This is a genomic window from Lysinibacillus sp. BPa_S21 (assembly GCF_023337795.1).
In the GTDB taxonomy this organism is placed as follows: Bacteria; Bacillota; Bacilli; order Bacillales_A; family Planococcaceae; genus Lysinibacillus.
The window spans coordinates 1-57,671 of sequence record NZ_JALIRS010000013.1; the positions used below are offsets into that span (position 1 = coordinate 1).

The 57,671-nt window shown below is 37.8% G+C and carries 62 protein-coding genes and 1 riboswitch (1 of these 63 running past the window's edge); of the genes, 42 read left to right on the plus strand and 20 right to left on the minus strand.

Annotated features, from left to right (window positions below; all coding sequences use genetic code 11):
- On the minus strand, positions 1 to 331 hold a 331-nt coding region (locus MOK21_RS19715), incomplete at its 3' end, for a hypothetical protein (RefSeq protein ID WP_249075658.1).
- Positions 332 to 496: 165 nt separating this feature from the next.
- On the opposite strand from MOK21_RS19715, the gene MOK21_RS19720 reads away from it, so the two are divergent.
- The 16 genes from MOK21_RS19720 to MOK21_RS19795 all read left to right on the plus strand — a co-directional run bounded on the left by MOK21_RS19720 (position 497) and on the right by MOK21_RS19795 (position 18,019).
- A complete protein-coding gene (locus MOK21_RS19720) occupies positions 497 to 1,204 on the plus strand; it encodes a lantibiotic protection ABC transporter ATP-binding protein (RefSeq protein WP_249075659.1) in 708 nt (235 codons plus the stop codon).
- A gap of 1 nt (position 1,205) precedes the next feature.
- Positions 1,206 to 1,934, plus strand: a complete 729-nt coding sequence (locus tag MOK21_RS19725; protein ID WP_249075660.1) for a lantibiotic immunity ABC transporter MutE/EpiE family permease subunit — start codon at positions 1,206 to 1,208, stop codon at positions 1,932 to 1,934.
- 3 nt (positions 1,935 to 1,937) lie between these two features.
- Positions 1,938 to 2,693 carry a lantibiotic immunity ABC transporter MutG family permease subunit gene (locus MOK21_RS19730; RefSeq protein WP_249075661.1) on the plus strand — a complete coding sequence of 252 codons (756 nt, stop codon included), beginning with the start codon at positions 1,938 to 1,940 and terminating at the stop codon, positions 2,691 to 2,693.
- Positions 2,694 to 2,721: 28 nt separating this feature from the next.
- Positions 2,722 to 3,384, plus strand: coding sequence for a response regulator transcription factor (locus MOK21_RS19735; protein WP_249075662.1), 663 nt, complete (start codon positions 2,722 to 2,724; stop codon positions 3,382 to 3,384).
- Positions 3,372 to 4,802, plus strand: coding sequence for a sensor histidine kinase (locus MOK21_RS19740; protein ID WP_249075663.1), 1,431 nt, complete (start codon positions 3,372 to 3,374; stop codon positions 4,800 to 4,802). The genes MOK21_RS19735 and MOK21_RS19740 overlap by 13 nt, the downstream gene beginning before the upstream one ends.
- 170 nt (positions 4,803 to 4,972) lie before the next feature.
- Positions 4,973 to 5,350, plus strand: a complete 378-nt coding sequence (locus MOK21_RS19745; protein ID WP_249075664.1) for an ELKS/Rab6-interacting/CAST family protein — start codon at positions 4,973 to 4,975, stop codon at positions 5,348 to 5,350.
- 457 nt (positions 5,351 to 5,807) lie between these two features.
- Positions 5,808 to 7,352: a tRNA (N6-isopentenyl adenosine(37)-C2)-methylthiotransferase MiaB gene (gene miaB / locus MOK21_RS19750; protein ID WP_249075665.1), complete on the plus strand. Its 1,545-nt coding sequence runs from the start codon at positions 5,808 to 5,810 to the stop codon at positions 7,350 to 7,352.
- Positions 7,353 to 7,790, plus strand: a complete 438-nt coding sequence (locus MOK21_RS19755; RefSeq protein ID WP_249075666.1) for a YlbF/YmcA family competence regulator — start codon at positions 7,353 to 7,355, stop codon at positions 7,788 to 7,790. It begins immediately after the preceding gene.
- Between the two features lie 127 nt (positions 7,791 to 7,917).
- Positions 7,918 to 8,535, plus strand: a complete 618-nt coding sequence (cotE, locus tag MOK21_RS19760) for an outer spore coat protein CotE (protein WP_249075667.1) — start codon at positions 7,918 to 7,920, stop codon at positions 8,533 to 8,535.
- Between the two features lie 118 nt (positions 8,536 to 8,653).
- Positions 8,654 to 11,230 carry a DNA mismatch repair protein MutS gene (mutS, locus tag MOK21_RS19765; protein ID WP_249075668.1) on the plus strand — a complete coding sequence of 859 codons (2,577 nt, stop codon included), beginning with the start codon at positions 8,654 to 8,656 and terminating at the stop codon, positions 11,228 to 11,230.
- Between the two features lie 14 nt (positions 11,231 to 11,244).
- Positions 11,245 to 13,131, plus strand: a complete 1,887-nt coding sequence (gene mutL / locus MOK21_RS19770) for a DNA mismatch repair endonuclease MutL (protein WP_249075669.1) — start codon at positions 11,245 to 11,247, stop codon at positions 13,129 to 13,131.
- A gap of 515 nt (positions 13,132 to 13,646) precedes the next feature.
- A complete protein-coding gene (locus tag MOK21_RS19775; protein ID WP_249075670.1) occupies positions 13,647 to 15,293 on the plus strand; it encodes a glycerol-3-phosphate dehydrogenase/oxidase in 1,647 nt (548 codons plus the stop codon).
- Positions 15,294 to 15,296: 3 nt separating this feature from the next.
- Complete coding sequence (locus MOK21_RS19780; RefSeq protein WP_249075671.1) at positions 15,297 to 16,211, plus strand: alpha/beta fold hydrolase; 915 nt, start codon at positions 15,297 to 15,299, stop codon at positions 16,209 to 16,211.
- Positions 16,198 to 17,100 carry a tRNA (adenosine(37)-N6)-dimethylallyltransferase MiaA gene (gene miaA / locus MOK21_RS19785; RefSeq protein ID WP_249075672.1) on the plus strand — a complete coding sequence of 301 codons (903 nt, stop codon included), beginning with the start codon at positions 16,198 to 16,200 and terminating at the stop codon, positions 17,098 to 17,100. Before MOK21_RS19780 ends, miaA begins: the two co-directional genes overlap by 14 nt.
- Before the next feature lie 91 nt (positions 17,101 to 17,191).
- Positions 17,192 to 17,422: an RNA chaperone Hfq gene (gene hfq / locus MOK21_RS19790; protein WP_249075673.1), complete on the plus strand. Its 231-nt coding sequence runs from the start codon at positions 17,192 to 17,194 to the stop codon at positions 17,420 to 17,422.
- A gap of 294 nt (positions 17,423 to 17,716) precedes the next feature.
- Positions 17,717 to 18,019 (plus strand): rhodanese-like domain-containing protein, encoded by a 303-nt coding sequence (locus MOK21_RS19795; protein ID WP_249075674.1) that lies wholly within the window; start codon positions 17,717 to 17,719, stop codon positions 18,017 to 18,019.
- Positions 18,020 to 18,076: 57 nt separating this feature from the next.
- Here MOK21_RS19795 and MOK21_RS19800 read toward each other — a convergent pair whose 3' ends face one another.
- A complete protein-coding gene (locus MOK21_RS19800) occupies positions 18,077 to 18,472 on the minus strand; it encodes a PaREP1 family protein (protein ID WP_249075675.1) in 396 nt (131 codons plus the stop codon).
- Between the two features lie 271 nt (positions 18,473 to 18,743).
- On the opposite strand from MOK21_RS19800, the gene MOK21_RS19805 reads away from it, so the two are divergent.
- Both MOK21_RS19805 and cobT read left to right on the plus strand, forming a co-directional pair.
- Positions 18,744 to 19,613: a DMT family transporter gene (locus tag MOK21_RS19805; protein WP_249075676.1), complete on the plus strand. Its 870-nt coding sequence runs from the start codon at positions 18,744 to 18,746 to the stop codon at positions 19,611 to 19,613.
- 114 nt (positions 19,614 to 19,727) lie between these two features.
- Positions 19,728 to 19,904, plus strand: a riboswitch (cobalamin riboswitch).
- Positions 19,905 to 20,018: 114 nt separating this feature from the next.
- Positions 20,019 to 21,074, plus strand: coding sequence for a nicotinate-nucleotide--dimethylbenzimidazole phosphoribosyltransferase (gene cobT / locus MOK21_RS19810; protein WP_249075677.1), 1,056 nt, complete (start codon positions 20,019 to 20,021; stop codon positions 21,072 to 21,074).
- Between the two features lie 103 nt (positions 21,075 to 21,177).
- Here the strand turns inward: cobT and MOK21_RS19815 are convergent, their stop codons facing one another.
- Positions 21,178 to 21,783 carry a trimeric intracellular cation channel family protein gene (locus MOK21_RS19815; RefSeq protein ID WP_249075678.1) on the minus strand — a complete coding sequence of 202 codons (606 nt, stop codon included), beginning with the start codon at positions 21,781 to 21,783 and terminating at the stop codon, positions 21,178 to 21,180.
- Between the two features lie 566 nt (positions 21,784 to 22,349).
- Between MOK21_RS19815 and MOK21_RS19820 the strand changes: the two genes are divergently transcribed.
- The 3 genes from MOK21_RS19820 to glnA all read left to right on the plus strand — a co-directional run bounded on the left by MOK21_RS19820 (position 22,350) and on the right by glnA (position 26,045).
- Positions 22,350 to 23,600, plus strand: a complete 1,251-nt coding sequence (locus MOK21_RS19820) for a methionine gamma-lyase family protein (RefSeq protein ID WP_249075679.1) — start codon at positions 22,350 to 22,352, stop codon at positions 23,598 to 23,600.
- A 355-nt stretch (positions 23,601 to 23,955) separates the two neighbouring features.
- On the plus strand, positions 23,956 to 24,330 hold the full coding sequence (locus tag MOK21_RS19825; RefSeq protein ID WP_249075680.1) for a MerR family transcriptional regulator: 375 nt from the start codon (positions 23,956 to 23,958) through the stop codon (positions 24,328 to 24,330).
- Positions 24,331 to 24,710: 380 nt separating this feature from the next.
- Positions 24,711 to 26,045: a type I glutamate--ammonia ligase gene (gene glnA, locus MOK21_RS19830; RefSeq protein WP_249075681.1), complete on the plus strand. Its 1,335-nt coding sequence runs from the start codon at positions 24,711 to 24,713 to the stop codon at positions 26,043 to 26,045.
- Between the two features lie 122 nt (positions 26,046 to 26,167).
- Here the strand turns inward: glnA and MOK21_RS19835 are convergent, their stop codons facing one another.
- Positions 26,168 to 26,566 (minus strand): CotD family spore coat protein, encoded by a 399-nt coding sequence (locus MOK21_RS19835; RefSeq protein ID WP_308221944.1) that lies wholly within the window; start codon positions 26,564 to 26,566, stop codon positions 26,168 to 26,170.
- 598 nt (positions 26,567 to 27,164) lie between these two features.
- Between MOK21_RS19835 and MOK21_RS19840 the strand changes: the two genes are divergently transcribed.
- Entirely contained in the window at positions 27,165 to 28,520 is a 1,356-nt protein-coding gene (locus MOK21_RS19840) for a YjiH family protein (protein WP_249075760.1), read from the plus strand.
- A 173-nt stretch (positions 28,521 to 28,693) separates the two neighbouring features.
- Entirely contained in the window at positions 28,694 to 29,251 is a 558-nt protein-coding gene (locus MOK21_RS19845; protein WP_249075682.1) for a hypothetical protein, read from the plus strand.
- 175 nt (positions 29,252 to 29,426) lie between these two features.
- On the opposite strand, the gene MOK21_RS19850 is transcribed toward MOK21_RS19845, so the two are convergent.
- Genes MOK21_RS19850 through MOK21_RS19860 form a run of 3 tightly spaced genes read right to left on the minus strand, consistent with a single transcriptional unit; the run spans position 29,427 to position 31,333 of the window.
- A complete protein-coding gene (locus tag MOK21_RS19850; RefSeq protein ID WP_249075683.1) occupies positions 29,427 to 30,107 on the minus strand; it encodes a hypothetical protein in 681 nt (226 codons plus the stop codon).
- The gene (locus tag MOK21_RS19855) at positions 30,104 to 30,970 is read right to left on the minus strand and encodes an ABC transporter ATP-binding protein (RefSeq protein WP_249075684.1); all 867 of its coding nucleotides are present in this window, start codon (positions 30,968 to 30,970) and stop codon (positions 30,104 to 30,106) included. Before MOK21_RS19855 ends, MOK21_RS19850 begins: the two co-directional genes overlap by 4 nt.
- Positions 30,971 to 30,973: 3 nt before the next feature.
- Positions 30,974 to 31,333, minus strand: a complete 360-nt coding sequence (locus MOK21_RS19860; RefSeq protein ID WP_249075685.1) for a GntR family transcriptional regulator — start codon at positions 31,331 to 31,333, stop codon at positions 30,974 to 30,976.
- Between the two features lie 278 nt (positions 31,334 to 31,611).
- Between MOK21_RS19860 and queF the strand changes: the two genes are divergently transcribed.
- From queF to MOK21_RS19895, 7 genes are all read left to right on the plus strand, one after another.
- A complete protein-coding gene (queF, locus tag MOK21_RS19865; RefSeq protein WP_249075686.1) occupies positions 31,612 to 32,112 on the plus strand; it encodes a preQ(1) synthase in 501 nt (166 codons plus the stop codon).
- The gene (locus tag MOK21_RS19870; protein ID WP_249075687.1) at positions 32,112 to 32,738 is read left to right on the plus strand and encodes a queuosine precursor transporter; all 627 of its coding nucleotides are present in this window, start codon (positions 32,112 to 32,114) and stop codon (positions 32,736 to 32,738) included. The genes queF and MOK21_RS19870 overlap by 1 nt, the downstream gene beginning before the upstream one ends.
- Positions 32,739 to 33,487: 749 nt before the next feature.
- Positions 33,488 to 33,739 carry a phage holin gene (locus MOK21_RS19875; RefSeq protein ID WP_249075688.1) on the plus strand — a complete coding sequence of 84 codons (252 nt, stop codon included), beginning with the start codon at positions 33,488 to 33,490 and terminating at the stop codon, positions 33,737 to 33,739.
- A gap of 92 nt (positions 33,740 to 33,831) precedes the next feature.
- Positions 33,832 to 35,937, plus strand: a complete 2,106-nt coding sequence (locus MOK21_RS19880; RefSeq protein ID WP_249075689.1) for a DUF2339 domain-containing protein — start codon at positions 33,832 to 33,834, stop codon at positions 35,935 to 35,937.
- 359 nt (positions 35,938 to 36,296) lie between these two features.
- Positions 36,297 to 37,049: a prepilin peptidase gene (locus MOK21_RS19885; protein ID WP_249075690.1), complete on the plus strand. Its 753-nt coding sequence runs from the start codon at positions 36,297 to 36,299 to the stop codon at positions 37,047 to 37,049.
- A gap of 86 nt (positions 37,050 to 37,135) precedes the next feature.
- Positions 37,136 to 37,858: a gamma-glutamyl-gamma-aminobutyrate hydrolase family protein gene (locus tag MOK21_RS19890; RefSeq protein WP_249075691.1), complete on the plus strand. Its 723-nt coding sequence runs from the start codon at positions 37,136 to 37,138 to the stop codon at positions 37,856 to 37,858.
- A gap of 24 nt (positions 37,859 to 37,882) precedes the next feature.
- A complete protein-coding gene (locus tag MOK21_RS19895) occupies positions 37,883 to 38,047 on the plus strand; it encodes a hypothetical protein (protein ID WP_249075692.1) in 165 nt (54 codons plus the stop codon).
- Positions 38,048 to 38,435: 388 nt separating this feature from the next.
- On the opposite strand, the gene lexA is transcribed toward MOK21_RS19895, so the two are convergent.
- Positions 38,436 to 39,053, minus strand: a complete 618-nt coding sequence (lexA, locus tag MOK21_RS19900) for a transcriptional repressor LexA (protein WP_249075693.1) — start codon at positions 39,051 to 39,053, stop codon at positions 38,436 to 38,438.
- A gap of 161 nt (positions 39,054 to 39,214) precedes the next feature.
- Here lexA and yneA point away from each other — a divergent pair, with 161 nt between their 5' ends.
- Positions 39,215 to 39,529: a cell division suppressor protein YneA gene (gene yneA, locus MOK21_RS19905; protein ID WP_249075694.1), complete on the plus strand. Its 315-nt coding sequence runs from the start codon at positions 39,215 to 39,217 to the stop codon at positions 39,527 to 39,529.
- Positions 39,526 to 40,194, plus strand: coding sequence for a YneB family resolvase-like protein (locus tag MOK21_RS19910; RefSeq protein ID WP_249075695.1), 669 nt, complete (start codon positions 39,526 to 39,528; stop codon positions 40,192 to 40,194). Before yneA ends, MOK21_RS19910 begins: the two co-directional genes overlap by 4 nt.
- A 221-nt stretch (positions 40,195 to 40,415) precedes the next feature.
- On the opposite strand, the gene MOK21_RS19915 is transcribed toward MOK21_RS19910, so the two are convergent.
- Positions 40,416 to 40,928 (minus strand): GNAT family N-acetyltransferase, encoded by a 513-nt coding sequence (locus tag MOK21_RS19915; RefSeq protein ID WP_249075696.1) that lies wholly within the window; start codon positions 40,926 to 40,928, stop codon positions 40,416 to 40,418.
- Between the two features lie 209 nt (positions 40,929 to 41,137).
- Here MOK21_RS19915 and MOK21_RS19920 point away from each other — a divergent pair, with 209 nt between their 5' ends.
- Positions 41,138 to 41,371 (plus strand): DUF896 domain-containing protein, encoded by a 234-nt coding sequence (locus tag MOK21_RS19920; RefSeq protein WP_249075697.1) that lies wholly within the window; start codon positions 41,138 to 41,140, stop codon positions 41,369 to 41,371.
- A 126-nt stretch (positions 41,372 to 41,497) separates the two neighbouring features.
- Positions 41,498 to 43,492, plus strand: coding sequence for a transketolase (gene tkt, locus MOK21_RS19925; RefSeq protein ID WP_249075698.1), 1,995 nt, complete (start codon positions 41,498 to 41,500; stop codon positions 43,490 to 43,492).
- A 28-nt stretch (positions 43,493 to 43,520) separates the two neighbouring features.
- On the opposite strand, the gene MOK21_RS19930 is transcribed toward tkt, so the two are convergent.
- A complete protein-coding gene (locus MOK21_RS19930; RefSeq protein ID WP_249075699.1) occupies positions 43,521 to 43,868 on the minus strand; it encodes a hypothetical protein in 348 nt (115 codons plus the stop codon).
- 135 nt (positions 43,869 to 44,003) lie between these two features.
- Here MOK21_RS19930 and MOK21_RS19935 point away from each other — a divergent pair, with 135 nt between their 5' ends.
- A complete protein-coding gene (locus MOK21_RS19935) occupies positions 44,004 to 44,990 on the plus strand; it encodes a serine hydrolase domain-containing protein (RefSeq protein WP_249075700.1) in 987 nt (328 codons plus the stop codon).
- A 20-nt stretch (positions 44,991 to 45,010) separates the two neighbouring features.
- Positions 45,011 to 45,670, plus strand: coding sequence for an HAD family hydrolase (locus tag MOK21_RS19940; protein ID WP_249075701.1), 660 nt, complete (start codon positions 45,011 to 45,013; stop codon positions 45,668 to 45,670).
- A 217-nt stretch (positions 45,671 to 45,887) separates the two neighbouring features.
- On the opposite strand, the gene MOK21_RS19945 is transcribed toward MOK21_RS19940, so the two are convergent.
- The 6 genes from MOK21_RS19945 to MOK21_RS19970 all read right to left on the minus strand — a co-directional run bounded on the left by MOK21_RS19945 (position 45,888) and on the right by MOK21_RS19970 (position 50,573).
- The gene (locus MOK21_RS19945; RefSeq protein ID WP_249075702.1) at positions 45,888 to 46,520 is read right to left on the minus strand and encodes a response regulator transcription factor; all 633 of its coding nucleotides are present in this window, start codon (positions 46,518 to 46,520) and stop codon (positions 45,888 to 45,890) included.
- Positions 46,495 to 47,532, minus strand: coding sequence for a sensor histidine kinase (locus MOK21_RS19950; protein WP_249075703.1), 1,038 nt, complete (start codon positions 47,530 to 47,532; stop codon positions 46,495 to 46,497). The genes MOK21_RS19945 and MOK21_RS19950 overlap by 26 nt, the downstream gene beginning before the upstream one ends.
- Positions 47,529 to 48,212: a cell wall-active antibiotics response protein LiaF gene (liaF, locus tag MOK21_RS19955; RefSeq protein WP_249075704.1), complete on the minus strand. Its 684-nt coding sequence runs from the start codon at positions 48,210 to 48,212 to the stop codon at positions 47,529 to 47,531. The genes MOK21_RS19950 and liaF overlap by 4 nt, the downstream gene beginning before the upstream one ends.
- A gap of 102 nt (positions 48,213 to 48,314) precedes the next feature.
- On the minus strand, positions 48,315 to 49,469 hold the full coding sequence (locus MOK21_RS19960; RefSeq protein ID WP_249075705.1) for an alpha/beta fold hydrolase: 1,155 nt from the start codon (positions 49,467 to 49,469) through the stop codon (positions 48,315 to 48,317).
- Between the two features lie 96 nt (positions 49,470 to 49,565).
- The gene (locus tag MOK21_RS19965) at positions 49,566 to 50,204 is read right to left on the minus strand and encodes a PspA/IM30 family protein (RefSeq protein WP_249075706.1); all 639 of its coding nucleotides are present in this window, start codon (positions 50,202 to 50,204) and stop codon (positions 49,566 to 49,568) included.
- Positions 50,205 to 50,219: 15 nt separating this feature from the next.
- Entirely contained in the window at positions 50,220 to 50,573 is a 354-nt protein-coding gene (locus MOK21_RS19970) for a lmo0954 family membrane protein (RefSeq protein WP_249075707.1), read from the minus strand.
- Between the two features lie 284 nt (positions 50,574 to 50,857).
- On the opposite strand from MOK21_RS19970, the gene sirA reads away from it, so the two are divergent.
- The 3 genes from sirA to MOK21_RS19985 all read left to right on the plus strand — a co-directional run bounded on the left by sirA (position 50,858) and on the right by MOK21_RS19985 (position 52,240).
- Positions 50,858 to 51,283 carry a sporulation inhibitor of replication protein SirA gene (gene sirA, locus MOK21_RS19975; protein WP_068983025.1) on the plus strand — a complete coding sequence of 142 codons (426 nt, stop codon included), beginning with the start codon at positions 50,858 to 50,860 and terminating at the stop codon, positions 51,281 to 51,283.
- 101 nt (positions 51,284 to 51,384) lie between these two features.
- A complete protein-coding gene (locus tag MOK21_RS19980) occupies positions 51,385 to 51,603 on the plus strand; it encodes a YneF family protein (RefSeq protein ID WP_249075708.1) in 219 nt (72 codons plus the stop codon).
- A gap of 166 nt (positions 51,604 to 51,769) precedes the next feature.
- The gene (locus MOK21_RS19985) at positions 51,770 to 52,240 is read left to right on the plus strand and encodes an S-ribosylhomocysteine lyase (RefSeq protein ID WP_249075709.1); all 471 of its coding nucleotides are present in this window, start codon (positions 51,770 to 51,772) and stop codon (positions 52,238 to 52,240) included.
- Between the two features lie 413 nt (positions 52,241 to 52,653).
- Here the strand turns inward: MOK21_RS19985 and MOK21_RS19990 are convergent, their stop codons facing one another.
- On the minus strand, positions 52,654 to 53,625 hold the full coding sequence (locus MOK21_RS19990; RefSeq protein ID WP_249075710.1) for an alpha/beta hydrolase: 972 nt from the start codon (positions 53,623 to 53,625) through the stop codon (positions 52,654 to 52,656).
- 247 nt (positions 53,626 to 53,872) lie between these two features.
- On the opposite strand from MOK21_RS19990, the gene MOK21_RS19995 reads away from it, so the two are divergent.
- Positions 53,873 to 55,057, plus strand: a complete 1,185-nt coding sequence (locus MOK21_RS19995) for an acetyl-CoA C-acetyltransferase (RefSeq protein ID WP_249075711.1) — start codon at positions 53,873 to 53,875, stop codon at positions 55,055 to 55,057.
- A 23-nt stretch (positions 55,058 to 55,080) separates the two neighbouring features.
- Complete coding sequence (locus tag MOK21_RS20000) at positions 55,081 to 55,347, plus strand: YqkE family protein (protein WP_249075712.1); 267 nt, start codon at positions 55,081 to 55,083, stop codon at positions 55,345 to 55,347.
- Positions 55,348 to 55,404: 57 nt separating this feature from the next.
- On the opposite strand, the gene MOK21_RS24025 is transcribed toward MOK21_RS20000, so the two are convergent.
- Positions 55,405 to 55,716, minus strand: coding sequence for a Fic family protein (locus MOK21_RS24025; protein WP_374110264.1), 312 nt, complete (start codon positions 55,714 to 55,716; stop codon positions 55,405 to 55,407).
- A 282-nt stretch (positions 55,717 to 55,998) separates the two neighbouring features.
- On the opposite strand from MOK21_RS24025, the gene MOK21_RS20005 reads away from it, so the two are divergent.
- A complete protein-coding gene (locus MOK21_RS20005) occupies positions 55,999 to 56,502 on the plus strand; it encodes a GNAT family N-acetyltransferase (protein ID WP_249075713.1) in 504 nt (167 codons plus the stop codon).
- Between the two features lie 21 nt (positions 56,503 to 56,523).
- Here the strand turns inward: MOK21_RS20005 and MOK21_RS20010 are convergent, their stop codons facing one another.
- Together MOK21_RS20010 and MOK21_RS20015 are read right to left on the minus strand one after the other, a co-directional pair.
- Entirely contained in the window at positions 56,524 to 56,994 is a 471-nt protein-coding gene (locus tag MOK21_RS20010) for a VanZ family protein (protein WP_249075714.1), read from the minus strand.
- Positions 56,991 to 57,671: the 3' portion of an aldo/keto reductase gene (locus MOK21_RS20015; RefSeq protein ID WP_249075715.1), read on the minus strand. The gene runs 219 nt beyond the window's last position; 681 of the gene's 900 nt are visible here — the last part of the coding sequence; its start codon lies off the right edge, out of view; the stop codon is at positions 56,991 to 56,993. The genes MOK21_RS20010 and MOK21_RS20015 overlap by 4 nt, the downstream gene beginning before the upstream one ends.

The window sequence follows — 57,671 nt, forward strand, 5'->3', positions numbered from 1 at the left end:
ACAGATAAAACATTTGTTGCTGTCGCTTCGCTTTCGCACAGATAAAACATTTGTTGCTGTCGCTTCGCTTTCGCACATAAAACATTTGTTGCTGAAGTTTAGTTTTATCATTATAAATGAGTAGATACATGCACTGTGAAGTAGTTGATTGGAGTGGAGACTGAGCGACTCCTTGGGGATTAGCAATAGAGGAACGAAGGCTAAAACCATCACATCCTGTGATAACGCCTTCGTGACCAACATCGTGTTGGCCCGAGACCCTGGAGCGCAGCGGATGTTTTCTGTGCGAAAGCGTAGTGCTAACGTAGCGGTAGCAACAAAAGCGGCTCATCGGACGCCCCCAGGAAAGCGCTCAGTCGGAACGAAATTCAACGCCCTCGTTTTGCCGACCAATTTGGTTTTTATAGTGTTGTTCTTCAAAAAATTTTCGATATCCTTATAAAATCCTTATAATCATTTTCTACACTATAATCATCGAAAGGAAGATGATTATCAGATGGAAGATATTATTTTACAAACAGAAAATCTTAGTAAAAGTTTTAAAGGACAAAAAGTTGTAGAGGATCTGTCATTAACGATACCTCGCAATACTGTTTATGGTTTACTTGGTCCGAATGGTGCTGGGAAATCAACAGCGTTAAAAATGATAACAGGGATGCTGCGTCCGAATGCAGGAAAGATACTTTTTAATGGGCGTGAGTGGAATCGTAATGATTTAAAAGACATTGGTGTATTAATTGAAACACCACCTTTATATGAAAATTTAACGGCAAGAGAAAACCTCAAAGTTCGTACAATTGCTCTCGGATTGCCACAGTCACGTATTGATGAAGTATTAAGAATCGTAGACTTGACGAATACAGGAAAAAAACGAGCAGGACAGTTTTCGTTAGGGATGAAACAACGTCTTGGAATAGCAATTGCGCTATTAAACTATCCAAAGCTTTTAATTCTTGATGAGCCAACAAATGGTCTCGATCCAATCGGCATTCAAGAGCTTCGTAAACTAATTCGTTCTTTTCCAGAGCAAGGCATTACAGTCATTTTATCTAGCCATATACTATCAGAGGTAGAGCAGGTTGTTGATGAAGTCGGCATCATTGCTGGAGGGAAATTAGGCTATCAGGGAGTTGCTCCACAAGGTCAGGAATTAGAATCATTGTTTATGCAAGTAGTGTCTGCTAATAGAAAGGTAGGCATGTAACATGATTTCAATTATGAAGGCTGAAAGATTAAAGTGGAAAAAGACTTTTATTCCTAAATTAGTTTGGCTAGCACCCATTGTGACGATCTTGCTAACTGCATTATTAATGGGAGGGAGTTTTTTTCAAAGTGGCGCTTATAATTGGTGGTATACAATGCTCTTACCAGGTGCTCTAACGATATGTTGTGCATTGGTGATCGAAAAAGATTCTAAATTGAAATATCATAGTATTCTCGCAATGCCACTCGATCTGAAGAAGATTTGGTTTGGTAAAATACTTGCATGTAGTACATGGTTGTTAGTAATTATACTTATTTTCTTTGCAGGAATAACTGCTGGTGGAATACTATTTGGCAATAGCTATTCTTTCATAAATAGTCTGACAGGTAGTTTATTAATTTTTGTCACGTTTTTATGGCAAATTCCGCTTTGTTTATTCCTTGCGGCAAAATTAGGAACTTATATGGCTATTTTAATAAATTTAGTCGGCAATATTGCTGGTATGATTGCATTTGCGAATGGGAATTATTGGTATAGTGTTCCTTACGCCATTACAGCAAGACTAATATGTCCAACATTAAAAATCTTACCAAATGGTCTGCCAGTACCTGAAGGCAGCCCGTTATTAAGTATGTCGGTGATAGTTCCGGGTATATTAATTGCTTTAGCGTGGTTTGCAATAATTAGCTACCTTACTGCCCGTTGGTTTCAGAAAAGGGAGGCGAAATAGTGCATGGTAATGTTAAGATTACTGAGAGCAGAGTTTCTTAAAACAAAAAGAACGCCATTTTTGCTTACGCATTTAATAGTACCTATTATTATTTCAGGGATGTTTTTAGCATACTATTCTTATTCACCATGGAATTTTGATTGGAAAATATCCGGTTATTTTCAGGCTCTTTCATGTGGGTTTCCGATTATTATTGGATTAGTTTGTGCAATGGCAGCGGAGCAAGAAGCAACTGCAGGACATTTTCAGGAAATGCTAACAGCTACAAAAACAAAAATAGTGGTCTATTTAAGTAAGTTGATACTGTTATTGTTATTTAGTTTTGGAGCAATATTACTGTCCTTCGGTATTTTTAGTGTTGGTTTTATTGAACTGTTGCATGAAGATACTTTTGGTTATCAATTTTATTTCATAGCGGGATGTATTTTATTTGTAGGCTATGCATTTTTATATATTTTACATTTTTTTGTTAGTCTTCATTTTGGTAAAGGTGCCTCAATCGGATTAGGTATTGTGGGATCGCTATTAGTAGCCTTACTACTCACTGGACTAGGTGATGGGATTTGGTCATTTATACCTTATGGTTGGGGTGGTCACTTTGTTTCGTTATGGACATTGAAGGCGTCAGGGCTTGACCTATCAACGGTGGAATTAGGACTACCAGAAGGTATTATTACTTCCGTTTGCGGAACATTGCTAGCGTTAGTATTATCTTGTTTGTGGTTTTGGAAATGGGAAGGTAGAAAGTCTGATAATTAGGGTATGAAGAAATGATGAGGGTAGAAATATGGCAAAAATATTAGCAGTAGATGATGAAAAAGGTATTTTAGTATTGATAAAAAATGCATTACTAAAAGATGAACATTTAGTAACGGCAGTCTCTGATGCAACAGAAGTAAGTAAAATGGATCTTGGTGCCTTCGATTTAATTTTACTGGATGTGATGATGCCTGAAATAGATGGGTTTACTCTATGTGGCCAAATACGCCATGCGGTAGATTGTCCTATTCTTTTTTTAACGGCTAAATCATTGGAGGAGGATCTAATGTATGGTCTTGGTCTCGGCGCTGATGATTATATTATCAAGCCGTTTGGCATTGGGGAGCTACGTGCAAGAGTGAATGCACATTTGAGGCGCGAAAAAAGAGAACGACGTAGTATCCTTTTTGTAGATAACATTCACTTCAATCTATCTGGCAAAGAGCTGTTTGTAAATGATGAAAAGGTTATGCTGACAAAAAGCGAATATGAAATATGCGAATTTTTAGCTCGAAACCGAGGACAGGTGTTTTCGAAAGAAAAGATTTATGAAACTATTTTTGGGTTTGATGGGAAGAGTGACAGTACCGCTATTACCGAGCATATTAAAAATATTCGTTCAAAGTTACATACCTTTCATGTTGACGCCATTGACACTGTTTGGGGGATCGGATATAAATGGAGACAATAAAGCCAACTAAAGGAACTCGACTACATACTTTTTTTCTACGATATCTCCTTTTACTGTGTTTAGGCACTATTCTATTAGTAGTACTACTGTTTAGTATATTTTTATTTACCTTTTCTGCCAACATCGTGTTGCCAGCAAATTATGCAGAAAATCAAATTTCATTATCTAAGGATCGCATTGCATCTAGTAGTTCGGTAACAGCTGATATTATTCCAGACCTTGTTGATTATGCCGTCTATTCTAAAAATGGACAATTTCTTGCAGGGAATCTTTCAGAAAAGGAAGCTTTTAAAGCCTGGGATGTAATGAAAAAAGGGGAAACTCAAAGTGGTTCCCAATTTTACTCGTTTATAGAGCGAGAAAATGAGATTTGTATATTACGATATTATTTAGTACCCCAATATCGTTCAGAAATTTTAAGGAAATACTTGCCTAATCCGCAAATGTTAGAATTTCTACTATTTATTATAGGAATAGTAGCTTATGCAACTGTGCTTGCTATTCACTTTGGCAGAAGTTTAAAGAAAAAAATGTTTGGCTTGCAGGAAGCGATTGAAAAAATACAAAATCAAAATTTGGATTTTACGATTCACCATTCAGGAATTCGTGAAATAGATGAAATATCGATTTCTCTTGAGCAAATGAAAGAAGCCTTAAACAACTCGTTAAAACAGCAATGGGAAACAGAGCAGACCCGTAGAGAACAAATTTCTGCTCTTGCTCATGATCTGAAAACACCGCTCACAATTATTCGGGGGAATGCAGAGCTTTTGCAGGATACCGATCAAGATGATAGTCAAAGAGAATATAATGACTATATTTTGAAAAATACAATGGAAATAGAAAAATTCACGAAAGAGCTAATTGATTTATCGAAAATGGAGAAAAATATCGTTCGTGAAAAAACGAATGTTAAAACGGATGCATTTATAACAGGTGTAGAAGATCAAATGAGAGCTCTTACGTTGGAAAAAAGGCTTCAAGTAGATGTTCAAAAGGAATCCCTTCCTGTATGTATTTTTATCGATGAAGAGCAGTTCTATCGTGCGATTATAAATGTTATTGCTAATGCTGTAGAGCACACACCTGAAAACGGAAAGGTGACATTAACTGTTCAAAGCGCTTCTGACTTTATTCAGTTTACCGTTACCGATAGCGGCCGTGGATTTTCTCCGAGAGATTTAAATGAGGCTACCAAACAATTTTATCGCGGAGATCCAAGCAGAAATGCGGGAAATCATCATGGGATGGGACTTTATATTGCCCAATCAATTGTTCAGAGTCATGGTGGAAAACTGCTAATTTCCAATGATTCATCAGCTGGTGGAGGTAAAGTGACCATTACAATCCCAACCCCAATCAAAGAAGCGCCCAGCCAGAACGGAAATCAACCCCACGCTATGATGACGAGCCTTTAATTAATAAAAATGGTTGGGTAGCACACCTGATAAAATACCTTGAGAAAAGAATGATTATGGCAAATTTGCTACGATCATTCTTTTTGTTTTGGTAAATGGAAAAAATGGGGAGTGTGTTCGGGCAATAGTATTGTAAAAAATGATACAATAAAAGAAAAAAAGAAGAGGCGATGCACGTGGATAACGTCATTGATTTTGTTGCGAAGAAAAAAGAACGTGAAGAAAGACAGCGCGCCCAGGATTTAGAAAGGTATGTTGCGACACAATGTAATTTCCAACAACCAGAAAATATTGATGCACTAGTTGAAGGAAAAGTGATTGAAATCAAGGATCATTCGTTGTTTTTAGGTTTTCTCTCAATATTAAAAGATGAAAAGATTGATCCACTGGATATTTTTCAGGATGTTTTTACATTAGAACCTGCTCGCTTTGAGATGTCCTACAATATGAGATGGTGGTCAGTTGTACAGCTTGCCTTTACATTTTTAACAATTTTAAAGGAGAACGAGCCGCATACATATGCAGATTTTCTTGGTTTACAAAATTAATCTAGAGTATGTGCACGTCTTGGAAAGCTACATAAACGTGCGCATACAGGGCTAGATTCCTTGGAGGACGACTAGAGTCGTTGATAGGAACTGATGAAGTGACGGATAGAATATGCGAAGCGACGGAAAGAATTCAAGGCGACGGATAGAACCGACGAATTGATGGAAAGAGAAGTCAAAGCGACGGATAAAACCGGCAAAGTCGTGGATAGAACCATCAAAATGACGGATAGAGTCCTTAAAATGGTGAAAATAACTGTTAAGCCGACAAAGAGCCCCTCCCGTAAAACTGACGCCCCCCGCAACCAAATGAAAATAGCCATCTAGCTAAGAGTAATTAAGTCTAAACCGCGACATTTAGTACACAAGCCTTGTAGGATGTTGCCATTATTCAGTATAATAGTGAAATGGGATTTCAAATGTATGGAATTCGTTTGAAAGGAGTTACCTGATTGCGATGAATGAGGAACAACGCTTAGCTAATCAACAAGTCAATCAACCAAAAAAAGAAGACAAGCCTGAAAAGGATTATAGTAAATATTTTGAAACGGTTTTTACAGCACCTTCATTAAAAGATGCTAAAAAACGTGGGAAAGAAGAAGTTAAGTACCATAAGGACTTTAACATTGCTGAAGAGTTTGCTGGTATGGGGACGGGGCGTACTTTTTATATTCGTACGTACGGCTGCCAAATGAACGAGCATGATACGGAAGTGATGGCTGGGATTTTTATGCAGCTAGGGTACACGCCTACAGATATTATTGATGAAGCTGACGTCGTGCTACTGAATACTTGTGCTATTCGTGAAAATGCAGAAAATAAAGTATTTGGGGAACTGGGCTTCCTTCTTAAATATAAACGTAAAAATCCAGAAATGCTGATCGGGGTTTGTGGCTGTATGTCACAGGAAGAATCCGTGGTCAATAAAATTTTAAGAAGTTATCCGCATGTTGACATGGTGTTTGGAACACATAATATTCACCGTTTACCGAACATTTTAAAGGAAGCCTATATGTCTAAGGAAATGGTCATTGAGGTTTGGTCTAAAGAAGGCGATGTTATTGAGAATCTGCCGAAAAAACGTCTTGGCTCCATCAAAGCTTGGGTAAATATTATGTACGGTTGTGATAAATTCTGTACGTATTGTATTGTCCCTTATACGCGTGGTAAGGAGCGTAGTCGCCGTCCAGAGGAAATCATTGCTGAAGTTCGTGAGCTAGCGGCTGCGGGCTATAAAGAAATTATGCTACTAGGACAAAATGTCAACGCTTACGGCAAAGATTTTGAGGATATTGAATATCGACTTGGTAATTTGATGGATGAATTACGTAAAATTGATATCCCACGTATTCGTTTTACAACGAGTCATCCACGCGACTTCGATGATCATTTAATCGAGGTTCTTGCAAAACGTGGTAACTTAGTAGAACATATTCATTTACCAGTTCAATCTGGTTCAAATGACGTGCTGAAAATTATGGCGCGTAAGTATACACGTGAGCATTTCCTTGGATTAGTAGCAAAAATTAAAGCGGCTATTCCGGAAGTAACGCTAACAACTGATATTATCGTAGGTTATCCTAACGAAACAGAGGAGCAATTTGAGGAGACATTATCCTTGTACCGAGAAGTCGGCTTTGAAATGGCCTTTACTTATATTTATTCTCCTCGTGAGGGTACACCTGCTGCCAAAATGGTGGATAATGTACCTGAAGAAGTGAAAAAAGAACGTCTTCACCGATTAAATCAGGTTGTAGGGGAATACTCTCGCAAAGCATTAGAAGGCATGAAGGGTGAAGTAGTAGAAGTCTTAGTTGAAGGTACAAGTAAAAAACGCGAAGATGTGTTAGCTGGATATACGCGTAAAAATCGTCTTGTAAACTTCAAAGCTCCAGCAGATCTAATTGGTCAATTAGTGAAGGTAAAAATAGTTGAAGCTACTTCGTATTCACTTAGTGGTGAGTTCGTAGAAGTAGTAAAAAATGAAAAGGTGGAAGCGTAAATGTCACAAGTATTATATACAAAAGATGATTTAATCAAGAAGTCACACGAAATTGCGCATATGATTGCCAATACGCCAGAAGTTGAATTTTTCAAAAAAGCAGAAGCACAAATTAATGAAAACCAACTAGTACGTGAACGTATTGCAAGTCTAAAAAGCCTACAAAAACAAGCTGTTAACTTCCAACACTTGGGAAAAGAAAAAGCGCTTAAATTAATTGAAGACAAAATCGAAAAAATCGAAGAAGAAATCAACGCAATCCCAGTGGTTCAACAATTTAAAGAATCTCAAGGTGATGTCAATGATTTATTGCAATTAGTGTCGAATACAATTGCTAACAATGTAACAAATGAGATTGTTCGCTCAACTGGTGGGGATTTACTTTATGGTGAAACTGGCTCACAAGTAGCAAATAGAAACCCAGGCAGCTGCTCTTAAAAATAATAGAAGGAATAGCTCGAATGAATGATTTCATTCGAGCTATTTTTATGATCATATGAAAATCCGCAATTCGATTCTATAAAAATATATGTTCACCCAATAGGCGCTACCTGCATATGATGGAGTGAAAAGAGTCGAAGGAGGAATTGCGCTGAAACGTTTACGACAAATCGTGACGAGAGCAGTAGTTGCCAAAGGGAAGAAGAGAACGGAAGAACGAGTAACATTAAGTCCATCAAATAAGCCGACGAGTATTCTCGGTTGCTGGGTGATCAATCATACTTGCTCCGCAAAAAAAGTCGGTAAATTTGTAGAAGTATCAGGGAAATTTGATGTCAATGTATGGTATGCCTATAGTAATCATTCGAAAACAGCAGTGTTTTCTGAAACGGTTCACTATAAAGACAAAGTGAAGCTTTCTTTTAGAGACGGTGAAGTGAGTGTTGGTGATGATGTTCGTGTACGCGTTATTCAAGAGCCTAACTGCATAGAGGCAATCATCTCTCCATGTGGAACGAAATTTGAAATCGTTGTAGAACGCGAAGTCATTGTAGAGGTAATGGGAGAAACGACGATTTGTATTAGTGTACATCCACTAGATTTCGAAGAAGAATGGAACTTTGATGATGAGAGCTCATCCTCGTCTTCATCTAGCTCTAGTTCCAGCTCATCGTCTAGTTCAAGTGGTGAAGGAAGGTATGCTTTAGAGTCCTCATCGTTTCCTGATGAAAGACCAAGATAATACGAAAGATTTTATACATGCGAAGCGCTAACATCTTTAAAAGGTGAATGAAGCGTTTCGCATGTATCTTTTGTTATAATAAAAATATCTATATTGTTAGAGCGAGGTAAATGTTTAAATGACAACGTATACACCAATGATGCAACAGTATTTGCAGGTAAAAGAAGATTACAAGGATGCCTTTTTATTTTTTAGATTAGGCGATTTTTACGAGATGTTTTTTGAGGACGCTATAAATGCCTCTCAACTTTTAGAAATTACATTAACGAGCCGGGATGCGGGAGCAAAAGAGCGTATTCCAATGTGTGGTGTTCCACATCATTCGGCAAAAAATTATATAGAAACACTTGTGCAAAAGGGCTATAAGGTTGCAATTTGTGAGCAAACAGAAGATCCGAAACAAGCAAAGGGTGTAGTGAAGCGTGAAGTCGTACAGCTTATTACACCGGGTACAATCATGGAAGGTAAGTCGCTTGAAGGTAAATCCAATCATTTTATTGGTGCTGCGGAACAATTCGACGATACGACATTTGGCTACGCTTATTTAGACTTATCTACAGGTGAAGCAGTAGCCTCCTCGATGGAGGGCGACGGTAAAGCGCTATTAATGCAAATGCAGGCTTACGGTATTCGTGAGTTAATTGTCACAGAAAGTTTACAGCTTCTATTAGCGGAGCATGCAGTAAACGCAGGTATCGTCCTTTCTATTGAAACAGATGAAATGATGTCGGATAAAGCTACACATTATTTAGAAGCGGTACCAAATGATTTAAAAATTGCTTGCTTGCGTTTGCTAGCTTATATCGATAAAACACAAATGCGTTCATTAACACATATTCAAGCATTTACTTATAATGAAATGAAAAATTATTTACGTATAGACTCTAGCTCGAAGCGTAATTTAGAGCTTATTCAATCTATTCGCGGTGGCGATCAAAAGGGTACACTTTTATGGTTATTAGATGACACCGTGACGGCAATGGGAGGGCGAAAGTTAAAGCAATGGTTACATCAACCTCTTGCTTCACGTTCTGCGATAGAAGAGAGACTAGCAACTGTCACTGATTTATTGGAGGAATATTTTGTAAGAACAGAACTCCAAGCTTCTTTAAAACAAGTATATGATTTAGAGCGTTTAGCTGGGCGTGTAGCTTTTGGTAATGTAGGTGGACGTGATTTAGCACAGCTACGCGATTCATTACGTCAAGTACCTACCATTCAGCAACAATTACTTAGCTCCAATAAAGCAACATTACAAAAGCTAGGCGCAGCGCTTGATACGTGTGCGGATGTTGAGGAACTATTGGCTCGTGCGATTACAGACAATCCTCCAATTGCGATTAAAGAGGGTGACGTCATTCGTGATGGCTATGATGGTCGCTTAGATGAACTACGCTATGCTTCTCGTAATGGGAAGGATTGGATCGCACAGCTAGAGCAAGAGGAACGGACAAAAACAGGCATTAAAAACTTAAAAATCGGCTACAATCGAGTTTTCGGCTACTATATTGAAATTACGAAATCTAACATCCATTTAGCCGATTTAACGCGCTATGAACGTAAGCAAACTTTGGCAAATGCTGAGCGTTATATTACTCAGGAGCTTAAGGAAAAAGAAGCGTTAATTTTAAATGCTGAGGAAGAAAGTTTAACGTTAGAGTATAACTTATTTGTGGCCATACGTGATGAATTAAAGGTGTTTATTCCACGTGTCCAAGCGTTAGCGGCAAGCATTAGTGAGTTAGATGTGTTATTAAGCTTTGCGAGTGTTTCAGAGAAATATCGTTTTACGAAGCCTGAGTTTCATGGCGGGCGTTCGCTAGAAATTATCGAAGGACGTCATCCAGTTGTTGAGAAAATGCTTAATAAGCAAATGTATGTACCAAACGATTGTGTACTTGAGGATAATAACAATATGATGCTTATAACAGGTCCGAATATGTCCGGTAAAAGTACGTATATGCGTCAGGTTGCACTCATTGTTGTGATGGCACAAATGGGCTGCTATGTGCCTGCTGAAAAAGCTAGATTACCAATTACAGATCAGATTTTTACACGTATCGGTGCTGCGGATGATTTAGCTGCAGGACAATCAACATTTATGGTGGAGATGTTAGAATCTCAGCACGCGATTACGCATGCTACAAAAAATAGTTTAATGCTCTTTGATGAAATTGGCCGTGGGACATCTACTTATGATGGCATGAGTCTTGCTCAATCCATGATGGAATACATCCATGACAAAATCGGAGCAAACACACTGTTTTCAACGCACTATCATGAATTAACGGCACTCGAAAACGAGCTACCACGACTGCAAAATGTACATGTATCTGCTACTGAAAAAAATGGCACAGTTGTCTTTTTGCATAAGGTGAAAAAGGGGGCTGCCGATAAATCTTACGGAATTCATGTAGCGCAGCTTGCACAATTACCAGAGGAAATTTTAACAAGAGCACAAGTGTTACTTGAAAACTTCGAATCTGGAAACGAAGTAGCTGTGGCACAAGAGGTTGTTGAAAAGCCAATGCAAATGTCACTATTTACAGAGGAAGAACCAACCTCTCAAACTTCTCCGGCAGAGGCAGAGGTACTTAAAAATCTTGAAAAAGTAAATATTCTAGGTACCTCACCAATGCAAGCGATGAATATTTTATATGAATTACAGCAGCAATTATTAAACATAAAAAAATAAAGGAGTGAAGCGCTATGGGAAAAATACAAATTATGGACGAGTGGCTGTCCAATAAAATCGCGGCAGGGGAAGTAGTTGAAAGACCAGCCTCTGTCGTTAAAGAGCTTGTTGAAAATGCCATTGATGCTGGGAGTACGTCCATTGATGTTTTTTTACTAGAAGCGGGCCTCACTTCAATTCAGGTCATTGATAATGGTAGTGGTATGGATGAAGAGGATGCACTTATATCATACTCTCGCCATGCAACAAGTAAAATTCATCAGGAACATGATTTATTTCGAATTCGTACGCTTGGCTTCCGTGGTGAGGCATTAGCATCCATTGCATCTGTGTCTAAAATGACACTCATTACATCAAACGGAGAATCAGGAACGTATTTAGAGCTTGAGGGTGGACATGTCGCTACGCATAAACCAGGCCCTTTGCGTAAGGGAACAGATATAACAATCGCACAGTTATTTTTCAATACACCCGCGCGGTTAAAATATATGAAAACAATACAAACCGAGCTTGGACATACAATTGATCTAATGAACCGTCTTGCACTCGGAAATCCACAAATTGCCTTTAGATTGCTGCATAACGGCCAGCAATTGTTACAAACAAATGGACGTGGTGACGTGCAGCAAGTATTAGCTGCAATTTACGGTGTGCATAATGCTAAGAAAATGGTGGCGTTCAATGGAGAGTCACATGATTATAAAATTTCTGGATACGTCACTCTACCAGAGGTGACTCGTGCTTCAAAAAACTATATGTCGTTATTTGTGAATGGTCGCTGGGTGAAGCATTATTTGGTGCAAAAAGCGATTGTAGATGCTTATCATACGTATTTGCCCATCGAACGTTTTCCAATTGTCGCGCTCTATATAGAGGGAGACCCTTATTTAACAGATGTCAATGTTCATCCTGCCAAGCATCAAGTACGTTTAAGTAAAGAGCCTGAACTTCTTAAGTTAATTGAGGAAACGATACGAGAGAAAATCCGCAATGTTATTCGAGTCCCTCAAATGGAGAAGAAGGAGAAGGTGGCAAAACCTGCAACAGAGCAGTTAAATATTTGGAAACCAGCACCAAAGCTGAGTGTGGAGAAAATGAATGCTATTGTAGAAAAACTTTATGATGTGCAAACAGTTCAGGAATCGAACACATTAGATCCTATAGTGCCACAACCTGAATCCTCCCCTACTATCATTGAAGATAGCTGGAAACCGACACCGGTGATGGAAGTAAATAGTCCCGAGGGAGTAAATCCTCCAGAAGAAGTGAAGCTAGAGGAACCAATAGAAGTTCTACAGGATGATCCAGAAAAGGAACCATTCCCTACGCTCGAAGTGGTAGGACAAATTCATGGTACGTATATTGTTGCGCAAATGGAGGATGGTTTTTATTTAATTGATCAGCATGCCGCTCAGGAGCGCATCAAATATGAATTTTTCCGTGAAAAGGTCGGTCAGGTGAACCCAAATGAACGCCAAACTTTATTGCTTCCATTGACCTTCCACTATGCTGCTGACGAGGCTCTTATATTAAGAGAAAATAGGCAGGAGTTAGAAGCTGTTGGGGTATTTTTAGAGGAATTTGGACAGGCTTCATTTGTCGTGAGAGAGCATCCTAGCTGGTTCCCTAAAGGAGAAGAACAGGAAATTATTGAAGACTTGATTGAACAGGTGCTGACAACTAAAAAGGCAGACGTCAAAAAATTACGGGAGGCAGCAGCGATTATGATGAGCTGTAAAAAGTCGATAAAGGCCAACCATTATTTAACGAAAGAACAAATGGACACGTTATTGCAAGATTTGCGCAATGCCGACAATCCGTTTACATGCCCTCACGGACGTCCAGTACTGATTCATTTTACAACGTATGAAGTAGAAAAAATGTTTAAACGGGTAATGTAGTTGGGACGCCTAACAAAGGTTCAAGAGCAAAATGAATAGATCATGCGCATAAAAGGAATTTTGTAGGTAAAGCATATACAAATGATTCATCATCAAAAGTTGTGAATGACATTTTAAAAAATGTATGCCGTTTATCTTCATTCAGTAGAGACTTCTACCTCATTAATAATGAGGTGAATGTGGATATGCTTTGCAGTGGGGCATCCAAGCATCTATTGAAATAGAGGAACTCAGTCTAAGAACGCCACGTCCTGTTGCAACGACTGAGTGACCAACATCACGTTGGCCCAAAGGCTCCGGCAGATATCACGGATTTTTAAAGCGATGAATTGTGCGGATACAATTCAAAATCCAAACGTAATTACGCCAAGGCGACATCAACCACACGTTATGGTGATGAGCTATAAAAATGACATTAGAATTTCTATGCTTAAGGTCATTGCTAGTTAATAGGCTAACATACGCAATAGAGGTTACACGTATTTTCAAATTATAGCTAATGGGGGGAGAAAGATATGTTTTCATTTGAGCATCGTCCTAAAATTATAAATTTTTTAGAGCAATATAGCTTTGATGTTTTAGTTATTGGTGGAGGCATTACGGGTGCTGGTATTGCGCTAGATGCCGCATCTAGAGGATTATCAGTCGCTTTGATTGAGAAGCAGGATTTTTCTGCTGGCACATCAAGCCGTTCAACAAAGCTTATTCATGGTGGACTTCGTTATTTAAAGCAGCTGGATGTTAGTGTAGTAGCTGAGGTTGGGCGTGAGCGTGAAATTGTCTATGACAATGCTGTTCACGTGACAACCCCTGAAAAAATGTTACTACCATTATATAAGAAGGGCTCACTTGGACCATTTACTACATCAATGGCATTGAAGGTATATGATCGATTAGCCGGTGTTAAAAAGCATGAACGTAGAACAATGTTAAACGCCCAGGAAACGGCAGAGCTAGAGCCTTTACTCAATCGAGATGAGCTTATTGGTGGAGGGTATTACGTTGAATATCGTACAGATGATGCCCGTTTGACAATTGAAGTGCTGAAAAAAGCTGTGGAATATGGGGCGCTTTGTTTAAATTATGCGGAGATGACAGAATTTTTATATGAGAAGAAAAAGCTTGTTGGGGTACAAGTGAAGGATCATGTTACAGGGAAAACAATCGAATTGCATGCTGCGCAAATCGTCAATGCTACTGGACCTTGGGTAGATGAGGTCCGCCACAAGGATAAAGTAGTAGATAAAAAACAATTACGTCTGACAAAAGGGGTCCATATTGTCCTTGATCAAAAGGATTTTCCATTAAGGCAGGCAGTGTATTTTGATATAGTGGATGGGCGTATGGCTTTTGCTATACCACGTGATGGTAAAGCCTATGTAGGGACAACAGATACAGTTTACGAGGGAGACCCTGTTCATCCTGTCGCTACCCAAGAGGATGTTGACTATTTAATTGCTGCTGCAAAAACAGTCTTTCCAACTGCAAATATATCAAGAGATACGATTGAATCGTCGTGGGCAGGTGTGCGTCCACTTATATTTGAAAAAGGCAAGGATCCATCTGAAATTTCACGCAAAGATGAGATATGGATGGCACCAAGTGGACTAATGACGATCGCTGGTGGTAAATTAACGGGATACCGTCAAATGGCAGAAACAATCGTTGATAAAATTGTGAAAAATCATAAATTTAAGCACGTAAGTCCATGTGTAACACGTGAGTTATCGCTTTCGGGTGCAAAGGGTATTAATGCCATCAATTTCTCTGATTATAGTACTTATAAAGCTAAAGAGGGCGTTCAGTATGGTCTTAATTATGATGAAGCAAAACAGCTTGTACAAAAATATGGTACAAATGTTGATGCCTTATATAACCAAGTGAAATACTTACATGAGCACGGAAGTACGATGCCATTAGCCTTACATGCCATGCTACTTTATGCCATAGAAGCGGAAATGGTATACACACCAAGTGATTTCTTTATTCGTCGAACAGGCTTATTATACTTTGATATTGATGCAGTAAAACGCTATAAACAGCAGGTCATTCAAGTGATGCAACAACATTTTCACTATACAGAGTCACAAAGAAATACTTATATAGCTCAATTAGAGCAAGCCATTTTAGATGCAACAAATTTTGCGGAAGAAGGAGTGTAAGTAATGCGTTATATTGAAATGTCAGATGGCCATTTTCTGTTTACTCGAACATTAAAGCCAACGAAGCCATGTATTGGCCATATTCATATTCTGCATGGTATGGCGGAGCATAGTGGACGTTATGTTAAATTTGCCAATAGCCTAAATGAAGCTGGCTATGCAGTGACAATGCATGATCATCGAGGGCATGGAGAAACGGCAGCCTATAATGGCACACTAGGTTTCTTTGCTGAAGAAAATGGGTTTGAACGTGTCGTAAAGGATGCGCATGAAGTAGTAACAATATTGCATGAACAATTTGCTGATGTACCTTTGATTTTATTTGGACATAGTATGGGGTCGTTCATTACTAGAAGGTATATTCAATTGTACGGTGATCAAGTAGACAATGTGATTTTATGCGGAACAGGTAATGTTACAGCATTGCATACGATGGGGAACTTAGTAGCAAAAGTATTGGCCAAACAGTCCGGTAAAGAGACGGAGAGCAAGTTATTAAATAAGCTGAGCTTTGGTAGCTTTAATAAACAGTTTCCAAATTCGAAGACTGCATATGATTGGTTATGTTCAGTAGAGGATGAAGTGGAAAAATATATCGATGATCCATATTGCGGTTTTATCCCAACAAATCAATTTTTTGTCGATTTAACAACAGGTTTTATGTCGTTAAATCGTAAAAGTGAGATAGCAAAAGTAAAGAAAGATTTACCGATATTATTGATAAGTGGTAGCAAGGATCCAGTCGGAGAACAAGGCCAAGGTGTGTATGCTGTTGCTGAACAATTTGCAGAAGCGGGTCTACAAGATGTGACGGTTTACCTATTTGAGGATAAGCGACATGAAATCCTAAACGAAGATAACCGAGAGGCAGTCTATCAACTTTTATTACGGTGGTTAGAAAAATATGATACAAGATAAATTACAGCAGGCAGAGGTCGTAGCAATCGTAGGGCCTACTGCTTCTGGGAAAACGGCATTAAGCATTGAATTAGCCAAAAAATATAATGGCGAAATCATCAACGGTGATTCCATGCAAATCTATCGAGGCTTAGATATTGGTACAGCGAAAATTACTGAGGAAGAGATGGAGGGTGTCCCCCATCATTTATTAAGCTTCAAAGAGCCAACGGAGTCCTTTTCAGTAGCAGACTATCAAAAATTAGTACGAGCTAAAATTGCGGAAATTCAAGAGCGGGGAAAGCTACCGATTATTGTAGGGGGCTCAGGCTTATATGTGCAGGCAGTTCTCTTTGATTTTCAATTTACGGAGGAGCAGGTAGATGAGGTAGCTCGGAAAGCCTATTATGAAGAGCTAGAGAAATTAGGTCCAGAGGCCATGCATGCTAAGCTTAAAAAACTTGATCCACAAACAGCTGAGGCAATTCATCCAAACAATACCCGCCGTGTTATACGTGCATTAGAGATGATTGAGCTTAGTGGCGTTTCAAAGGCTTCTGAAGCACAAAATCGTGGAGAAGTTCCACTTTACAATCATGTGATTATAGGGCTTGGGCAAAATATGTCACGTGAAAAGCTCTATGATCGTATTAATCTTCGCGTGGATATCATGATGGAAAAAGGGCTTTTAGAAGAAGTAAAGGGCTTATGGCAGCAAAATATTCGCGGCGTGCAGTCCATCCAAGCAATCGGCTACAAGGAATTATATGATTACCTTGATGGAAAATGTTCATTAGAAGAAGCCGTTGATAGTTTAAAGCAAAATTCTCGCCGTTATGCGAAAAGACAACTAACTTACTTCCGTAATAAAATGGATGTCTATTTTGTTAAAAATGACGAAAAACTTTAATTAATTTCTAAAAATTACTAATTGCCAAATTGGGAGAACATGCTACTATAGGAATGAAGAGGTAGAAAGAGAGTATAGGGAGGCATTTTTGATGAAATCAATTAACTTGCAAGATACATTCTTAAACCACCTACGTAAAAATAATGTTTTTGTAACTGTGTTTTTGTTGAATGGATTTCAATTAAAAGGAACGGTGAAATCCTATGACAATTTTACAGTATTATTACTAGATGCTGATAGCAAACAACATCTTATTTACAAACACGCTATTTCAACATTTGTTCCAGGAAAGCAAGTGGATTTTTTAGAGACAGATGAATAGATCATTCATCATCAAAAGTTTTGGAATCAGATTTTATAAAACGTTTACTATGTGTATAAGTTGATTGGAGTGAAGACTGGGCGACTCCTTAGGGATTAGCGACGCCCCTAGGAAGCTCTGTGCGAAAGCGAAGCGTCAGCTACAAAGCGCCCAGTCGGAACGGAAATCAACCCCACGTTATGATGAAGGGCCTTAAAAAACTAGATTAAAACAGTTAGTGTTCTTGACACTAGCTGTTTTTTTGCCTACAGGCTATAATGTAAGAGGAAATCGACATATTGGAGGACAACACAAATGAAATCAATGGATACAACTGAAATAGTAGCACTATTAGATGCAAACGAAGACCTATATATTATTGATGTTCGTGAAGATGAAGAGGTGGCACAGGGCATGATTCCTGGTGCTCAGCATATTGCACTTGGGACAATCCCAGAGCGATTAGATGAATTAGATGCTTCTAAGCCATACATTATCGTTTGTAAGGCAGGCGGTCGTTCAGCAAATGCTTGTGCATACCTTGAAGCTCAAGGCTTTGACGTAACAAACCTTGAAGGCGGCATGCTTGCTTATGATGGAGAGTTAGAATTTAAATAATGACGTACTGTAAAGAGAAAGAGCCTATCAATAGTTGCTCTTTCTTTTTTCTTGTTCTTATTTTTTTAGTGAGTTCATGATAAGGCTAAAGTTTTTTTCGAAATTCTTGTATGGATTAACATTTTTTTGCCCGCGAATCTTTGAAGTGTAACTAGCAAAGTTTAAACCAGCACCGTAAATTTGTAATGCGCCATTCGCAAGATCTCCTTTCTTAAGAAGTTCAATACCTTCCTTTAAGAAGTTTTCGCTCTCATCTAAGTGACATTCAGTAATGTTTTTATCGCCACTGTGAAATAACTTTAAGTTTTCAATGATTTTATTTGCCGTATCTTCTCCTATAGAAGCGTCTACATTGATTAATATTTGGTTTATCGGTTTTACTAGCTGAGCATATAGGCTATCATAATTTTCGCATGTTTCAGCAATTGCGTTTCTTAGCTCTTTTGTGTCCATCGTCTCTTCTCCTATCTTTTGATTTTGTCCTACCCTTACATTGTATGAACGCCCAAACTTATCTAGCATTAATATTCTTGTGCATGAATATTCAGAAATATGTTACAATTAAATCCGTTAAGGAGGGATAAGTATGTATCGAACGATTGCACCCCCAGCAATGTCTTTACAGTAGAATCTACTGTTTAGGCATTCGATAAATGCTTGCTAATTCTCAATAGATTCTACTGTATATCGAAGACTTTATACATGTAGAAAGTAGGAATTAGAAATGAGCGGAAAACTATCTTTTATTTTATCAATGGTTATTTTTGGCGCTGTCGGTGTTTTTGCAAAATATATTAAGTTACCTTCAAGTGAAATTGCCTTTTGGATGAGTCTCATTGGCGCTTGTTTTTTACTATTGATGTTCTTTTATAAAAAAGAAAGATTTACGAAAACTACAGTTTTGCAAAACAAATGGCCATTAGTACTTTCGAGCTTAGCCTTATGTGGTAATTGGATTTTTCTTTTCCAAGCGTACAAGGAAACAACCATCGCAAATGCAGCTCTTAGCTACTATTTTGCTCCAGTACTAGTGATTTGTTTATCACCGATCGTTTTGAAAGAGAAAATAGTAGTAAGAAAAATTTTTTATGTTTGTGTTGCACTAGTAGGGCTGTTTTTTATTGTCCAAAGTCAAACTACCGAAACGAGTGGACATTATATCGGTATTATCTATGGGCTTATTGCAGCTTGCTTCTATACAATAGTGACATTCACCAATAAGTATATTCGTGGATTAAAAGAGCCAAATAATACGATTATTCAACTTGCTTTAGCAGCGTTATTTCTTGCCATTTATCTTTTTGGGACTAATGGGTTCCAAATAGTTCAAATCGATATAAAATCAATTAGTTTACTTATAGCATTGGGCATTGTCCATGCTGGAATAGGCTTCTATTTGTTCTTTTTTGGAATGCGTCATCTAAAAGGGCAAAGTATAGCTATTTTAAGCTATATTGATCCACTAACATCATTAGTAATTTCGACGATGATTCTAGGAGAGAAAATGACGGCCCTACAAATATTAGGCGCTATCCTTTTACTTGGCGCAACATTTCTGAGTGAAATAGATAAAACAAAGCGAATTTCACAATAGTAAACTAACAAGAAGCCTTTTGTAGATATCCAAATTTAGAAATATTTTTGATGTTTAGGTTTTCGGAAAAATTAAAACATTGACACAAAAAACACTTTGCCGTAGATTTAAAGTAATTGCATAAAAGCATTAGGTGCCCATTGCGGGAGAATAGGGAATAAAGTGAAAAGCTTTAGCGGTCCCACCACTGTAAAAGAGAGTTTCATAGAGAATGCCACTAGCATCGTGCTGGGAAGGTTCTATGAAATGTTGAAATTGAGCCAGGAGACCTGCCTATCTGCTTCGTATTATATAGACGATGGAAAAGTCTGTAGTTTATTTGTTATGAATAAACTACAGGCTTTTTATTTTTTTCTCTAAATCATTCTTCGAGTAACAAGGGCAAAAAAGAAAGGGGAAATTTTCATGCAATTATTACAACAAACGATTCAAAACATTCAAAGTGCTGACCACAAAATGATGGAGGCAGCAAGGGAACGCATAGATGCACTTTGCAAGCCGCCTAGTAGTTTAGGGAAGCTGGAGACTCTAGCTGTGCAATTATCAGGAATTACAGGCGAACTATTTCCTGCAATTGATCATAAAGCGATGATTGTTTGTGCCGCAGATCATGGTGTTTGTGATGAAGGGGTGACCTCAAATCCACAAAATGTGACGGTCTTTCAAACATTAAACTTCCCTAGAGGAGGAACTGGTGTCTGTGCTATCGCAAAAATCACAGATGCTAAAATTGTCACAGTAGATGTTGGCGTAAAAGAGGATATTCCACATGATGCGGGTGTCATTATTAAAAAAATTAAATACGGAACGGACAATATGGCAAAAGGTCCTGCTATGTCAAGGGAAGAAGCCATTCAATCCATTGAAGTAGGAATTGAAGTAGCTTCGGAAGAAATCCAAAAAGGGGTCAATGTACTCGGGACAGGTGAAATGGGCATTGGTAATACAACACCGAGTGCTGCCATATTATCGGTTCTTCGCGAATGTCATCCGAATGAAGTAACAGGCTTTGGCGCAGGTGTTGGACCAGGGGGAATAGCGCATAAAGTAGAAGTCATTCACAATGCTATTGCATTAAACAAACCAAATCGTCAGGATGCAATAGATATTCTTGCGAAAGTCGGAGGGTTAGAAATAGGTGCTATGGCTGGGGTAATACTTGCTGCTGCTGCACATCGCAAACCTGTTGTTATTGATGGCTTTATTTCTACCATCGCTGCCCTTATCGCTTTCGAACTCGAACCAAACGTCAAAGACTATATTATTCCTTCGCACGCCTCAGAAGAACCAGGTGCTAAAATTGCCGCTGAAATGCTCGGAATTGAACCGATGCTACAAATGAATATGCGATTGGGAGAGGGCTCTGGTGCAGCGTTAGCCTTTCCTATTTTGGACGCAGCTTGCTCGATGATGAAAAATATGGCTACTTTAGAAGAAGCTACGTTGTTGTTGAAAAAGTAACTTTATTAATTTTCGGGTGCTTATTGTCGCTGCCGTGGATAGATAAATAAGAAATAACAAGCCCAAATTTGATATTTGGGCTTGTTATTATGCAACAGTATAACTATGCTCGATTCAACCTCCGCAACGGTAATCGCCATTTCTTCATATAGGAAAGTATTCTTAGTACTGTGATCACACCAAATAATACATATAAAAAGAGATCCCCTGAAAATAGTTGAAGTCCGATGATAAGCCCAGCTAGTGCTGCCCAAACACCATAGATTTCATCACGGAGGACTAATGGTTGTCGTCTAGCTAATAAATCGCGAATAATTCCACCACCTGACCCTGTTAAGACAGCAGCTACAATAACCGCGCTAATTGGCATGTCGAGCTTTACAGCATACAGAGCACCTTGAATCGCAAATGCAGATAATCCAATAGCATCAGTGATATTGCCCCAGCGATGCCAATGTTGAATAAGTCGATGCGGAAATAAGAAAAAAATTGTAATGGCTGCAATGGCAATTTGAAACATCATATCCTGCCCCCACAGTGTAGTTACAGGTAACCCTATCAATAGATTTCGTATAGCTCCACCACCGAATGCGGTTACGATACCGAGTATATAGACACCGAATAAATCGTATTCTTCCTCCATTGCAATTATTGCCCCGGAAATAGCAAAGGCGATTGTTCCAATGATACTAAAAACCTCCCAAGCCAACCCTGTCACCCCTTAGTTGAATAAATCATTTTGTTTTCATTCAGTAGGTGTTTGGACACCTACTGAATGAAGATAAAGCCTCCGTACGCAATTTCGTCCAGAAAAAATTGATGTTGTTGTAAATAAAAATCAGGAAATACTTCTTTTTGGTATATAAGAGTTATTACAAAGAAAGTAACGCCTTATAATTTGGAATTATCCGACATTAAATAACGGGCGTGTTGATTAGGAAAAAATAGGTTTATTATGTATTCCCATTTTAACTGATTGTAGCGAAGGGCTACTCGACGCTCGCCCGCAGGAAGCTTTGCTCTGCGCGAAAGCGAAGCGTCAGCGACAAAGCGAGTAGCCCGTAGCGGAAATCAGCCTCTTCAAATTAATTTGGATGTATAAAAAATGGTTTTTAACACACCTAATTAAATAACTTATTATAACAAAGAAAAATAGTTTAAGTTTGCAATTTGAACTTTGCAAGAAATGCAATCAGAAACGAAAGCAATTTTTGCAGGCAGGCTCACAAATTGTTAAGATAAGATTTGAACAAATGTGAAATGGAGAAGAACAGTATGACTTTTACAACCAATCTAACAGAAGAGACATTAGCATTAGCTGCTAAAATAGAAGCAAAGGTACGCCCTTTTCATGCAAAGGTAGAAGAAATGGCGTTCTTCAATCAACAAAAAGTGCTTGCTGCGTTCCGTAAGCATCAAGTAAGTGATTATCATCTGCACCCATCTAACGGTTATGGCTATGATGATGAGGGGCGTGACAATTTAGAACGTGTTTATGCAGAGGTCTTTGGAGCGGAGGCTGCCATTGTACGTCCGCAAATTATTTCTGGTACACATGCAATCACACTTAGCTTATTCGGAGTGTTACGTCCTGGTGATGAATTACTTTATATTTCGGGTCAGCCGTATGATACATTGCAATCAATCGTCGATGGTGGAGACAAGGATACTGGCTCGTTAAAAGATTATAAAATCGGTTATAGCCATGTGGATTTAATCGATAATCAAAAGATCGATTGGAAAGGCGTTGCGGCTGCCATTACAGCAAACACAAAAATGATTGCTATCCAGCGTTCGAAAGGCTATGCAACACGCCCATCCTTTACCATTTCGCAAATTACAGAAATGTGTGTAAAGATCCGTGAATTAGCACCAGATGCAATTATTTTTGTTGATAATTGCTACGGTGAATTTGTTGAGGCGCAGGAACCGACAGAAGTTGGGGCTGATTTAATGGCAGGCTCGCTCATTAAAAATCCTGGTGGAGGCTTAGCAAAAATTGGTGGTTATATTGCGGGTCGTGCGGATTTAGTAGAGAAATGTGCTTATCGTATGACATCACCAGGTATTGGTGCTGAAGCAGGAGCAACATTAAATACACTTGGTGATTTCTATCAAGGATTTTTCCTTGCCCCACATGTTGTATCGCAAGCTTTAAAAGGTGCTATTTTCACAGCTGCTATGCTAGGAGAAATTGGCATGAATACATCACCAAGATATGATGCTAATCGTACGGATTTAATTCAATCGGTTTCTTTCCAAACTGCGGAACAAATGATTGCTTTTTGTCGTGAAATTCAAGCAAATTCACCAATTAATGCGCATTATGCACCGGAGCCAGCGTATATGCCTGGCTATGAGGATGATGTCATCATGGCAGCTGGAACATTCATCCAAGGTTCAAGTATTGAGCTTACGGCAGACGGTCCTATTCGTCCGCCATTTACAGCATTTATTCAAGGCGGGTTAACATACGAGCACGTAAAGTTTGCTATTTGCAGTGCTGTTCAAAAAATCCAAAAATAAGTAACGAAAAACTATTCAAAATTTCCGTTTTGAATAGTTTTTTCTTATGGATGAAAGAAGATGATATTTTATAAATGTCATTTATATAAGTTGATTGGAGTGAGGCTTAGCGACTTCTTGGGGATTAGCGTTAGGGGAACGAAGGCTAAGAGCATCACATCCTGTGATAACGCCTTCGTGACCAACATCGTGTTGGCCACGGAAATCAACCCCACACTAGAATAGTAAGTTTAGTTTTTTACAATTTTTCATCATTTCAAAAAAATTATTTTATTCCATGTTAGGAAACCTTACATGAACTGTTGACAGTGTGAATTATTCGTTATATTATTAGCAGGTATTGGAGGGGACTTAAATGAGTCGTGAAATTAGACGAACTATGCCGTTATTATCAATGAATATCGTAATGCAATTGACCGAGCTTTCGGCACGTCAGATTCGTTATTATGAAGAACACCATTTAATTGAGCCGCACCGAACAGAAGGCAACCGTCGAATGTTTTCATTAAATGACGTCGATACATTGCTGGAAATTAAAGATTACTTGGAACAGGGCATGAACATGGCAAAAATTAAAAAGCTGTTCGCTAAAAAGAATGAACCTGTTTCAACAGATGAACCTAATTTAAGTGACTCAGAATTACGTCGCATTATGCGTGAGGAAATGCTTCAAGCACAACGCATGCAAAAATCATCCATCCGTCGTGGGGATTTATCTCGATTCTATTAATAAAAGGCAACATCACCAAAAGTAGTGGATGACTTTTGTTAAATAAGTTGATTGAAGTGGAGGCTGGGCGACTCCTTGGGGATTAGCGTCACAGATGAGACCCTGGAGCGAGCACATAGAGGAACGAAGGCTAAGAGCATCACATCCTGTGATAACGCCTTCGTGACCAACCTCGTGTTGGCCCAAGCGGCTCATCGGACGCCCCCAGGAAGCTCTGCTCTGCGCGAAAGCGAAGCGTCAGCGGCAAAGCGCCCAGTTGGAACGGAAATCAACCACACGTTTTGGTGATGATCCAATAAAAAGGCAATATTATTCATGTCTTTATTAATAGAGTAGGGTAATGATAAAAAGCTAGACAATTTATAGGAGTGTGGAAAACTGTGGGTAAATACACTAAAGAGGACATTAAACGTCTAATCGAAGAAAAAAACGTAAGCTTTATTCGTCTACAATTTACAGATATTCTTGGCACTATCAAAAACGTTGAGATTCCTGTAAGCCAATTAGACAAAGCACTAGAAAACAAAATGATGTTTGATGGCTCATCCATTGAAGGCTTCGTACGTATCGAAGAATCAGATATGTATTTATATCCTGATTTAGATTCTTTCGTAGTGTTCCCTTGGACTTCTGAAAAAGGGAAAGTAGCACGTTTCATCTGTGATGTATACACTGCTAAAGGCGAGCCATTTGCTGGTGACCCACGAAACAACTTAAAACGCATCCTTAAGAAAATGGAAGATATGGGATTCTCAAGCTTCAATTTAGGACCTGAGCCAGAATTCTTCTTATTCAAATTAGATGCAAAAGGTGAACCGACATTAGAAGTAAATGACCATGGTGGTTACTTCGACTTAGCACCAACTGATCTTGGTGAAAACTGCCGTCGTGATATCGTATTAGAGCTAGAAGAAATGGGCTTCGAAATTGAAGCATCTCACCATGAGGTAGCTCCAGGACAACACGAAATTGACTTTAAATATGCAGACGCAATTACAGCTTGTGACAATATCCAAACGTTCAAATTAGTTGTTAAAACAATTGCTCGTAAACACGGTCTACATGCTACATTTATGCCAAAACCATTATTCGGTGAAGCTGGCTCTGGTATGCACTTCAACGTTTCATTATTCAAAGGGAAAGAGAATGCATTCTACGATGAATCTACTGAACTAGGTCTTTCAGAAACAGCAATGCAATTCATGGCAGGTGTCCTTGCTCACGTTCAAGGCTTCACTGCTGTGACAAACCCAACAGTTAACTCTTATAAACGTCTTGTACCGGGTTATGAAGCACCATGTTATGTAGCATGGTCTGCTCAAAACCGTTCACCACTTATCCGTATCCCTTCAGCACGTGGTCTTTCAACTCGTGTAGAAGTACGTTCAGTGGACCCATCTGCTAATCCATATTTAGCGATGGCTGTTATTTTAGAAGCTGGACTTGAAGGTATTCGCCGTAGCTTAACACCACCAGCTGCTATTAACCGTAACATCTATGTGATGTCTGATGAAGAGCGTAAAGCGAATGGTATCGCAAACTTACCACCAGCACTTGATGATGCTCTAGCATTACTTGCTAAGGATGAAGTAGCTCAAGCAGCTTTAGGTGAGCATATCTATGCAAACTTTAAAGAAGCAAAAGAAATCGAGTTCGACATGTACCGTACAACAGTACACCAATGGGAACGCGATCAATATTTAAAAATGTACTAAAATTAGTAAACCGAGTACCTAGTAAAAGGTGCTCGGTTTTTCTAATGAAATGAGCGTTAAATAGTAAACCACATTATAGAGTAAATATGCGATGAGGTATTTTTATCCTCATCGCATATTTATTAATAGCCCATATGATGATGACCCATATGATGATGGTCCATGTGATGGTGATGGTGTCCCATATGGTGATGATGATGCATATGGCAAGGATCAGGTGGCATTTCACAAAGTGTATGAGTTTCGCAACATTCATTCACTACAGACTCCGTGCAAGGGAAATGATACTGATGATCAATTATATGTTTATTTACTGTTGTGACATGTGCTGGCTGTACATGTGGTACAACTGTATGGATGTAATTAGTGCGTACAAATTCCTCCGGTGGACAACAATGTGGTGGTTCAAATTGAGTTGGACATGTAACTGGTGGACAACAATGTGGACCTTTTGCATGATGATGGTGATGCATATGTTGCATATGTTGCATATGATGCATATGATGCATACGTCTATCCATGGTAAAACCTCCTGTTTTGATAAGTTGTGGTTCATAATTAACATATGAGATGAAAGACAATGTGGTCTATTTGTATGCCTATTAAGGGCTGGTTAAATCTCTTAGGCAATTAAAATAGATATGATTCATGGAGGGTTTCACCAAATTTTAACTTCTTTTAGACTTCAGTTACTGTAAAATTGAGCTTTGTTGAAAGGGAATGGTGCAAAGAAGAAATGCAAATAATATTAGCAGAGAATAATAATAATATTAAAATTTTTGATTGAATAAAAATGCATTTTGTTGTAGAATTAACCGAAGTATTGTAGGTTTACGATATTTTTTAAGTTCATAAAAATGAAAGATAATGATTATTCTAAAAGACTTAATGCATAAAATTTTGCATTGAGGATGTTAATTATAAAAAGTAGTGTTTGGGCATTCCTTTATTACTTTTTAAAGGAATGTTTTTTATTTTATCCTTCATTAACTACTCGTAAATGCCCGATTGATGAATGAAACATTTTATACAGATATACATTTCTTGGTGGTTTTACAGTACCTAACAAGCTAGATGTATAAAACTTCGAAAAAACCAAAAGAAATGAGGCTTTAAATGATGAAAAAATATCCTACTTCTTCATACTTTTTCTTCATAATTCCGTCTCTTATTGGTGTACTTTTATTTATGACACCAATCTTAACGGAAGATGGATGGAAAGTTCCAATTGCTATTTTAGCAAGTTTATTAGCAGGTTTTGTTGCGCCTGTTATTAGTTATTTTACTATAATTATGTTTGCGATTTCGGCAATTGGTTCACTCATTGCTAAACTTATTCCTCGAAATCATACAAAAGAGCCTAGTATTTTATCTACATTATTTTATGTAAATTGGTTTTGGACAATTATAAGAGTCATTGGTTTAGTATTTGCTTCAATGGTAGTGTTTGATTTTGGACCATCAATGATTAATAATAAAAATACTGGTGGATTATTAATGAATCCAGATGATGGTTTAGTTACATTTTTATTTACGATTTTCTTATTTGCTGGAATACTATTACCATTTTTAACGAACTTCGGATTACTTGAATTTTTCGGAACGATGATGGTAAAAATTATGCGTCCGCTCTTTAAAAGCCCTGGTCGTTCATCGGTTGATGCACTTACATCGTGGGTTGGTGACGGAACAATTGGTGTTCTGATGACGAGTAAGCAATATGAAATGGGGAACTACACAAAGAAAGAGTCTGCCATTATTGCAACGAGCTTCTCTGTAGTATCTATCACATTTTGTATCGTAGTATTAGATACAGTGGATTTAGCACGCTATTTTATTCCATATTACTTAACGGTTGTGCTTTGTGGTCTTGTGTTAGCAGTAGTGATGCCACGAATTTTCCCGCTTGCTAACAAAGAAGATACTTATATCGACGGTACACCAGTAGATTTATCACGTGAGGAATTACCTGAAGGTTATAACTCGGTGTCCCATGGCTTAGAAAATGCTTTAGCCGTTGCGCATGCCAACCGTGACCCACGCCAATTTTTAAAAGATGGGATTAGAAATGTCTTGGATTTATGGGTTGGTGTAGCACCAGTCGTTATGGCATTTGGTACGGTTGCTTTAATGCTTGCTGAATTCACGAATGTTTTTGCATTTTTAGGCAAGCCGTTTGAACCAATTTTAACTGTGCTTGGTTTACCAGAAGCAGCTGAGGCAGCACAAACGATGGTTGTTGGCTTCGCTGACATGTTCTTACCCTCCATTTTAGGAGCAGGAATTGAGGCTGATTCTACACGCTTTGTGATTGCTGTTGTTTCTGTGACACAGCTTATTTATATGTCTGAAGTCGGTGGCCTTATTTTAGGTACAAAAATTCCACTGAAGTTTTTAGATCTAGTTATTATTTTCTTAATGCGTACAATTATTTCACTACCAATCGCAGCATTAGTTGCACATATACTCTTTTAGACTAAAAAGGCAATTGTTCGAATTTTACTAACCCGAACAATTGCCTTTTGCTATAGTAAAATTCATACGAAAAAGGAGAGTATATAAAAAAATAACAGTGAACAAAAGACAACTTGCACATAAATTCAAGGAGTTGGGAAAAACTACGCTTAAAGTGATACTGAGGTGATAAAATGGACAGAATTTTTTCTCTCTGCTTAAGTTCCTGTTATTTGTTATTTTCTCAACCTAGTGATGCCTATATAAAAGACTCGCCCAGTTCATATGAAGAAGTCTATCCTGAAATAGGCTATAAAACGGTTGAAGGAGCTGCCTCCGATTTTGAACGGCACTTTCATCAAGGACTAAAGCTACCACTTCGAGTACCTCCTATTAGTTTTACACATCATTTTGGTCGCTTTAATGACCTTGATGGTGACATGAACGATTTTTTTGAAGTGACATTTATTAATCATCAACTTCCGGAGCATCATTATAGAATAACGGTTCGACCTATTCAGTATAAGTTTCCAGTTAAAAAGGAAAGTGTCGTCAACACTTTCGTTTTGAAAAATGGAACGACTTCAATTTATATGGAAATTTCAGGTTTTAATGTACTTATTTTCGAAAGAGAAGAATGGCAATATATGTTGTGGATTGACAAGAGAGTTTCAAATAAGGTGACACCTGAAGTGTTAGTGGACATTGCCAATTCTATTGACTATACAACGCAAGAGGATGAACAGGATTAATATAAAAAATGCCAAGTTCAAGATGTACTTTGTAAAAAAGCATTGGGTATTAATTTCCCAATGCTTTTTATTCGGTGTTACACATTATATAAAATTAGGAGATACTTTTAATGGTATTTGACCACGAGTAAACATCGAGCAATAAAGGAGCCTTTATCCACTCATTCAGTAATCATTATGCTGGATTGACTGAAGCATTTCGCATTGCCATTGTTATGATAGAGTAGAGTAATGTACTAATAACTAATAAACCACTTAATAGAGCAAAGCCTGATATATTTGATAGGAAATCAAACAAAGAAGAATACCACTTGAAAATGATTGTAACAATTGTCGTTAAGCCGAGTAATCCTACAAAACTGTAACCGCCAATAGTTCCTAAACGATAAAAGACAACATTCAGCAAAAGGCCAGCAGTTAGGAAGAAAATCAGTAAAATAGAGTCTAATGCCATCGTTTGAAAAAATGATGGGGAATGATTTAAAAGTAAAATAGGATGAATAATGAAAATTTCAGAGACGGAAGTAATTATTTTTTGAATACAACCAATCATAAAAGAACCAATTAAGCTCCAACAGATGAAAAAGAGCCCCACATTCAACATAAATTGTAAGCGACTTAAACCAAGTCTTAAAAAATAGGATAAGGTTTTATTTAGTAACTTTGCTGTCATGACACAGGAAAAAATATAAACAGGGATAGAAATCATGATGGAAAAAGAATAAACATGCAGTTCAAAAAAAGTATCTATGAAAAGTGAAAATAGGACGATTGAAAATAAAATGCACCAAAAAGTTATAATTTGTTTTTTATAGCTTTGAAATAATACATACAAACTGCCCTTTACTGTATTCATTTACTAGTCCCCGCTTTCTGTTGTTTACTTAAATACACCAACATATCGTGTAATGAAACACGTTCGAGCCTAATATTTTGTCCTACAATGGATTGACCATCAGTGAAGATAATTGCCGTTAGCTCCTGCATAAACGTATGCTTATAAATAATCTTTAGACCATTAATTGCCTGCTCAACATCAGAAGGACTACCTTTTACTGCAACAATATGCTCATGCCATTCCTCAGCAGTTTTCTGAAGCAATAATTGTCCTTCGTGTAAAATAAGTATTTCTTCAAATAGCTCACTCGCCTCATCAATTAAATGGGTAGATAAAATAAAAAGTCTTGGATTTTCGGTTTGTTGTTCAATCAATAAATCATAAAAAGTATTTCGTGCAGCTACATCAAGTCCAATATAAGGTTCATCGAAGATCGTAATCCCTGCATTACTTGCAAAGCCTGTGATAATGCCTAACGCAGACACCATTCCTTTCGATAAACTGCGAACCTTATCCTTTGGATTTAGCGCAAAAACCTCTAGTAGCTCCATTGCAAGATTCTCATCCCATTTTGGATAAAAGAAGCTATTCGCCTTTAATGTTTGGGCAATTGTCATTTCCTCTTGAAAGTTTCCGCTCTCTGCAACAAAACAAATATCACGTAGCGTTAAAGGTACATTGAAAACATTCTCTCCATTGACAGATAGGTTACCGTTAGTTGCAGTAATAAGCCCTGATAATAAGTTTAAGAATGTGGTTTTACCAGCACCATTATGACCTAAAAATCCTATAATTTTAGGTCCTTCAATTGTAAAAGAGATATTTTTTAAAGCTTCCTTTTGTCTATAGGATTTACTAACATTTTTCGCTTCGATTTTCATAAGTTAACCCCTTTGTAACATATTTTGTAATTCTTTATCTGAAATACCTAATCGTATCGCTTCTTTTTTCAATGGCTCTATATGTTGCTTAAAAAAAATTTCCTTGCGCTCCGCAATTAATATGTCACGTGCGTCAGTACTAACAAACATGCCGACGCCACGTTTTTTATAAATTACCCCTTTATCTACTAATTCGTTCACTCCCTTTCCAGCTGTTGCAGGATTAATTTGATATTCCTTTGCAAATTCATTAGTGGATGGAATGCGATCTTCGGGTTGTAGGTGTCCATCTAAAATTCCATCCTCTATTCGTTCGCGAATTTGTTGGAAAATGGGCTTTTCATTGTTTAAAGAGTGAATCACAATCCACCTCCTTGTGTTAATTGGTTAATTACTTGTGTAACTAACTGTATAACGTGAGGATATTTTTGTCAATGCCATATTGTGAAAAAATTGGTTGACTGAATGCGTTTATTAAGTTAATATAACTAGCGAATAAGAAAGAGGTTCATAGCGCATACCCTCTATAAAAAACTATGGATGATGTCATCTACGCCATATCCCAAAAATGCGGATATGGCGATTTTTTTTTATTAGGATTCACGCACAATGGACTTCTCACAATTGAGGAGGCATTTTTTATGACAGGAAGAAAAGAAGAACAAGGCTTACAGGACTTAACACTCCTTGGTAACCAAAATACAAAATATTTATTTGAATACTCACCGGAAATACTTGAAGCAGTCGATAATTTACATACGACAAACGATTTTTTTGTGAAATTTAATTGCCCGGAATTTACGAGTCTATGTCCAATGACAGGGCAGCCTGACTTTGCGACAATGTATATATCGTTTATTCCAGATAAAAAGCTAGTCGAGAGTAAATCATTAAAGCTCTATTTATTTAGCTTCCGTAATCATGGGGACTTTCATGAGGATTGCGTGAATATCATCATGAATGATTTAATAAAACTAATCGAGCCACGTTATATTGAAGTATGGGGTAAGTTTACGCCGCGTGGTGGCTTGTCCATTGACCCTTGGTGTAACTATGGTCGCCCAGGTACAAAATATGAAAAAATGGCAGAGCATCGTTTGATGAACCACGATATGTATCCTGAAAAGGTGGATAATCGCTGATGCTTTACTATTTAAACGGATTGTTTGTTGGCTTTTTAATTTTAGCTAATGTGTTAGCTGTTAAAGTGTTTAGTATAGGTGAATGGATAGTACTTCCGGGTGCAGCAATTTTAATCATTTTCACTTATCCTCTTATTGATGTGATTTGCGAGGTATATGGTAAAGAAGCGGGCAGTCGCACGGTCAGAACTGGGCTTATGGCACAAGTGTTTGCAGTATGCTTTATCGCTATTGCCATTGAACTACCACCAGCACAAGCTTTTGCTCATCAGCAGGAGTTTGAGATAATTCTCGGTGGGAGTATGCGTGTCATTATTGCAAGTCTTGTAGCCTATACGGTCAGTGTTAATTTGGATGTAGTCATATTTAATAAACTAAAAGAAAAGCATGGAAACGGTAAGCTATGGCTTAGAAACAATGCGTCTACGATGTTAAGCCAACTCATCGATACGGTCATATTTATTTCGATTGCCTTTTATGGAATAATGCCATTTAAAATGTTACTGACATTATTTATCACACAATATCTGTTTAAATTTTTAGCGTCTATTGTAGCAACACCACTTGTTTATGGGTTAGTTTTCGTTGCAAGAAAACGTAAAGGCTTAGAACCTTCTCATTACTAAAGTGTTGAAAATGGTTTCTATCGCTTCGTCATCACTCTGCCAAATAATGCCGGTTCAATTTATCGCTATAATTTTTGACTTAATAATATCTCGACAACAAAAGCCATCTCAATACTGAGATGGCTTTTACTTGCCAATTAAATAAGCACTAAAAGGCAAGAACGAAAGTATTTTTAGAATGAAAAGTTATTGAAATTATAAGTGGATTCATCATCATGAAGTGTTGTGTTTGCTGCATAGAAAATACTTACTACTACAAATGGAATATAACAAATTGATCTAAAAAATTTAGGAGGAAGCTTAACTTAATAGCATTTTGCTAAAATAATATAAATGCTGTCGTCGCGAAACATAATAGTATCCTAAAAAATTGATAGTACGAATTTTTGATATAGCCATTAATAATTTCCGTATTCGTTGTAACAGGTAATAACACAATCGATAAGCAGGCAATTGCCCTCAAAACATTCCGCGCATTTACCATCTCATTACTCACATATGTCAAGTTTGAAGGCATCAATCAACAAGATGCACCCTAAATCTATATGACTAAAGTACTCATCGTAAAACCATTTGATATATAAGTTTGGAAATTTTTTATAACAGGTTCCGAGTTACATAATCTGCTCTGAAGTTGATGGAACGCTCATCGAATCTCTGTTATTCCACGTTTATCGCTCCATTTTTGCATATGTGCCATATGAAGGTGAAACATATACTAGGGTGAGAAGGGGGGGAGGTGAGCAATTATGAGAATTAACTGGAAGATCCGTTTTCAGCATAAACCATTCTTAATTGCGTTTTTTTCGTTGATTGTATTACTCGCTCAGCAAGTAGCTGCTATTTTTGGCTACGATATAACAAGTGCAATGAGTGAGCAAGCAATGACGATCGTCAATACCGTATTATCAATTTTAGTTTTAATAGGAGTTGTCATAGATCCAACTACACGGGGAACCAGCGATAGTCAACGTGCTTTAATGTATCGAAGACCTAGATAATAAAAAGTAAAATTAAATTAAAAGTGTAATTTTACAATATAAATAAATGTGTTATAATGGTAAAAAATTGATAAAGCAGGGAGGATGATTGAGTGTCACTTGAAATGGAGCGGAGGGTTGCCAAGCTCGAGCAAGAAATGATGGATTTACGGCAGGAAGTAGAGAGCTTAAGGCGTCAGCAAAATGTTGAAAAACCTAGTACATTAAGTGCCAAGAAACCCATGATTGATCAATTTGCGCCAAAACCAGCGCAAAACCTAAAGCCAAATTCAGAGTTGAAACCGAAGCCAAGAACTATGACAGATCCAGAAAAAAAGGTGCAACCACAGCGATCGTTGGAAGAGCGTATGATGTGGGCACTTCCAAAATTATTTATGGTCATTTTAGTGATGGGTGTGCTGTGGGGTCTTAAGCTTGTGAGTGATTATGGCTATTTATCGAATGAGGTTAAAATCATCCTCGCCTACACATTATCGCTTGCCTTAGCTGCAATAGCTTATATGCTAGAGCGTAAAAAGATTGGCTCATCGGCCGTGACCATTTCTTTATACGGTGGGGCATTTATTGTTGGAATCTTAACAACAGCTGCTAGTGCGATATTGTATGAAATCATCGGTTTAACGATGGCACTTTGCATTACCGTAGTTTATATCGGCTATGGTATTGTTATTAGTTATTTAAAGAAAAACGAAGTACTAACTATATTTGTAGCGTTTACCTCATTATTGCTACCTTATTTACTAGAATATATGAACTTTAGTCCTATAATTATCTTAATCTATGTGGTTGTGCTCTTTACGATGCTGCAATTTGTCATTTATCAACATAAGCAGAAATTGGCACTCTATATAGCTTCCTTTTTCTCCGTGCTAGCTGTCAGCATTATAGCGTTTATGAACCAGGATAATCGAGTTGTTTTTGCAATAGGTTTCCTGATTGTTCTATCTATTTTTTACACGAGTTGGTGCCGTTTATACAATGCAGAATCGAAATTGAAATATATGCATGTCGGACTTCAATTTAGTATAGGAGCCTTTAGTTTATTGCTCTTAAACTTTATTATTCGTCCCATTAATTATAGTGAGGCACTTTTACTCATAGTAGTTTGCTTGTTTGCAGCTTTAGCGGGTTATGGCTATAAGCAAAAATGGCAGGAGGCATTTGATAGTGCCGTAACACTCGCATTTATGACATTATGTAATACGCTACTAGTTATGAATTTGCCGGAGAAAGTGGATTATTTGCTAATTCCGTTCATTACCTTTGCTGGCGTTATGATGAGTTTACGCTTACGAATTAGTATGATGAAGGTTGTCAGCTCATTTTCTTTTATGATTACACTCGCTTTAAGCTTTATAATTCATGAGCCAACACCATTTTTCAGCATAGATCATGCTAGTTTGATCATGCCAGGAATATATCTCCTGATTATTTATCTATATGCAAGACGTCCAAAAGAGACACTGACATCCTTTGAAAAATTTATGAAAGAAATGTTTATGGTAGATATTGTGGCAGTTCTGACGACTGGTTATTTCTTAGCCTATATCGGAAAGCTCGATGTAACGTACTTTGCAGGTGTTGGTCATATTCCACATCTAATGTGTATTATCCTAGCTTTACTTTTTACAGGATCACTTTTAGTGTCAACAAAATACAAAGGGCGTGCATTAACACCTGTCCTTAGTGTATTTTTCATTCTTTTTACACTAATGCTTGAAGTTATTCCGTATAATATGCAGGGTATCGAGTGGTTAAATATAGTAACGAGAATCGTCTATATCGCTGTTATCGTAGCAATTATGATTGATTTACTGATGAAGGGACGCATTTATCAGACCTATCATGCGCAAATGGAGAAGTTACTAGACCCGATCGTAAGTGCAAGTGTTGTATTTACGATGATATCCATTTGGGGTCTCATATCACAGCTTTCCTACAACAGTTTGCTTGATTGGAAACTAAGCATTGCCTTCACAACGATTACATTATTCCTAACAGCCAGTATTTCACTATGGCTTAGCACCGTGCGTGACTTACGAACATTACGCATGACAGGTCTTGTCATCTTAGTCTTTGCGTTTATTAAGCTTATATTCTTTGATTTGTCAGCACTAGACTTACTAATACGGGCTGTTCTATTTATCACGATCGGTGGGATAGGGTTGCTGTTGTCGGGTAGGTTGTTAAGGAAATAAAACAGAGTTATTTAGAGTATCATTCAATTACGATACTCTAAATAACTCTTTATTGTTTAATAGCATTGTATACATCGAATATTGAGGTAAATGGAAGTTTAGATTATGATAGATAATAAAGAGTAGTTAGAATATTTGTAATTATTAGTATAATGAATAGAACCTGAATTAACGGTAGAGCCTCAAAATACATGCGCTTCGAATACAGCATGTAATAACATTTAGCTGTTCTTGCGTATCCGTACGAGTAACGACGTTTGATAATGAAGGACAACCATAAATTTAGGCCTAAGCAAAAAGTCGAATCCAGACGCAATACTTTAAATGTATGAGCGTCTATTAGTATAGGAGGACCTGAAATGGAAATTGCTTATACAGTTACAGTTTTAATACTTGGGTTCGTTCTTGGCTCATTTTTTAATGTCGTTGGCTTACGTGTGCCGTTGAAGGAGTCCATTGTCCATCCACCATCGCATTGCACCTCTTGTAAAAGGCAGTTGACAGCGCTTGATTTGGTGCCTGTTTTGTCTTATGTATTTTTAGGTGGAAAATGTCGTAGCTGTGGACAAAAAATTTCTTGGATGTATCCATTGATGGAACTTATCACGGGCGTATTATTTGCATTTGCTTATTGGCAATTAGGCTTTAGTGCAGAATTTTTCGTAGCGCTTTTATTCATTTCATTATTAGTCATTATTGTTGTGTCGGATTTTGCTTATATGCTTATTCCCGATAAGGTGTTATTATTCTTTTTACCATTGCTAGTTTTTGGACGAGTGATCTCTCCTTTGTCTCCATGGTGGGACAGTATAGTAGGTGCTGTAGTGGGTTTTAGCATATTGTATTGTATAGCTGTTCTATCAAAAGGTGGAATGGGTGGAGGCGATATTAAATTATTCATTTTACTTGGTCTCGTACTCGGTTCAATACATACAATTCTTACACTGTTTATAGCTGCTGTGATTGGTATGATTGTTGGAATCGTTGTGTTAAAGGTAAGCGGACAAGGAAGAAAAACGCCTATACCCTTCGGACCTTCTATTGCTGTAGCTGCTATTATTATCTATTTCTATGGGGATGCGTTGATGAATTGGTATCTCGGTTTTTGGTAATTAATCGTGGGGGATTCCTTCAATATAGTCTTCCCTAAATAAGCTTTTACAGGTAGTTCCAAAGATATGATCATGGAGGAGATATGATGAAACCAATTATCGGTATAACGGCTTTTGCGGAGGATGATTTGTCCTCAAGATTAAATGCTGCTTATAGCAAAAGTATAATTGAAGCTGGGGGTGTCCCACTTATAATTCCGCTTGGGGTGGAAGAGGATGTAGCGCAAGTTTTATCGTTGACAGACGGATTATTACTATCGGGTGGCTATGATGTACACCCATTCCTTTTTAACGCAGAACCTACACCAAAATTAGGGAAGGTTCATCCAGAACGAGATTCAGTGGAGCTTGCTTTAATGAACGCGGCCAAAATTCGCAAAATGCCGATTCTAGGAATCTGTCGAGGGCTTCAAATACTAAATGTTGCATTTGGAGGCACGCTCTATCAGGATATTGAAAGTGAATATCATAGCAGAAAATTAATAAAGCACACGCAACAGGCAGCACGAGGCATTACAACACATTATGTAAATTTAACACCTGATACATTATTAAAGACGATTATTGAGGAAGAAAAAATAGCTGTAAATTCATTTCATCATCAGGCCATAAACGTAGTAGCAGAAAAATTGAAAGTGGTAGCGAAATCAAGCGATGGCATTGTTGAAGCGGTAGTACACGAAGATTTACCATTTTGTCTAGCAGTACAGTGGCATCCTGAAGAGCTAGCTATTGCAGGAGATGAAGGTTCAAAGAAACTATTTGCTGCATTTGTAAAGGCAAGTTTGAAGTTTAAGGTAGAGGCATAAAAGAGGATTTAGAAGTAGCAGAGAATGAAAATATTTGTAAAAAATGGGGTAAAAGCATTATATCAGCCAAACGAGAGTCAACTAACTTTTGTTCATGATAGTCTAAAATATTCAATTCGTATGGAAAGTGAAATAACACAAGATTTCACCATGCAGGATTTGCTTGAAATGGCTAATTCAATGTTTTAAAGGCTATCACCATAACGTGTGGTTGATTTCCGTTCCGGCTGGGCGCTTTGTAGCTGCCGCTTTGCTTTCGCACAGATAAAACATTTGTAGCTGCCGCTTTGCTTTCGCGCAGAGCTTCCTGGGGGCGTCCGATGAGCCTTCGTTCCCCTATCGCTGATCCCCAAGGAGTCCGCCCAGCCTCCACTCCAATCAACGTATATACATGTAGTATGTTTTTACAAATGTCAACCTCAACTTTTCGTGGATGAGCTATAAACCCTAAGTGTAGGAATCCATTTTAAAGTGGGTTCTTTTTTAGTGTAAATAGCACTCAAAACATAAGAAAAAGAGGAATATGCCCATCTGTGAACATAATATCCTCTTGTTATATTTTAATATTGAGATACTTTTAATGTACACGACGATAAAGACCTACAACATGTCCCAAAATAGAAACTTGGTCTACGATAATTGGCTCCATTGTTACATTTTCAGGCTGTAAACGAAAATGATTTTTTTCCTTGAAGAAACGTTTTACAGTTGCCTCATTTTCCTCAGTCATTGCTACGACAATATCACCGTTATCAGCAGTAGCTTTTTGTTTAACAATCACTAAATCCCCGTCTAAGATGCCAGCTTCAATCATTGATTCACCCATAATTTCTAGCATGAATAATTGATCTTCACTTGTACCATAAATATCTGGTAGCGGGAAATATTCATCGATATTCTCAACAGCAGTTATCGGAGAACCTGCAGTAACCTTCCCGACTAGTGGGACATGTATAACTTGTTGCTTTTGAATAGAATCCTCAGGTTCTAAAATTTCAATTGCACGGGGTTTAGTTGGATCGCGTCGAATTAAGCCCTTTTGCTCTAAACGAGCTAAATGTCCATGAACTGTTGAGCTTGAAGCAAGTCCAACTGCTTCACCAATCTCGCGGACAGATGGTGGATACCCCTTTGAGCGCACTTCTTCTTTAATGAATTCTAATATGGCCTCTTGTCTTTTCGAAACTTTTTTCATAATTGCTCACCTCTTTTTTAATCATTCTACTTATTAATAGTATAACAGAATGCGAACACTTAAGCAAACATAGGTTCGAAAAGTGTTTGACAAAAACATTTGTTCGTATTATTATGAGAACATATATTCCGAACAAACATTCTCAAAAAGGGGTTATAAACATGAACTGGTTAAAAAAAAATCCACATATTACAACTTTATTAGGAGCTTGTCTACTTTTTGCAGCATACCTTTTTATAACAGACCCAGGTGATGTAACGTACACAGAAATTGAAATCGCACATGGTGATAGCTTATGGTCGTTAGCCGAACAGTACCGTGGTAAAATGAAAACGGATGAATGGATTAAGCTTGTAAAGGCGGAAAATGAATTAACGAACGTACAAATTATTGCGGGTAAATCCATAGTAATCCCAGTAGTAGGTGACCAACCTTACCCTATAAATTCAATTGAAATTGCGAGAAACGAAAAATGATAAATAATCAACAATCGGCTGTTGTCTATTGCCGTGTGAGTACAGAAAAAGAGACACAACATTCCTCGTTAGAGCGTCAGCAGGATGAGTTGATGCGCTATGCTAAAGAACAAGGTTACGTAGTTAAACATGTTTTTAAGGACAAACATAGCGGCTATGATGTAGAACGTGAGGGTCTGCTAGAAATGCTCGATTTCATAAAAGAAAAAGAAATAAATGCATTATTTGTGCAGGATGAAACACGTTTAGGACGTGGAAATGCTCGAATGGCAGTGTTGCACTTATTGCAGAAAACTGAAACGGATGTTTTTTCGATGCGAGATGCGGGACCTTTACAATTAAATGAAATGGATACGATGCTCCTAGAAATTTTAGCAATTGTTGAAGAGTATCAGCGCAGAATCCATAATGCTAAAATACGTCGTGGTATGCGTCGTGCCGTTGAAAATGGCTATCGCCCTGAAAATAATTTATCTAACCGTGGAAATCCAAACGGTCAGGAACGTAAGGATGTACCTGTGGAGGAAATTGTCAACCTGCGTAATCGAGGCTTTACCTTTGAGGAAATTGCTATGACTCTTAGAGGTCTGGGCTTTGATGTAAGCAAAGCTACAGTCCATAGGAGATATCGGGAACATCAAAAGGGAATCGAATCAATAAAGTAACGTTTTAATCAGTGGGCGTTTCATCGTCCTACTGATTTTTTGTATGTTTAAAGGTCTAGACAAAGATAAAGGACCGAGCAGGAACGAGTCGAGAGACGAATACCATTATCGCAATGATAAAGAACTGTTTCCAATAGAAAAAAAGAGAAGTAGTGATTTTTCTACCTCTCTTTCTCGTATTTTCTCTTTACCCACAAAATTGAGTTGATTCAATCAATCTCTTAAGCCCATTCCTCATCTAAGGCAGCATAATAGTATTCATCCCACCACTCATCCTTGTATGGGATGCATTTTTTAAAATAACCTTCGCGTCTCATACCGATTTTCTCCATCACTCGATAGGATGGGATATTTTCTGGCTGGCATGTGGCAATAATTCTATGAAGTTTCATTTCATTAAATCCGTAGTCCAGTATAGCTTTTGCCGCTTCAGAGGCGTATCCGTTATTGTAATAGTTCGGATTTAAAACCCAGCCAATCTCATAAGTATGATCACCAAAATATTGATGGAAGGCAATATGACCAATCACAGTATTTTCGCTTTGTAAAATAACAGGATAGTGTTTTGCTTTTTCACCGCTATTTTCAGAAACAAACTTTTTTGCTGCTTCCTCATTAAAAACGCCCTCTGGAATATACTTCATCACATCTGGATTTGACGTATATTCATAGACAGCTTGCCAATCTTGAATTTCAAATTCTCTTATTACTAGTCTGTTTGTTTTGATAAACAATTTATATCCCTCCAAGCATAAATCGATGGTTTGATTGGAACCCTATAAATTAGTTATACACTTGAAATTTCATAAAGTCATGCATTTTATGGTATTTATTTCAAAAAAATAAGGATGCTAGAAAGGTTGGTATAACTGCATTCTAAGGGAAAACATGCTATACTTTGCATACCATATTCATTATGATATGTATTGAAAGGTGTGTAATTATGTTATCAAAAGAAAAAATTAACCGAATCAATGAACTTTCTGCTAAGGCTAAAAGTGGTACTTTAACAGAGGCAGAGGCGAAGGAACGAACAGCGCTTCGTAAGGAATATCTAGATACATTTAGAGCGACGATGCGTGATACAATTGAAAACGTAAAAGTGGTAGATGCAGAAGGAAATGATGTTACACCAGAAAAAGTGAAACAAGCGAAAAAAAATAAATTTCTAAATTAATGTGACACATTTCTATAAAGTATGTAACAAATCATTAATAGTATAACAAAAACATTGTTTTCTGAAGCAATGTTGACTAAACTGTATAAGAACAATATATAGGACGAGAAAGGATGTCACAACATAATGACTCAACATGCGGATCAATTAGCAATTAATGCTATCCGAACTTTGTCAATCGATGCAATTGAAAAAGCAAACTCTGGTCACCCGGGTTTACCGATGGGGGCTGCGCCAATGGCTTATACGCTTTGGACAAAACAACTTCGCCATAATCCAGCTAATCCAAAATGGTATAACCGCGATCGTTTTGTACTTTCTGCTGGTCACGGCTCAATGCTTTTATACAGCTTACTTCACCTTGGAGGCTACGGTTTACCAATGGAAGAAATTCAAAACTTCCGTCAATGGGATTCATTAACTCCGGGACATCCTGAATATGGTCATACTGTTGGGGTAGAGGCAACAACAGGTCCTCTAGGTCAAGGTATTGCTATGACAGTTGGTATGGCTATGGCTGAGCGTCATTTAGCAGCTACTTACAATAAACCAGGGCATGACATCGTGGATCACTATACATTCGCACTTTGTGGCGATGGCGACTTAATGGAAGGCGTTGCAGCTGAAGCGATCTCTTTAGCAGGTCACTTAAAACTTGAAAAGCTAATCGTTTTATACGATTCAAATGATATTTCTTTAGATGGTGATTTAGAAAAATCATTCTCAGAAAATGTCCAAAAGCGATTTGAATCTTATGGTTGGAACTATTTAAAAGTAGCTGACGGTACAGATGTTGAAGCAATTAATGCAGCGATCGAAGAAGCTAAAAAATCAACTGGCAAACCAACACTAATCGAAGTGAAAACTGTTATCGGTTTTGGTTCACCAAACAAATCAGGTAAAGCTGCTTCTCATGGTGCACCACTTGGACAAGAAGAGGTCGTTTTAACAAAAGCAGCTTATGAATGGGCACACGAGCCATTCCAAATTCCTGCTGAAGCATATGATACATTCGCAGCAGCAGCTAAAGTTCAAGGGGAACAACCTGAAGAAGCTTGGAATGCTAAGTTTGAAGCATATAAGCAAGAGTTCCCAGAATTAGCAGCACAATTTGAAAATGCAATGAATGGACAATTACCAGAGGATTTCGCTTCAGAATTACCAGTCTATGAAGCAGGTAAATCAGTAGCTACTCGTTCTTCTTCTGGAGATGCAATAAATGCAATTGCAAAGAAAACACCATCATTCTTTGGTGGTTCAGCTGACCTTGCTGGCTCAAATAAAACGACGATGAAAGACGCTGGAGATTTCTCTGCAGACGATTATGCTGGCCGTAATATTTGGTTCGGTGTACGTGAATTTGCAATGGGTGCAGCTATGAATGGTATGGCTCTTCACGGTGGTCTTAACGTATTCGGCGGTACATTCTTTGTATTCTCTGACTATGTTCGTCCAGCTGTACGTCTTTCTGCTCTAATGGGTCTTCCTGTTACTTATGTATTTACACATGACTCAATCGCTGTAGGGGAAGATGGTCCGACACATGAACCAATCGAACACCTTGCATCGTTACGTGCAATGCCAAACTTATCTGTTGTTCGACCAGCTGATGCGAACGAATCAGCGGTTGCATGGGAGCTAGCAGTAGCATCTGAAAAAACACCAACTGTTTTAGTATTATCTCGTCAAAACTTACCTGTTCTTGACGCATCTATTGATACAGTACGTGAAGGTGTTACTAAAGGTGCTTATACAGTATCTCCTGCGACAAAAGAAGTGGCAGATGCCATTTTAATTGCAACAGGCTCTGAGGTTTCACTTGCAGTTGAAGCTCAAAAAGCGCTAAAAGCTGAAGGCATGGATGTAGCAGTTGTTTCAATGCCATCGATGGACCGCTTCGAAAAACAAGACGCAGCTTACAAAGAATCTGTTCTTCCAAAAGCTGTAACAAAACGTCTTGCAATCGAAATGGGCTCATCATTCGGCTGGCATAAATACACTGGTTTTGAAGGAGACGTTCTTGCAATTGACAAGTTCGGCGCTTCTGCACCAGGTGAAGTAGTAATGGAAAAATACGGATTCACAGTAGACAATGTTGTAGCGAAGGTAAAAGCGCTATAATTCTTAAAATACCGCAATACTCAGTAGGTTAAATCTCCTCTGAGTACTGCGGTATTTTTTCATGTTTAGAGGCCTTCACTAAAGAAATCCAAATAGCTGCACAATGAACAAGAAGCATCACGACAAAACAATAAAAGCCCTTGGAACTTCCTTCTAGATTTAGCTCATCCGCGATAATACCACTAAACCAAAGCAGTTGACCTGAGACAATTATTGAGAAGCTTGCAAAAAGTAAACAAAACCAAATAGATACTTTTTTGATCATCACAATGATGAGTAGCAAAACAGCAAAAAGTAGAGTAGCTTCAAAAATAGGATCAAGAAGTGAAAACGTATGTTCATCTAAGAAATGCTTATAAGTAAATAGAGTATTCACACAATCCCTCCTTAAAAATAATAACGATTTTGGTAATAAAAGGTTTCGCAGATGGAAAAACGCTTCTAGTATTAATTTCATTTGGTATACAATAATAAATGTAGGAATTGAACTACAAATGTTGGGGGGATTTAAATGAATCCACAATCTATACTTTCACAAGTAAAGAAAACTTTCTCACAATTAGATTGTACAGGTGGCGGAGTTATTATTAAAAAACATGGTCAAACCATACTAGAAGAATATTTTGGTGTGCAAGGACAACAAAAGGACGCTAAAAAGGTAGGACCACATACTCTTTTTCATCTTGCGTCTGTTCGAAAAGCATATGTAGGGTTTGCTGTAGCATATGCGATTTACCATAACTATATTGCCTCAATAGATGATGAACTTAGCGATTATTTAGACGATGAAAAAGTCTTTGCGGATGTGTCGATTAGACATCTTCTAACACATACTCACGGTTTACGTCGTCAACATGGAATAGTAATGAAAGAATTCAAAGCAGGCTATAACTGGGCATATCGAGATATCAATGTAGAACTACTTGCCAAAGTCATATTAAAAGTTACTGGAAAAACTATTGCGCAAATAGTAGATGAGCAAGTATTACAGAAGTTGTCATTTACTGACACAGATTGGTTCAGTGAAAAAAACGAACAACATATTGAAGTAAAACATAATAATAGTCCATTTTGGTATGAAAGCGACATATGTGATGGTAGCAAAATGAATATGTATAGCTCATTAAGTGAATTAGCTAAATGGGGGCAAGTGCATCTTGATAAAGGAAGGATAAACGGAAAACAAATAATACCTGAAGAAATCATACAGCTAGTAACGACAATTCAATCCCCAAATACTAAACCAAAGAACCTACCAACTAATGGCTTTTTCTGGTTTGTTCAGCCTCACCAGAAAGAGGGGATTACAGAGTTAAGTCCAATATTGCCACAAGGAAGCTTTCAATTACTAGATTATACAAGTGTTGCTATATTGGTAATACCCGATGAAAATATTGTGGCAGTTCGTGGATTTAATAGCTTTGGTTCTCCGGAAGGGTTTGATTATATGAAGGATATTCATGATTTTGGTTCAACTGTGTATCAATCAATTCTTTAACAATAAAAGGAGGGCTAGTAATGAAAAAGTATAGCGTAGTGTTATTTGATTTAGACGGTACAATATCTGATCCTAAAATAGGGATAACAAAATCTGTTCAATATGCTTTAGGAAAAATGGGTATAGTTGAAGAAGACCTTGATCAGCTTGAAACGTTTATTGGGCCTCCGCTGCAAGTATCATTTCGAGAAATATATGGATTGGATGATGTTCAAATTGAGCAAGCAATTGCTTATTACCGTGAACGTTTTATCCAAACTGGCATGTATGAGAATAAATTGTATCAAAATATATCATCTTTATTAGAATATTTACAGAAGGATGGTTATCAGTTAGCAATAGCCACATCTAAGCCAACAGTATTTGCAGAACAAATTATACAATATTTTAACCTTGAACATTTTTTTGACCTTGTCGCGGGCAGCAATTTGGATGGTACACGTTCAGCTAAAGGTGAAGTTATCGCATATGTACGCGAACATTTTAATGTAGTGAATATCGATCAATTAATTATGATTGGAGATCGTAAATACGATATTGTTGGGGCACATGAAAATCAAATTGATTCTATCGGTGTTACTTATGGCTATGGTTCACTTGAGGAGTTGACGGAAGCACAAGCAACATACATAGTGAACAGTGTAAACGAGCTACAAGAATTTTTTACGAAACTGCATTGATAGAAATGCAGTTTCGTATTTTTTTTAGAAAACAGACTAATCGCTGATACCCCGGGTAGAAACGCTGATAAAAGCATGGAAATCGCTGATACCCCGGGTAGAAACGCTGATAAAAGCATGGAAATCGCTGATAAACCAAGCAGAAACGCTGATAAAAGTGTAAAAAACGCTGATAAACCCAGCTAAATCGCTGATAAACCAAACGACCCAAGAAAAACTACTTCGCTAGACCATTTTGAAAAGCGTAAACAACTGCTTGTGTGCGATCTTGAACATCGAGCTTCGATAGAATATTACTGACATGTGTTTTTACCGTTTTTAAGGCGATGAATAAATCGTCAGCGATTTCCTGATTTGCTTTGCCTTTAGCCATTAGCAATAATACTTCCATTTCACGTTCGGTAAGCTGCTCATACAGTGGGGTACTATTGCCGTGGCGCATGCGATGCATCATTTTTGATGTTACTTCTGGCTCTAAAACGGTTTCGCCACCCATTGTTTTACGAATGGCATCGGCGATTTGCTTCGCATTGGATGTTTTTAAAATATAGCTGACTGCACCAGCCTCTAATGCAGGATAGACTTTGTCATCATCTAAAAAACTTGTTACCATCATAATTTTTGCTTCTGGCCATGCAGCTAAAATTTCTGCTGTCGCCTCGGCTCCTGTCATAACTGGCATCACATTGTCCATTAAAATAATGTCTGGACGCAGGGTAAGAGCACGTTCCACAGCCTCTTTGCCATTTTCGGCTTCTCCTACAACGGTGATATCTGGTTGTGCAGATAAATAGGCGGAAACACCAATCCGCACCATTTCGTGGTCATCCACTATTAACACTTGAATCATTCACTTCAACCTCCTTATGTAGAGGGATTTTAACCTCTACAATTGTACCTTCTCCAGGCACTGATACAATTTTGTACATACAGCCAATTTCTACAGCGCGTTCAGCAATGTTTTGAAGTCCATAAGAAGTGGATTTATCAGCTTCGACATCAAAGCCGAGGCCATTGTCCTGAATACGTAAAATGGCTAAATCATCACGTGCAACAAGCAGTAATTCAACTTCGCTGGCTTTTGCATGACGTAGCGTATTCGATAATGCTTCCTGTGCAATACGGAATAAATGATCTTCCTCCGCTTTGGATAAAGCCATTTCTTCAAGCTCATATTCAATATGAAAAAATACTTTTTGCTGCAGTTCAATAATGAGCTCCTCAAGTCCTTGTGCGAGGGTTTTATTGTGCAGAGCTACTGGACGTAAATGTAATAATAATGCGCGCATTTCAAGCTGTGCCTGTTGGACAATTTTTTCGACCTGCTTTAGGCTTGTAGCATTTTCATCAGTTTCGGTTAATGCGGAAAGCAACATCGAAGCTGCGAATAGTTGCTGTGATACAGAATCATGGAGCTCACGAGCAAGGCGTTGACGTTCAGCAACAATGCGCTCTTGAATAATTTTATCATTAGCTTCTGCACGTTCATTGGATAAACGCTGTAAGCTTTTTCGTTGCGTATCAATTAACTCACTTGTTTGAACTAAAGCCTTTTTCAAAGGTTTAGGTAAAGGTTGTTTTTTAGGTATTACAAAATCAGGTTCAACTAACTGTTTCACGATGTGAGTTGCCTGAGCCTCTCTTGCACGGGCAGTCATACTAATCCAGCTGGCAATTAGTAAACTAAGCGCAAAAAGAATGACGACAATAAAACCGCCAAGTGGGATATTATGATAATTCTGCTGCCATAATGGCTCCCATGTTTTTTCGTTAGGCTCACCCCAAACAGCGACAAGAAGACCGAATGCTGCACTCATCAAAATAAAAAGTAGCGTCAATATTCTTGAGATAAAGGCAATCATTTACGTAGCACCTCCAAGTCCCCAAGCCATGTTGCAACATGTATCACGAGTGTTCGCTTTGCATCCTCAGGATTTCCATCTGAGAAACTTACACTTTCATTGAGTAAGCGTTGTGGTCCAACATGTATACATGTTAATTCACCAAACAATGTCGTGTAGTGTAAGCGGAAGGGTATTTCATATGGGATATAAATTTGTACTTTACCAATCCCTTGTCGAATAGTAATGAGACTTGTGCCAGCAGGTAAAATTGTTTGAGTTGTATCGATCGTAATGTCACCTGCTAATCGCTGAATTTGAACATCATGCCATTTATAGGCTTCTAAAGGTGCAGGTATGGTACCGAATAATTCGTTTTTCGTAGCAGGTAGCTTTTCGAAAAGCTCCGAGCCAACCACTTTGGCTTCGTTTTCTCTTTGCAGGTATTGATAGAGCATATACAAGAGAATAACGACGATAAATAAACGTAAACTCCACATCGTAAAGAGTGCAATCGCGATAAAGAAAATTCCTGTCCATTTAAAGAAACGATTTTTTTTCGAGAAACTTAAATAAAGAAGCCCTACCCCAATCAATAGACAAAAGGCGCCACCGTTATTAAAAATTGTAAGCTCCATAAAAACGAGTAAAAAGAAGCATAGTACCCAAAATGTGAGCTTATTAGTTGTGAAATTTTGCAAGAGGGTCACCCTTCTTTCTACAAATTGATGAGAGAAGACGAACTTCTCTATAAATACGATATTTCATTTAAAAGTGTTTAAAATTATTATCTCCACCATAACTTAGGGTGGGGTGATGTCCGTTCCAGCTGGGCGCTTTGGTTCAAGCATTTTTTTGAATGTATCATTCATCAATGCTGCATCAAGTGTATTTGGATAATGAGCAGAGTGCTCTAAAGTGATAAATTCCTTACCATTCGGCGCATCTAAGAGCTCAAAGTATTGCTTTGCTAATTCATAATTCGTCTGTTTATCATACTTACCTTGTATAAAATAAACGGGTATATCTATACTTTTTACAGAATCAAAAAAATTAGTAAGGATAATTTCTTTTTTTAGTTCTTGGCTATCTATAAGGCTAAATTGTGGGCCTGAAATAAATGCTTTATACAGATCCTGTAAAGAGTAATCAGGGGAAGTAAATGCCCCTTTTATCAAGTCAAAGAGATTCACTTTTTTGATCGTATCATCAAAATAATTCATACCTTTATAGTGATTGATTAGATCGCTAAATTGATCCTCATCTTTTGCTAAATAAGGACCTTCTCCTATATCGTCTAAAATTCGAAGAGTCTTTTTATCTCCATTAGATAGAGCTTCACTATATAACCAATTGTAGCCAAGTTCTTGGCCTTTACTAATATTAGTTACTTGAGAAATCCCTAAATAGGCATGAAACTTCTCAGGATAATTGGATACTAATTGAGTGCCAACTATAGTACCGAAAGACTGACCTATGACAAATATTTTTTCCTGTTGATAATTTTCTTTAATATAATCAACTATTATATTAGCATCTTCTGTAAATTGAGAAAGGGTCAGTGTATTATTCGTTAATTTCTTGTTAAAACTTTTTCCGGAACCTCTTTGATCATAATAAACTGCTACGCAATTCTCGGTTATTTCGGGATACAATGTTCGAGCACTCACACCATAGGGGAATGGTGACCCCGGACCGCCATGTAAGAATAAACAAAATGGTTTCTCCTTATCTTTTCCTTCCACTAATATATATTGTTTATCTCCATTTACATCGAGTTCCTTTAACTCACTAATACCACCATTTTCGATAATTTCAGCACTTTTTTGTTTAATTTGTTGTTGGACAATGAAGCGATAACCTAATAACATGACTATAAGTACTATAAGAATAAAAAAAGCAAAAAGAAATATTTTAATCATAGGACTAAACCACTTTCTTTTTAATAGTAAATTCATTTTACCATATCCTTCATCTCCTACCTTCAAAAAGGGGAGGGAGCTTTTTTCTTCAAAGAAATGGGATGCTTCAATAATTGAGGCATCCCTTATTTCTTATTTGTTTTCAATTAGTAGTGGTGCGCTATCTTCTACGGATTTCTTTTCTAGTTGTGCAAGACGAGACTCGAAAGATGTTACTTCATGATCTTTGTCGATTTGGTAAGCAAGCTTATCGATATAGGATTCTAAATCTTCAAAGTTGGTTTTGTTGTTTTTTGCAATCATTCCGTCCATTTGATGGTGAGCGCGTGTGACATTTTCTTTGCCCATCAGCTGTAATTGGCGCACTTTCATGTCTTTAATTTTGTGTTTCATTGTTTCAAATTTGCGTTCAAGCTCGAAGTATTCACGTGTACTTGCCTCGATACTAGCTTGCAATGTATTGTTACGTGCTGTGTAAGCAGCAACTTCATCAGTAGCAAAATCGATTAAATCTTGCTCGCCGCTAGCAGTTGCTAATGTTAATTGAGACTCACGTTTTGCTAGTAATTCCGCATTTTGTTTGAATTCCTGCTCTAGTTTTTCTTTTAACTGACCTTGACGCTCTAATAATTTACCAGTTTGCTCTGTTTGTTTTTCTGCTTCACGAATGTATTGGTTTAACATCGCAATTGGATTTTTTTGTTCCTTCTTATCAAATAAATGATGTAAATCTGCCTCTATTGTATATCTAAAACGTTGAAATAAATTCATGAAAATTCGCTCCTTTTATTTTGTTAAGTTAGACCATTCTTTTTCAAAGTTTGTAAATGGATCTTCTTCTTTAGCTTCAATTGTTGGAATTTTTACATCTTCGTTGTTCCATTTTTTGTAGATCACATAGATGACAGCGATTGCTGCTAATCCTATCATTGCAGGGATATTAGAGATTGCTGATAGAACACCGATTAGACCTACTGTGAACCATATGATTTTGCCGAATGTCGATTTACTTGCAGAGTAGAAGTGCATACCGAGTGCTACAAACAATCCTGAAAATAGTAGACCTGCAAGCGGTCCAGTTAAAGCGAGTGCAACACATCCTGCGATAAAGCCTCCTATTAGTAGAAAAAATTTTCTCATATGTTTTAGCTCCTTTCGTTTGTACTTTTATAGTACCTGTTAGCGAGCTTTGCTAAAACGGACTGGAAATTGATTTTGCTCTAGGTCTTGAGGCTGAGAATATTCTAGGTACTTTTGCAGAAGCTTAAATTTGTAAAAAATAGATAGCTCAAAAAGTATTTGTAAGATCCGAAAGTAGAAAGTTTTCGACAAAAATAGAAGATGAAAGCCTCCTTCGTTTGACAAATTAAAGAGTTTGGATGAGCTATACTTATGAAAAAGAAATGAGCGAAGGAGGATTTCTAGTGAGAACCTATTCCATATATAAAATAAAAGAAGAGCATTTAACGTTTATTTTCGGCAGAGAGCGTAAGTTATTAGAGATGATGCAAGGCTGTGAAGACGCAAACGAGAAATCCTTAAAAGAGCTTGCATATATATGTGAAACCGTTCGCTTCGAGGAGATCGCTACGATGCTAGAGGCGCAACTAGATTCCAAATATGCACATTTAGAGAGAGCTCGTAATGCTTTATTTTTAGAACATCCTATAAAAGGAAAAATGGCTATATATTTAGTGGAACGTAAAATTTGTGTTTATTGTGAGGGTTCACGGATGCTTGATTTGGATCTATTCCAAATGCTTGCGAAGATGAGCGAGCGCTTTATTGCGTTTAATAAACAAGATAATGAGTGTGGGTGGCTAAAGCCAATGAAATATACAATGCATTAGGAAAATTCACTACAATATATAGTAACACGCTACTATTTTGTGTATAATGGAGCGTGGAGAGTTTTTTCTCGGTATATATTGTAGTGGAGGAGGTTGGTTGTATGCCTACATGGGGCTGGATTATTATCGTAATTATCGCATTAGCAGCGGGCGCGGCACTTGGTTTCTATTTAGCTCGTCAAGCTATGATGAAATATTTAAAAGAAAACCCACCAATTAACGAACAAATGATTCGTATGATGATGGCGCAAATGGGTCGTACGCCGTCTGAAAAGCAAGTACGTCAAATGATGACACAAATGAATAAATTCCAAAAATAATTGGAATGTTTAAAGAGCAACTAGTCCAAGCTTTGACTAGTTGTTTTTTATTTACTCATTGTCGGGGGTACTTGATGAAATGAGTGGGACAATTCGCAAAAATCATACAATTCTATCGGAAAACTCGTTATAATGGAAATATTCTATATAAAAGGAGTTGTGTAAGTTGCAGAAAGAAAAAACAAATGTTGAAAGCTTTGATCTAGATCATACGAAAGTAAAAGCACCATATGTACGTTTAGCGGGTGTGAAAGCAGGAAAAAATGGCGATGAAGTGTACAAATATGATATTCGTTTTAAACAGCCAAATAAAGAGCATATGGAAATGCCTGCATTACATTCCCTAGAGCATTTATCGGCAGACATTATCCGCAATTACTCCGACCATATTGTTGATTTCAGTCCGATGGGATGTCAAACAGGCTTCTATGTATCGCTAATCAATCACAATGATTACGAAGACTTATTAAATATTTTAGAAAAAACATTTACAGATGTAACAAAGGCCACTGCAGTCCCAGCCTGCAACGAAGTGCAATGTGGCTGGGCAGCTAGCCATAGTTTAGAAGGTGCACAAGCGTTAGCTAAAGAATTTTTAGCCAAACGTGATGAATGGCATATTGTTTTTGCAGAATAAAAAATATAAACCTTGCGTGCAGCTCATTCAGTGTCGCAAGGTTTTATATTGAGGGTCGTGCCGCTTAGCTTTCACACAAATACATTGTTGAAGAAATTATAATGACATGTGAGTAAATTGGTTGATTGGAGTGGAGACTGGGCGACTCCTTGGGGTTTAGAGATAGGGGAACGAAGGCTAAGAACATCACATCCTGTGATAACGCCTTCGTGACCAACCTCGTGTTGGTCCGAGACCCTGGAGCGAGCAACGCGAGTGAAGCGGGAGGGGAACGAAGGCTAAAGGCATCACGTCCTGTGATAACGCCTTCGTGACCAACATCGTGTTGCCCCGACGCCCCCAGGAAAGCGCCCAGTCGGAACGGAAATCAACCCCTCGCTTTGCAGAAGAACTATATTTTGTTTTCATTTGCCCTAAAAATGAAATGGAATGACATTAGACGAAGAAGAATCACGATTAATTTTTTGATAAATGAAATTTTCTAAAAAGTCGTGGATTAAATCCTCATATTCAGCCATATTTTCATTAAAAGACTGTGCATGAGCACCTTTATCAAATAGCTTCAGCTTCTTAGGACCAGTTTTTTTATTGTATAAATCCAGTGACATGGAAGCTGGGATAAATGTGTCAGGAATACTATGGATAAAGAGTACCGGCTTTTCAATATTTGTTACAGCCTCAGAAGGTGTCACACTTTTAAAGGAATAACCGTCTCGCAAGCGGACAAAGAAATCGGCAAAACGAATTGGAATAATCGAGCCATATTTAAATTCCGTCTTCGCTATTTGTTTCAGCAGCATTGAAAAATCAGAAAACGCACAATCTGAAATATAGAAATCCGCACCATCCTCTACAGTTCCTGAATATAGTAACATTGTTGCGGCTCCCATTGATTCACCATGAATACCGAGAATGGCGTTTTCACCAATCATAGCCTTTATAGTTTTGACTACTGCATCAAGGTCATTTTTTTCATAATGGCCGTAGCTAGTCGTTTTCCCACCGGTCTCCCCATGTCGACGATGGTCAAAAATAACGGAATTATAGCCAAGTCGTTCAAAAAGTCGAGCATATTTAACGGAGTTGATTTTATTTTCTGTTACTCCGTGGCAAATAATGATGGTATTATTTGTTTCCAATGGCTGAAACATGATGCCACGAATGGTATAGCCATTTGGAGAGTCAATATTTAGTTCACATTTTAAGTTTTTATTGTACCAAGCTTCATCAAAGCGTTTTGCGGTAGTTTCACGTTCACGAACAAATTCAGGATCCTTTTGTTTAATGTACATTAATTTATTGGAAAGCGCGAAGCCGAACAGACCAGTTGCTGCTGCAGCAATCGTCGTCGTTATACCTGAAAATAATAGCATTTTCTTTTTCATTATTAACACCTCCACGTCCTGTTTCTTTTGTTGTCTAGGCATACAAGCGAAATGTATGCACTTTTCTTAATTGTAATGTTCCCAACTGAGATTGTTTAAAACACGTCAACATTTTACATTATCTTTGGCAAAACTGCGATTATTTCTGCTATCGAAAATCGTCAAAATATTTGTTAAAATAGATATATCTGCTAGTAGCATATGCATGCAGTGTTCATTTTTGAACGGGGAAAAGGGGAGAAAGTTTATGACGAAAGAGGTAGTAATAGTAAGTGCTGTACGTACAGCTATTGGTTCATTCCAAGGAACTTTAAAGGACGTACCAGCGACAACACTAGGGAGTATTGTTATTAAAGAGGCATTAGCACGTGCTGGTGTAGCAGGTGAACAAGTTGACGAGGTCATTATGGGGAATGTCTTATCAGCTGGACTTGGTCAAAATCCAGCTCGTCAAGCAGCGATTGCAGCAGACTTGCCACACGAAGTATCGGCATTAACTATTAATAAAGTTTGTGGCTCAGGGCTAAAAGCAGTTCACTTAGCGACACAAGCCATTTTAGCAGGTGATGCAGATATTGTCGTTGCAGGTGGCTTTGAAAATATGAGCCAAGCACCGTATGTATTAAAAAATGCACGAGAAGGCTTCCGCATGGGGGATCAAAAAGTAGTCGATACAATGATTCATGACGGATTGTGGTGTGCTTTTAATGACTATCATATGGGCGTTACAGCTGAAAATTTATGTGATGTTTATGAGATTTCTCGCGAGGAGCAAGATGCCTTTGCAGCACGTTCTCAACAGCGTGCAGAAGTGGCAATGGCAGCAGGGAAGTTTAACGAAGAAATCGTAGCAGTGGAAATTCCTCAGCGCAAGGGCGATTCTATTATATTTGATAAAGATGAATTCCCACGTCAAGGCGTTACAGCTGAGTCGCTATCTAAACTTCGTCCTGCTTTTAAAAAGGATGGCTCCGTGACAGCAGCAAACGCATCTGGTATTAATGATGGAGCAGCAGCTGTCGTGGTTATGTCGAAAGAAAAAGCGGAAGAGTTAGGGATTCACCCAATGGCATTCATTACAGCGAATGCAAGCGCAGGTGTTGACCCAGCTATTATGGGAACAGGCCCAGTAACGGCAGTGAAAAAAGCATTAGCAAAGGCTGATGTGACACTAGATAATATAGATTTAATTGAAGCGAATGAAGCTTTTGCAGCTCAATCTATTGCTGTAGATCGCGAATTAGGCTTTAATCATGATAAACTAAATGTGAACGGGGGAGCAATTGCTCTTGGCCATCCAATTGGTGCAAGTGGAGCACGTATTTTAGTCACGCTTTTACATGAGATGGAAAAGCTTGATGCAAAAACTGGTCTCGCAACACTATGTATCGGTGGAGGACAAGGTGTGGCAACAGTTGTCAAGCGCCCTTGAAGTGAATAAGAAGGTGAAATGCAATGGGAAAGAAACGAAAACAGCAGCAACGAGTAGATAATAGTGTGACATCTAGTCTACCGAAGCAGGAGGCAGTCACATTAGCCGATCAATTAGGCGGTGACGTGCTTGCCAAATTAAAAGCGGCAAAGCAAGATTTAACGGTGAAAGAGCAAGCTGCAGAAGAAGAACGCCAAGCAAAGCTAGCCTTTGAGCGCAAGCAACGCGAAAAAAACAAATCGTTTGAAGAACTACTAAACGAATATGGCGATAAAGGCTCAAAATTCTAAAAGAGAAACAGTGGATCCAAATGCGGATTCACTGTTTTTTGTTTTATCGGATTTTAATTAGATAAATTCGATAGTATTAAAAAATAGCCTTTCTAGTAGTTCTGTTTTGGTAACAGATTGAATCATTGCGTTTAAATAAATTTCTTTAACACCTTTAGAAAGTGTATATGCTTGCACAAAAATACGAATAGTTCGCTCGTTTCCCTCTCGAAAAGGATGAAACATATTCAATTCGGATTTGTAAAATGCTAATCTATTCGCAGCTTGATGAATGGTAGTCCAGGCCGGTTCATTATTTAAATGATAAAACACTTCATCGGTATAGGGATTAATAAATTGAAATTGACAAAACCTAGTAGAGTCTTTCATTAATTGTGGGCAGTCACGGGGTTTAAGATGATTCAGGTACTACCAGTGAAGGATTTGCTCGAAAAGCTAGTAGAAGAAGCGAATTTGTAAAGTATGAACACAAATCACAATATATTGTAAGTTAAAAGTCATTTAAAAAGAAGGCTGTTTTCTCAAAGATTATTGCTGTATTTTCAAGAGAGCAACAATCTATAAGAAAACAGCCTAAATAAAAAACAGGAGACGTTGCCAATACATATATCTCTTAATAGTTTTAGATAAATCTAAGATAGGAGAGAAAAAATGATTGAATTAAGCACTAATAGATTAAAACTAATCCCATTAAACGCAAAGAATTTAGATTTACTAATTCATGAAGAAAAGACATTTGAAATAGAGTTGCCATTAAGTAGTAAAGAAATCTTTCTTGATGAAGAACTTAGACAAGCTTTGAAGTTTAGACGATCGAAAGTATTAGAGAATGAGGAAAATTATATTTGGTACACGAATTGGATAATCGTATCGAAAGAAGAAAACTGTATCGTTGGTGGCATTATGTTAAAAGGTCTACCAAATGAACAGGGAGAAGTCGTGATCGGATATTATACATTTTCGCAATATCAGGGAAAAGGATACATGACGGAAACTGTTAGGATGATGAAAGATTGGTTACTACGTCAATCAAATGTTAAGTATGTGGTTGCTGACACTGAAAAAAGTAATATCTCCTCACATAAAGTCTTACAAAAAGCAGGGGCAATGTTATATTCAGAATCTGAAGAACTATTTTTTTGGAGATTCGTTTGACATCAAATAAAAGACAAAGGGTTAAAGCGCCCTTTGCCTTTTAAAAATCTTCCTCACCAACACGACAATCCCAACAAAAACAATGGCACCAGCTGTATCCACCATAACATCCTGTCCGCTCATTGTGCGTCCTGGTGTAAAGCTTTGGCGAAACTCATCAAGCATTGCTATAAGAGCTGTCCCGGCAATAGCGACAACTGCGGCGAACCGACGTTTACCCCATGCGAAGTAAATGCCGAGTGCGATGCAGCCGAATCCAGCGAAATGCGTGAATTTGCGAATTAAAAATTCTACAAACTTAAAGTAACCCCGTTCTTCTACAGAAACAACTGTGTCCCAATAAGGAATTTTTAAAACCGATAATTGCTTTTCAAATGGTTTATTTGCTAATATTTGCTCCAATTCAGGAATAATAGACTGTTGTTCATAGGTCATACTAGAGGATATGACAAGTACTACTAAAAACACTAGTAAGATAAGCCATTTTTTCATCGGTGATCCATATATTGTTCGGCTTTTGTTAGCTCTTTTGCTGCTTTAAAATCTGTTATCAAATTCATTTTTTCATAGGCGGCAAGTGTTTGCGCCAGCTGTTCTTGTGAGCTAGCCCCAATCACGGTTGAAGCGATAGCAGGTTCCTTTAGATTAAAGGCGATAGCTAGTGCATGTAAATCGTCAAAATGTGAGGATAAGCCTGTTAATACTACTGTTAATTCGTCCGCTGTATAGGTGTTAAAGCCGTTGACACGTTGTAAACGTTCTTTCCAGCTATTTGTTAGTAAACCTTTTGCAACAGTCCCACGTGTTACGACGGAAGCACCTTCACTTGCAATAAAGTCTAACCATTCCTCTGGGCGACGATCTAAAGCGCTATATTGCATCATGACACTTTTGGCAGAGCTTGCGGGTAAAAAACGCTTTAGTACATTTGGTCGAATCGAGGAAATACCATATTCTCGAATCAATCCATCTTTTTTCAAATTTTCAAAAGTGTCGATAATGCCATCCCAATCGTCTTCTATCGTCCCACCATGTAACTGATAAACATCAATATAGTCAGTACCTAGTCGTTTCAAGCTAGCGTGTAGAGCTTCCTTTATATAAGAAGGGGATGCATCCCAATGCCAACCGTCTACACCTTCTGTCCAACGATTACCAACTTTTGTAGC

Bases quoted from the DNA above. Each gene is read 5' to 3' on its own strand.
- mutS (WP_249075668.1), top strand. From the start codon at position 8,654: ATGACAACGTATACACCAATGATGCAACAGTATTTGCAGGTAAAAGAA.
- MOK21_RS19960 (WP_249075705.1), bottom strand. From the start codon at position 49,469: ATGAATTTACTATTAAAAAGAAAGTGGTTTAGTCCTATGATTAAAATA.
- MOK21_RS19890 (WP_249075691.1), top strand. From the start codon at position 37,136: ATGAAACCAATTATCGGTATAACGGCTTTTGCGGAGGATGATTTGTCC.
- lexA (WP_249075693.1), bottom strand. From the start codon at position 39,053: ATGAAAAAAGTTTCGAAAAGACAAGAGGCCATATTAGAATTCATTAAA.
- MOK21_RS19800 (WP_249075675.1), bottom strand. From the start codon at position 18,472: ATGGACACAAAAGAGCTAAGAAACGCAATTGCTGAAACATGCGAAAAT.
- MOK21_RS19740 (WP_249075663.1), top strand. From the start codon at position 3,372: ATGGAGACAATAAAGCCAACTAAAGGAACTCGACTACATACTTTTTTT.
- MOK21_RS19835 (WP_308221944.1), bottom strand. From the start codon at position 26,566: ATGGATAGACGTATGCATCATATGCATCATATGCAACATATGCAACAT.
- MOK21_RS19805 (WP_249075676.1), top strand. From the start codon at position 18,744: ATGAGCGGAAAACTATCTTTTATTTTATCAATGGTTATTTTTGGCGCT.
- MOK21_RS19845 (WP_249075682.1), top strand. From the start codon at position 28,694: ATGGACAGAATTTTTTCTCTCTGCTTAAGTTCCTGTTATTTGTTATTT.
- MOK21_RS19730 (WP_249075661.1), top strand. From the start codon at position 1,938: ATGGTAATGTTAAGATTACTGAGAGCAGAGTTTCTTAAAACAAAAAGA.
- MOK21_RS19825 (WP_249075680.1), top strand. From the start codon at position 23,956: ATGAGTCGTGAAATTAGACGAACTATGCCGTTATTATCAATGAATATC.
- MOK21_RS19725 (WP_249075660.1), top strand. From the start codon at position 1,206: ATGATTTCAATTATGAAGGCTGAAAGATTAAAGTGGAAAAAGACTTTT.
- MOK21_RS19885 (WP_249075690.1), top strand. From the start codon at position 36,297: ATGGAAATTGCTTATACAGTTACAGTTTTAATACTTGGGTTCGTTCTT.
- MOK21_RS19855 (WP_249075684.1), bottom strand. From the start codon at position 30,970: ATGAAAATCGAAGCGAAAAATGTTAGTAAATCCTATAGACAAAAGGAA.
- MOK21_RS19870 (WP_249075687.1), top strand. From the start codon at position 32,112: ATGCTTTACTATTTAAACGGATTGTTTGTTGGCTTTTTAATTTTAGCT.
- MOK21_RS19755 (WP_249075666.1), top strand. From the start codon at position 7,353: ATGTCACAAGTATTATATACAAAAGATGATTTAATCAAGAAGTCACAC.
- MOK21_RS19935 (WP_249075700.1), top strand. From the start codon at position 44,004: ATGAATCCACAATCTATACTTTCACAAGTAAAGAAAACTTTCTCACAA.
- MOK21_RS19970 (WP_249075707.1), bottom strand. From the start codon at position 50,573: ATGAGAAAATTTTTTCTACTAATAGGAGGCTTTATCGCAGGATGTGTT.
- MOK21_RS20005 (WP_249075713.1), top strand. From the start codon at position 55,999: ATGATTGAATTAAGCACTAATAGATTAAAACTAATCCCATTAAACGCA.
- MOK21_RS19735 (WP_249075662.1), top strand. From the start codon at position 2,722: ATGGCAAAAATATTAGCAGTAGATGATGAAAAAGGTATTTTAGTATTG.
- mutL (WP_249075669.1), top strand. From the start codon at position 11,245: ATGGGAAAAATACAAATTATGGACGAGTGGCTGTCCAATAAAATCGCG.
- MOK21_RS20000 (WP_249075712.1), top strand. From the start codon at position 55,081: ATGGGAAAGAAACGAAAACAGCAGCAACGAGTAGATAATAGTGTGACA.
- MOK21_RS19920 (WP_249075697.1), top strand. From the start codon at position 41,138: ATGTTATCAAAAGAAAAAATTAACCGAATCAATGAACTTTCTGCTAAG.
- MOK21_RS19820 (WP_249075679.1), top strand. From the start codon at position 22,350: ATGACTTTTACAACCAATCTAACAGAAGAGACATTAGCATTAGCTGCT.
- cobT (WP_249075677.1), top strand. From the start codon at position 20,019: ATGCAATTATTACAACAAACGATTCAAAACATTCAAAGTGCTGACCAC.
- MOK21_RS19940 (WP_249075701.1), top strand. From the start codon at position 45,011: ATGAAAAAGTATAGCGTAGTGTTATTTGATTTAGACGGTACAATATCT.
- MOK21_RS19875 (WP_249075688.1), top strand. From the start codon at position 33,488: ATGAGAATTAACTGGAAGATCCGTTTTCAGCATAAACCATTCTTAATT.
- MOK21_RS19910 (WP_249075695.1), top strand. From the start codon at position 39,526: ATGATAAATAATCAACAATCGGCTGTTGTCTATTGCCGTGTGAGTACA.
- MOK21_RS24025 (WP_374110264.1), bottom strand. From the start codon at position 55,716: ATGAAAGACTCTACTAGGTTTTGTCAATTTCAATTTATTAATCCCTAT.
- MOK21_RS19945 (WP_249075702.1), bottom strand. From the start codon at position 46,520: ATGATTCAAGTGTTAATAGTGGATGACCACGAAATGGTGCGGATTGGT.
- MOK21_RS19775 (WP_249075670.1), top strand. From the start codon at position 13,647: ATGTTTTCATTTGAGCATCGTCCTAAAATTATAAATTTTTTAGAGCAA.
- MOK21_RS19950 (WP_249075703.1), bottom strand. From the start codon at position 47,532: ATGATTGCCTTTATCTCAAGAATATTGACGCTACTTTTTATTTTGATG.
- MOK21_RS20010 (WP_249075714.1), bottom strand. From the start codon at position 56,994: ATGAAAAAATGGCTTATCTTACTAGTGTTTTTAGTAGTACTTGTCATA.
- MOK21_RS19720 (WP_249075659.1), top strand. From the start codon at position 497: ATGGAAGATATTATTTTACAAACAGAAAATCTTAGTAAAAGTTTTAAA.
- MOK21_RS19980 (WP_249075708.1), top strand. From the start codon at position 51,385: ATGCCTACATGGGGCTGGATTATTATCGTAATTATCGCATTAGCAGCG.
- MOK21_RS19895 (WP_249075692.1), top strand. From the start codon at position 37,883: ATGAAAATATTTGTAAAAAATGGGGTAAAAGCATTATATCAGCCAAAC.
- MOK21_RS19745 (WP_249075664.1), top strand. From the start codon at position 4,973: ATGCACGTGGATAACGTCATTGATTTTGTTGCGAAGAAAAAAGAACGT.
- MOK21_RS19995 (WP_249075711.1), top strand. From the start codon at position 53,873: ATGACGAAAGAGGTAGTAATAGTAAGTGCTGTACGTACAGCTATTGGT.
- hfq (WP_249075673.1), top strand. From the start codon at position 17,192: ATGAAATCAATTAACTTGCAAGATACATTCTTAAACCACCTACGTAAA.
- yneA (WP_249075694.1), top strand. From the start codon at position 39,215: ATGAACTGGTTAAAAAAAAATCCACATATTACAACTTTATTAGGAGCT.
- miaA (WP_249075672.1), top strand. From the start codon at position 16,198: ATGATACAAGATAAATTACAGCAGGCAGAGGTCGTAGCAATCGTAGGG.
- MOK21_RS19990 (WP_249075710.1), bottom strand. From the start codon at position 53,625: ATGAAAAAGAAAATGCTATTATTTTCAGGTATAACGACGACGATTGCT.
- MOK21_RS19965 (WP_249075706.1), bottom strand. From the start codon at position 50,204: ATGAATTTATTTCAACGTTTTAGATATACAATAGAGGCAGATTTACAT.
- miaB (WP_249075665.1), top strand. From the start codon at position 5,808: ATGAATGAGGAACAACGCTTAGCTAATCAACAAGTCAATCAACCAAAA.
- queF (WP_249075686.1), top strand. From the start codon at position 31,612: ATGACAGGAAGAAAAGAAGAACAAGGCTTACAGGACTTAACACTCCTT.
- MOK21_RS19840 (WP_249075760.1), top strand. From the start codon at position 27,165: ATGAAAAAATATCCTACTTCTTCATACTTTTTCTTCATAATTCCGTCT.
- MOK21_RS19780 (WP_249075671.1), top strand. From the start codon at position 15,297: ATGCGTTATATTGAAATGTCAGATGGCCATTTTCTGTTTACTCGAACA.
- MOK21_RS19795 (WP_249075674.1), top strand. From the start codon at position 17,717: ATGAAATCAATGGATACAACTGAAATAGTAGCACTATTAGATGCAAAC.
- tkt (WP_249075698.1), top strand. From the start codon at position 41,498: ATGACTCAACATGCGGATCAATTAGCAATTAATGCTATCCGAACTTTG.
- MOK21_RS19850 (WP_249075683.1), bottom strand. From the start codon at position 30,107: ATGAATACAGTAAAGGGCAGTTTGTATGTATTATTTCAAAGCTATAAA.